This is a genomic window from Stenotrophomonas sp. PA-6-5C (assembly GCF_021605635.1).
Classification (GTDB): Bacteria; Pseudomonadota; Gammaproteobacteria; order Xanthomonadales; family Xanthomonadaceae; genus Stenotrophomonas; species Stenotrophomonas lactitubi.
The window spans coordinates 1-54996 of record NZ_WKEE01000029.1; the positions used below are offsets into that span (position 1 = coordinate 1).

Sequence of the window (54996 nt, forward strand, 5' to 3'; positions counted from 1 at the left end):
CCATTGCCCCCGCCCCAGCCACCACGGGCTTCGGCGAACTCGGCGCGGCAGCCGCGGTTGACCCAGATCGCGCCGTTGCGCACGCCCCAGTTCTGGCCTTCCACGCACTGGGTGCCGGATATCTGCCGTACCACGCGCGCGTTGCGCCAGCCGACCGGGCAGCTGCGTTCGCGGTTGTCCTGGCTTTCGCAGCGCACGGTGCCGCCGTTGCCGTTGCCGCCGCCCCAGCCGCCACCGTTGCCGCCACCCCAGCCACCACGGCCCTGGGTGAATTCGGCGCGGCAGCCGTTGTTGACCCAGATGCTGCCATTGCGGGTGCCCCAGGTGCGGCCCTCCACGCAGGCCGAGCCGGACAGCTGGCGGACCAGCTGGGCGTCGCGCCAGCCGGTGTTGCAGACACGTTCGCGGTTGTTCTGGCTCTCGCAGCGGACCACCCCGTCCTGCGCGGCGGCAGGGGCGGAGGGCAGGGCGAGCGCGGTAAAGGTACCCAGGATCACGGCCAGGCTGGCCAGGGACTGCGGTTTCATGGCGACATCCCCATACGGGAGTAGGTGCGCGACTATAAGGACCGGGGCGATCAAGCCCGCGTGACCGTCTGCATTTGCCCCGGCCGGGGCCTCGGCCGCAGAATAAGAGGCTTTCCGGCCCCCATCAGGCGTCGGCGTTCTCCAGCGGAGCTTTCCCCCCATGCGTACCCACTTCTGCGGCCTGGTCGATGAGACCCTGATTGGCCAGACTGTCACCCTCGCCGGCTGGACCGACGTGGCCCGTAACCAGGGCGGCGTCTGCTTCATCGATCTCCGCGATCATGAAGGCATCGTGCAGGTGACGGTGGAGCTCGACAACGCCGAAGTGTTTGCCGTGGCCGCCAGCCTGGGCTATGAGGACGTGTTGCAGGTGGAAGGCGTGGTGCGCGCCCGCCACGCGGTCAACGACAAGCTGCGCACCGGCAAGGTGGAAGTGATCGCCACCGCCATCACCGTGCTGAACAAGGCCGCGCCGCTGCCTTTCCACGCCCACGAGAACCCGGGCGAAGAAACCCGCCTGAAGTACCGTTACCTGGACCTGCGCCGTCCGGAAATGCAGCGCATGCAGCGCACCCGCATCAAGCTGGTGCAGGCCCTGCGCCGCCACCTGGACGAAAAGGGCTTCCAGGACATCGAAACCCCGATCCTGACCAAGGCCACCCCGGAAGGCGCACGCGACTTCCTGGTGCCGGCGCGCATGCACCCGGGCGAGTTCTACGCCCTGCCGCAGAGCCCGCAGCTGTTCAAGCAGATCCTGATGGTGGCCGGCTTCGACCGCTACTACCAGATCGCCCGCTGCTTCCGCGACGAGGCCCTGCGTGCCGACCGCCAGCTGGAATTCACCCAGCTGGACATGGAGTTCGCCTTCGTCCGCGAGCGCGACGTGCAGGACTTCGTCGAAGACATGATCCGCGGCATCTTCAAGGAAGTGGTCGACGTCGAACTGGAGGCCAGCTTCCCGCGCATGACCTGGGCCGAGGCGATGCGTCGCTACGGTTCGGACAAGCCGGATCTGCGCATCGCGCTGGAACTGGTGGACGTGGCCGAGCTGGTCAAGACCAGCGAATTCCCCGTGTTCACTGCCGCTGCCAACGATGCCGATGGCCGCGTCGCCGCGCTGCGCATCCCGGGTGGTGCCAGCCTGTCGCGCAAGCAGATCGATGAGTACGCCGCGCACGCCGCCAAGTACGGTGCGAAGGGCCTGGCGTACATCAAGGTGGGCGAGAACGGTGAAATCAGCTCGCCGATCCAGAAGTTCTTCAGCGAAGAAGGCTTCGCCGCGCTGGTGGCCCACGTCGGTGCCGGCAACGGCGACATCGTGTTCTTCGGTGCCGGCGGCTACAACAAGGTGTCCGACTTCATGGGCGCGCTGCGCCTGAAGGCCGGCAAGGACTTCAACCTGGTCGCCGACAGCTGGGCGCCGCTGTGGGTCACCGACTTCCCGATGTTCGAGTGGGACGAGGAAGCGCAGCGCTACGTCGCCCTGCATCATCCCTTCACCGCGCCGGCCGTGGACGACATCGCCGATCTGCGCGCGCACGCCAAGACGGCCGTTTCGCGCGGCTACGACATGGTGCTCAACGGCAATGAAATCGGCGGCGGTTCGATCCGTATCCACCGCCCCGACATGCAGAGCGCAGTGTTCGAGCTGCTCGGCATCGGTGCCGAAGAGGCCCGTGCCAAGTTCGGCTTCCTGCTCGACGCGCTGAACTACGGCGCGCCGCCGCACGGTGGCATCGCCTTCGGCATCGACCGTATCGCCGCGCTGATGGCCGGCACCGAGTCGATCCGCGACGTCATCCCGTTCCCGAAGACCACCGGTGCACAGGATCTGATGACCGACGCGCCGTCGCCGATCGTCGACGAGCAGCTGGCCGAAGTGCACATCCAGGTTCGCCCCAAGAAAAACTGATCAGGAGATCCAGGCAATGACCGAGTTTGCGTTTTCGCTGGAGTGGGAAAAGCTGGGCAATGAAGGCTCTGAGGCCAACCTGGTCACCGAGCGTGCACGTGTCTTCGGTGGTTGGCTGGTCCGCGTCGGTACCAACCCGTCCGCCATGGCCCTGACCTTCGTCGCCGACGGCGAAGGTCGCTGGGACGGTGAAGACTTCGGCGTCGAGGATTACGAAGACGACGAAGAGGAAGAGTACGACGAGGACGAGGAAGGCGAAGAAGAGGAAGAAGGCGAGGAAGAAGAGGACGACGAGGAATACGAAGAAGAGGAAGAGGAAGAAGAAGACGAAAAGGAGCCGGCGGAGCGGGCTTGACCCGAACCGTTGTCCTGACGTCAACTCGACCCATGTATTCGATCCGCCGCGCCACTGTGGACGACGCGCCGACCCTGTCGGCGCTGGCCGCGCGCACGTTCACCGAAACCTTCGGACATCTGTATCCGCCGCAGGACCTGCAGGACTTCATCGACGCGTCCTACACGGTCGAGCGCCAGCGCACGATCCTGGCCCACCCCGATTACGCGGTGTGGCTGCTGGAGCTGGATGGGGAGGCGGTCGGCCATGCCGCCGCCGGCCCCTGTGGGCTACCGCATCCGGACGTGAAGCCCGGTGACGGCGAACTCAAGCGCCTGTACCTGGTCAAGACGCAGCAGAGCTGCGGCTGGGGCAGCCGCCTGCTGGAAACCGCGCTGGCCTGGCTGGAGCGTGACGGCCCGCGCACGCTGTGGCTGGGCGTGTGGTCGGAGAACTTCGGGGCCCAGCGCTTCTACGCCCGGTATGGTTTCGAAAAGGCCGGCGAGTACCTGTTCCCGGTGGGCGATACCAACGATCTTGAGTTCATCCTGCGCCGTCTGCCGCATCCGGCCTGAAGCCGTTCACCGCCGCTTGCTCCTGGCTTCTGTTCAATCACCGTAGTTCCGCCCCGCTGACCGCCAGGCTGTTGCACATGACTCCCCCCGTTCTGTTGTTGCATGGCATCTGGAATGCCCGTGCCTGGGTCGGGCCGCTGGCCTGGCGCCTGCGCGCGCGTGGCTTCCAGGTCCATACCTTTGGCTACTCGTCCGTATTCGGCGGCCCCGATGTGGCCGTCCCGCAGTTGCTGGAGCGGCTGGCAGACGCAGGCCCGCTGTCGCTGGTCGGGCACAGCCTGGGCGGCCTGCTGGCGCTGGAAGCCCTGCGCCGGCAGCCGCAGCTGCCCGTGCAGCGCGTGGTCTGCCTGGGCTCGCCACTGCGTGGCAGTGGTACCGCGCGCTCGCTGTCCGAACATGGCTGGGGCCTGGCCCTGGGCCGCAGCAGCGAACTGCTGCTGGACGGGCTGCCGGACTGGCAGGGCAAGGCTGCGGTCGGCCTGATCGCCGGCTCGGTGCCGCATGGGCTGGGCAGCCTGCTCGGGGCGCTGGATGACGATTCCGATGGCACCGTGGCGTTGGCCGAGACCCGCCTGCCGGGCCTGTCCGACCACTGCGTGGTGCGCACCAGCCACAGCGGCCTGGTGGTGTCACCCGATGCCGCGCGGCAGACCGCGCATTTCCTCCGCCATGGCCAGTTCGACCATGGCCGCGACGCCGCTGCGGCCTGAGCGACGTCACCCAGCGCCGCTGCGCTCGCCGGGCATGGCCCGGCGCTACCGGGGCGCCGTGCCCTGCGGCACCTATCCGCCCTCGACACGGTCACCGGGCCCGATCAGGTAGAATCCGCGGCCTTATCCATCAACGCACGTACGAAAAGACCCATGGGTAGAGGCCCCTCCATCGAGAACCGCAAAAACGCGTCTGACGCGAAGCGCGGCAAGATTTTCACCAAGATCATCCGTGAGATCGGCGTCGCCGCGCGCGGCGGTGGAGGCGACCCCAACAACAACCCGCGCCTGCGTGTGGCCGTGGACAAGGCGTTGACCGCGAACATGTCCAAGGACGTGATCGAGCGCGCCATCAAGAAGGCCACCGGTGAACTGGAAGGCGTCGAGTACGAAGAGATCCGCTACGAGGGCTACGCGCCCGGTGGCGTGGCCGTCATCGTCGATTGCCTGACCGACAACCGCGTGCGCACCGTGGCCGATGTCCGTCATGCGTTCAGCAAGTGCGGCGGCAACATGGGCACCGAAGGCTCGGTCAGCTTCATGTTCAAGCGCGTGGGCGTGCTGCATTACGCTGCCGGCGCCGATGAGGACGCCATCTCCGAAGCGGCCATCGAGGCCGGTGCGGATGACATCGTGGTCTACCCGGAGGATGGCGCGATCGACGTGCTCACCGCCGCGGACAGCTTCCACGCGGTCAAGGATGCGATGCAGGCGGCTGGCCGCACGCCGGACCATGCCGAGCTGACCTTCCGTGCCGACAACGACATCAAGGTCGAGGGCGACACCGTCCTGCAGGTCAAGAAGCTGCTGGACATGCTGGAAGACCTCGACGACGTGCAGGACGTTTACTCCAACGCCGATCTCGGCGCGGACGCCTACGCCTGAACGTACGCTCCACCGGTCGCCTTTGGCGGCCGGTGAGCGGACAATGCGGACCATGATGATCCCAGACGTTTCCAGCCATCACCGCCGCATGCGTCCTTCCCGGATCAGCGGCGCCTGCGTGTGTGCCGCATGACCCGTATTCTCGGCATCGACCCGGGTTCACAGCGGACCGGGGTCGGCATCATCGATGTCGATGCCAGCGGCCGGGTCAGCCACGTGCATCACCAGCCGCTGGTGCTGCTTGGGGCCGATGACTTCCCGCAGCGCATGAAGCTGCTGGTGCTGGGCCTGGCCGAGCTGTGCCACGAGTACCAGCCGCAGGAAGTGGCCATCGAAAAGGTGTTCATGGCACGCAACCCCGATTCGGCGCTGAAGCTGGGCCAGGCCCGTGGCGCGGCGATTTCGGCGGTGGTGCTGCGCGACCTGCCGGTGCACGAATACGCGGCCAGCGAGATCAAGCTGGCGGTGGTCGGTCGTGGCGGCGCCGAAAAGCAACAGGTTCAACACATGGTCGGGCTCATGCTCAACCTGAAGACAAAGCTGCAGGCCGACGCGGCCGACGCGTTGGCCGTGGCCATCACCCATGCCCACGTAAGGGCAACGGCCAACCGCCTGGGGCTGACTGCCCGCCAGGCGTGGGGCCGCAAATGAGGAGCTGCACGCAATGATCGGTCGACTGCGCGGAATCGTCGCCTACAAGGCGCCGCCGTGGCTGGTGGTGGACGTCAACGGAGTGGGCTACGAGCTGGAGGCGCCGATGAGCACCTTCTACGACCTGCCCGAGCTCGGCCGTGAGGTCATCCTCTACACCCACTATTCGCAGAAGGAAGACAGCGTCTCGCTGTACGGCTTCCTGCGCGAAGGAGAGCGCCGCCTGTTCCGCGACGTGCAGCGGGTCAGCGGCATCGGCGCGAAGATCGCGCTGGCCGTGTTGTCCGGCGTCACCGTCGAAGAATTCGCACGCATGGTCCAGGCCGGCGACATCACCGCGCTGACCCGCATCCCGGGCATCGGCAAGAAGACCGCCGAGCGCATGGTGCTGGAACTGCGTGACCGCGCGGCGCAGTTCGGTGCAGGTGGCGCACTGCCGACCGGCAGTGGCCCGGCCCCGGCCGATCCGCTGTCCGATGCCACCGTGGCGCTGCAGCAGCTGGGCTACAAGCCGACCGAGGCGGCGCGGATGGCGCGCGAAGCCTTCAACGAGGGCGATGAAGTGGCCATGGTCATCCGCAAGGCCCTGCAGTCGGCGCTGCGCTGAGCCGCGCCGTTTCCTTCCCCATTACACCCTGAGCTTCGCCAGGAGCCCCATGTCCAGCAGTCAAACCCCGCACACCGCCGCCCATGGCGGCCATGGTCACGCTCCCCCCGCCGGGGGGCTGGCGCTGATCATCGGTGCGATCGGCGTGGTCTTCGGCGATATCGGCACCAGCCCGCTGTACACCCTGAAGGAGGCGTTCTCGCCCCACTACGGGCTCACCAGCGACCATGACACCGTGCTGGGCGTGCTGTCGCTGGCGTTCTGGGCGCTGAACATCGTGGTCACCCTGAAGTACGTGACCATCATCATGCGCGCCGACAATGACGGCGAGGGCGGCATCATGGCGCTGATGGCGCTGACCCAGCGCACGCTGCGCAACGGGTCACGCTCGGCGTACGTGGTCGGCATCCTCGGCATCTTCGGCGCGTCGCTGTTCTTCGGCGACGGCGTGATCACGCCAGCGATATCGGTGCTGGGCGCGGTGGAAGGCCTGGAGGTGGCGGCCCCCGGGCTGCATGCCTTCATCGTGCCGATCACCGTGGTGGTGCTGCTGGCGGTGTTCGCGGTACAGCGCTTTGGCACCGAGAAGATCGGCAAGCTGTTCGGGCCCATCACCTCGATCTGGTTCATTTCGCTGGCGGCGATCGGCATCTACAACATCGTCGATGCGCCGGAAGTGCTGAAAGCGTTCAATCCGTGGTGGGCGATCCGCTTCTTCATGGAACACGGCTGGCACAGCATCTTCATCCTCGGCGCGGTGGTGCTGGCGGTGACCGGTGGCGAGGCGCTGTATGCCGACATGGGCCACTTCGGTGCCAAGCCGATCCGCCACGCCTGGTACTTCTTCGTGCTGCCATGCCTGGTGCTGAACTACCTGGGGCAGGGCGCGCTGGTGCTCAACCATCCCGAGGCAGTGAAGAACCCGTTCTTCGAGGCGGTACCGTCGTGGGCGCTGTACCCGATGATCGTGCTGGCCACGATGGCCGCAGTGATCGCCTCGCAGTCGGTCATCACCGGTGCGTTCTCGGTCTCGCGCCAGGCCATGCAGCTGGGTTACATCCCGCGCATGCGCATCAAGCACACCTCGCACGACACCATCGGCCAGATCTACATCCCCGGCATCAACTGGGGCATCGCGGTGATGGTGATCGGCCTGGTGCTGGCCTTCCGCAGCTCGTCCAACCTGGCCGTGGCCTACGGCATCTCGGTGTCGGCCACCATGCTGATCGATACCCTGCTGCTGGCCCTGGTCGCCCGTTCGCTGTGGCCGAAGGCGCGCAACTGGATCCTGCCGCTGTGCGTGGTGTTCTTCGTCATCGACCTGGGCTTTGTCATCGCCAACGGCGCCAAGCTGCTGCAGGGCGCCTGGTTCCCGGTGGTGCTGGGCATCTTCCTGTTCACCATGATGCGCACCTGGCGTCGTGGCCGCGAACTGCTGCGCGATGAGATCCGCAAGGACGGTATCCGCATCGACACCTTCCTGCCGGGCCTGATGCTGGCGCCGCCGGTACGCGTACCGGGCACTGCGGTGTTCCTCACCGCCGACCCGACCGTGGCCCCGCATGCGCTGATGCACAACCTCAAGCACAACAAGGTGCTGCACGAGCGCAACGTGTTCCTGCATGTGGTGACCCTGCCGGTGCCGTACGCGGCGGAGGGGCAGCGACTCAAGATCGAATCGGTGGGCGATGAGTTCTACCGCGTCTACGTGCGTTTCGGCTTCATGGAGACCCCCGACGTACCGCTGGCGCTGATGCGCTCGTGCGACCACGGCGGCATCTACTTCGACCCGATGGACACCACCTTCTTCGCCAGCCGCGAAACCATCGTCGCCACCGCCAACCGTGGCATGCCGATCTGGCGCGACAAGCTGTTCGCGCTGATGCACAGGAACGCCGCTCCGGCGACGGGCTTCTTCCGGATTCCGGGCAACCGGTTGGTAGAGCTCGGAGCGCAGGTCGAGATCTGACCGCGCGGGGTCGGATCCATTTTCCTAAGGAAAAGGGCTCTGCCCCCATGTTCGTGTCATCCAGATCCATCCACGCATGGCGTGGATCTACCGTGTCGACCAAGGTCGACACCCACCAAGAGCAGCCCATGCCATTCCGGCAGATCGCAGCGATCTGTCGAAGGCGGGGTGGGTCCGGTTGCGGGGGCGTGAGCGCCATGGATGGCGCGACCGAGCTTACATGGACGTACTTGCAGCGTCCCCCGCAACCGGACCCACCCCGCCATCCCTCGGGAAACCTGCTTCTGCTCTTGCTTCGGCTGTTGCCGTTGCTTTGGCCTCCGCGGGTGCCGGGCGCAGCCCGGCCGAATCCCCTCGTTTTTGCCGCATAATCAGCACATGACCGACGACCGCATCATCGCCGCCGGCGCCACCCGCGAGGATGACGCCGCCGACGCCAGCATCCGACCCAAGCGACTTGCCGACTACCTCGGCCAGGTGCCGGTGCGCGAGCAGATGGAGATCTACATCCAGGCCGCCAAGGGTCGTGGCGATGCGCTGGACCACGTGCTGATCTTCGGCCCGCCCGGCCTGGGCAAGACCACCCTCAGTCATGTCATCGCCAACGAACTGGGCGTGGCCCTGCGCGTGACCTCCGGCCCGGTGATCGAAAAGGCCGGCGACCTGGCCGCGCTGCTGACCAACCTGCAGCCGCACGATGTGCTGTTCATCGACGAGATCCATCGCCTGTCGCCGGTGGTGGAGGAAGTGCTGTACCCGGCGATGGAAGATTTCCAGATCGACATCATGATCGGCGAGGGCCCTGCGGCGCGCTCGATCAAGATCGATCTGCCGCCGTTCACCCTGATCGGCGCCACCACCCGCGCCGGTCTGCTGACCGCGCCGCTGCGCGACCGCTTCGGCATCGTCCAGCGGCTGGAGTTCTACAGTGTCGAAGAACTGACCCGCATCGTGCGTCGCTCGGCCGCCATCCTGGCCATCGACTGCACCGCCGACGGGGCAGGGGAGATCGCGCGGCGCGCGCGTGGCACTCCGCGTATCGCCAACCGCCTGCTGCGCCGTGTGCGCGATTACGCCCAGGTCAAGGCCGGTGGCCACATCGACCAGACCGTGGCCCAGGCGGCGATGCAGATGCTCAAGGTCGACCCGGAGGGCTTCGATGAGCTCGATCGTCGGCTGCTGAAGACCATGGTTGACTACTTCGACGGTGGCCCGGTCGGCATCGAATCGCTCGCAGCGGCGCTGTCCGAAGAGCGCGGCACGCTGGAAGATGTGGTCGAGCCGTACCTGATCCAGCAGGGCTACCTGGTGCGCACCGCGCGTGGCCGCATGGCGACCCACAAGGCCTACCGGCACCTGGGCCTGAAGCCGAAGAACCCGCCGCAGGATCTGTTCGCCGAGGTCCCCGATGTCGGTTGAACCCTCGGTTGAACCCCGATTCAGTTGGCCGACACGCATTTACTGGGAAGATACCGACGCTGGCGGCGTGGTCTACCACGCCCGCTACGTGGCCTTCATGGAACGGGCCCGGACCGAATGGATGCGCGCGCTGGGCTACGGCCAGGAGCGCATGCGGTCCGAGCACGGCATGGTCTTCGCGGTGCGCTCCATGCAGATGGATTTCATCAAGCCGGCACGGCTGGATGACCAGCTGCAGGTCAGCGCCACCCTGGTCCAGCTGAAGAAGGCCAGCATGGTCTTCGACCAGCAGGTCCTGCGTGACGGCCAGCTGCTGCTGTCCGCGCAGGTCCGCATCGCCGCACTGGACGCGGCCAGTTTCCGCCCGCGTGGCATGGACGATTCCGTCCTTGCCGCGCTGCAACCCCACCTCCACCCCGAATCCGAACAGAACTCTTGAGGAACAACGGATGATCGCAACGCTCCTGGCCCTGCAGGCCACGGTCACCGAGGCTTTGCCGGCTGACGTCAGCAATGCCGCGACCCAGACCCTTGCCCAGGCCACCACCGGCGGCGGCATCAACTACCTCGAACTGATGGCCAAGGCCAGCCTGCCGGTGAAGATCATCGTGCTCGCGCTGCTGGTCGGCTCGTTCGTCAGCTGGGTGATCATTTTCCGCAAGGCCCGCATCTTCAAGCAGGCCACCCGCGAAGCAGACGAGTTCGAGAATCGCTTCTGGTCCGGTGCCGACCTGGGCAAGCTGTACAGCTCGGCCACCGACCGCAGCCGCAATGTCGGCGGCCTGGAAGCGATCTTCGAAGCCGGTTTCCGCGAATATACCCGCCTGCGCGACAAGCGCCGGCTGGATGGCCGTGCCCAGCTGGAAGGTGCCCAGCGCGCCATGCGCACCACCTATACCCGCGAAGTCGACCAGCTCGAGCGCAACCTGGAACTGCTGGCCAACATCGGCTCGACCGCCCCGTACGTGGGCCTGGTCGGTACCGTGTTCGGCATCATGGTGACCATGCACGACATGATCAGCAGCGGTGCCCAGGCCGGTATCGCCGCCGTCGCCCCGGGCATCTCCGAAGCGTTGTTCGCCACCGCCATCGGCCTGTTCGTGGCGATTCCGGCGGTGTGGGCCTACAACCGCTTCACCACCCGCGTGGAGCGCATGTCGGTGCGTTTCGAGACCTTCGCCGACGAGTTCAGCTCGATCCTGCAGCGCCAGAGCGCTGGCGACGAGTAAGCGCCAGACCCGGGAGTCCAAGCCATGTCCGCTGCCATCGGTCGCCGCAAGCGCCGCAAGCTGAAATCGGAAATCAACGTCGTTCCCTATATCGACGTCATGCTGGTGCTGTTGATCATCTTCATGGTCACCGCGCCCATGCTCACCCTGACCTTCGACGTCGACCTGCCCAATTCCAACGCCAAGGCGCTGGAAAGCAAGCAGGATCCGTTGATCGTCTCGGTGCGCCAGGACGGCCAGCTCAGCCTCAAGCTGCCCGACGCCAAGGAACCCACCGCCGTCACCGCCGAGGAACTGCAGGGCCACCTGTCCGGCATCGCCGCGCAGGACAAGGACGTGCGCGTGATCGTCGCTGCCGACCGTGCCGTGGCCTATGAGAAGGTCATCGCGGCAATGGATGTGATCAAGCGCGCCCACGTCGACAAGGTGAGCCTGGCCACCGATGCGAACTGACGCCCTGCCGCTACCGCACAAGCAGGAGCCCGGCTGGGGCCAGCCCCTGCTGCTGGCCGTGCTGGTGCACCTGCTGGTCGCGCTGATCTTCATCGGCGCCTGGCTGTGGTCACCGCAGCGCAATACCGATGCCGCCGCAGGCGATCCCTCGGTCGAGGCCAGCCTGGCGCTGTCCGCGTCCGAAGCCGCCGCCGCCCGTCAGGCCCTGCGCCAGTCGGAGAAGCTGGAAGACCTGCCGCCGCCGGTGGTCGAGCCGATCCCGGTGCCGGAAGACACCATCCCGCCGCCGCAGCCGATTGAAGAGCCGCGCCCGCAGGATGCGCCGACGCCGCAGCAGCAACAGGCGCAGGAGCGCGTGGCGCAGCCCGACACCAAGGACCAGGATGCGGTCAGCGCGTTGGCGATCTCGCAGGAGAAGGCCAAGCAGGAGCAGGAAGCCAAGCGTCGCCAGGAGCAGATCGACCTGACCGAGCGCAAGCGCCAGGAAGAAGCCGAGCAGAAGCTGCGCCTGGCCAAGCAGCAGGAAGCGGACGCCAAGAAAAAGCAGGCCGAGCAGGAGCGTCTGGCGGCCGACAAGGCTGAAGCCGAGAAGCAGAAGAAGATCGCCGATATCCGTGCCCGCCGCGAGCAGGCCGAGAAGGAAGCCAAGCTGGCCGAGCAGAAGCTGCGCCAGGTTGCCGCCGCGCGCAATGCCGCGGGCACGGCCGCTGCCGGTGCCAGCGGCGCCGCACAGCCGGCCGCCGGTGGTGGTGGCAGCAGTGACGACCTGTCTGCCAAGTACGCGGCAGCCATCCAGGCCAAGGTGCTGGCGCAGTGGGTGCGTCCGGACAGCGTGCCGCTGGGCCAACGCTGCCAGATCACCATCAACCAGCTGCCGGGGGGAACGGTCCGCAGCGCTACGGTCAGCGCCGGCTGCCCGTTCGACGAGGCCGGCAAGCGCTCGATCGAGGCCGCCGTGCTCAATGCCCAGCCCTTGCCGTACCGTGGCTTCGAGCAGGTGTTCGCGCGCACGATCAACTTCACCTTCACCGCCCAGGATCGCTGAGGCGCGGGGGCAGGGCAGCCCTGTGGGGCTGTCCCGTCATCCGATGACGCCTCTGACTCTGGATCGTACGGTGCCGTCCAAGCCATGCTTGCGGCGAGTCATCCGCACGGAAGTTGGCCGCGACGTTAACGGCATGTGAGAGCACGGGCTGGCACTGACCCGGAATTCACGTACCCTTGGTTCATGATTGCGAAGCGGTTCACTCCCGTTTTGCTATCCCTCGTTCCGGTTTCCCTTTTTTGAGCTCTCCATGAAGAAGATGCCTCGCTGGCTTGCCGTGTTTGCGGCCCTGTTGTTGCCTTTCGCTGCCGTCGCGCAGCAGAAGGGGCTGGATATCGACATCATCGGCGGCAATGCCTCCGCCCTCCCGATCACCATCGTGCCGATGCCCTACCAGGGTTCGGCCGCCGCCCCGCAGACCGATGTTGCCGGCGTGGTCCGTGCCGACCTCGAACGTTCGGGCCAGTTCCGTACGCTGCCCGAAGCGCAGATCGTCGAAAAGCCGATCCGTGGCGGTGACATCCAGTTCGCCACCTGGCGCGCGCTGAAGCAGAACTACATCGTCGTCGGCCGGGTCATGGACGCCGGCGCCGGCGCCTACCGCGTCGAGTACGAACTGTTCGACGTGCCCAAGGGCGAGCGCCTGCTGGGCCTGGCGATGACCGCGCGCGGCAACGCCATGCGTGACGTCGCCCACCAGATGGCCGACGCCATCTACGAGAAGATCACCGGTGTCCGCGGCGCCTTCTGGACCCGCATCGCCTACGTGACCGCCAGCGGCAAGGGCGACGCCATGCGCTATGCGCTGATGGTCGCCGATTCGGACGGCTTCAACCCGCAGACCATCGTGCGTTCGGCCGAGCCGCTGCTGTCGCCGTCGTGGAGCCCGGATGGCAACAAGCTGGCCTACGTCAGCTTCGAGCGTGGCAACTCCGCCATCTACATCCAGAACATCTCCACCGGCGCCCGTGAACTGGTCACCAGCTTCCGCGGCATCAACAGCGCACCGGCCTTCTCGCCGGACGGCCGCAAGCTGGCCCTGACCCTGTCGCGTTCGGGCAACCCGGAAATCTACGTGATGGACCTGGGCAGCAAGCAGCTGACCCAGCTGACCAACCACTTCGCCATCGACACCGAGCCGACCTGGGCCCCGGACGGCAGCGCGGTGTACTTCACCTCTGATCGCGGCGGCCGTCCGCAGGTCTACAAGGTCGGCGCAGGTGGTGGCAGCGCCGAGCGGGTGACCTTCCAGGGCAACTACAACGCCAAGCCGTCGGTGTCCTACGACGGCAAGAAGATCGCTGTCGCCCAGGGTTCGGGCAACAGCTACAAGATCGCGCTGATGGACAGCTCGCTGGGCTCGCCGCGCTGGAGCACGCTGTCGCCGGGTTCGCTGGACGAATCGCCGAGCTTCGCGCCCAACGCGAGCATGGTGCTGTATGCCGCCCGTGAGGGTGGTCGTGGTGTGCTGTACGCCGTCTCGGCCGACGCGCGCGTGCGCCAGCGCCTGGTCCTGGCAGACGGTGATGTGCGCGAGCCGGCATGGTCCCCATACCGTACCCAGCGCTAAAAGAGTGTTAATATTTTCTCTGTATTGAACCCCTCATCGGCTTAGGAGCCACAAAGGTATCGCCATGAACAAGTCCACCCGCGTTCTGCTTGTTTCCCTGCTGTCCGTGGCCGTCCTGGCCGGTTGCTCGAAGAAGGTCAAGGAAGAAGCCCCGGCTCCGGTCGATACCGGCACCTCGACCACCACCCCGACCGGTCCGTCCACCTCCGGCCTGTACGGCCCGGGCGATCTGGACACCGATGCCTGCCTGCGTCAGCGCGTTGTCTACTTCGACCTGGACAAGGAAGACGTGAAGCCGGAATTCCAGGCCATCATGGCTTGCCACGCCAAGTACCTGCGTGACCGTCCGTCTTCGCGCATCACCCTGCAGGGCCACACCGACGAGCGCGGTTCGCGCGCGTACAACCAGGCCCTGGGCGAGCGTCGTGGCAACGGCGTCAACTCGGCGCTGCAGGCCAACGGTGGCTCGGCTTCGCAGCTGACCGTCGTGTCCTACGGTGAAGAGCGTCCGGTCTGCACCGAGTCGAACGAGTCCTGCTGGTCGCAGAACCGTCGCGTCGAAATCGTCTACACCGCGCAGTAATCCATGCGCCTTGGCATCAAACTGATGCTGGTCGTTGCGGCAGCCCTCGTGGCTGCCGCACCGGCGCATGCACAACGTCAGAGTCTGGCCGACCGCGTCGGTTCGCTCGAGCAGCAGATGTACAACAACAGTGCCAACCAGGACCTGTTGAACCAGATCAACCAGCTGCGGCAGCAGGTCACCAGCCTGCAGGCCTCGATCGAGCAACTCCAGCACGACAACGCCCAGCTCAAGCAGTCCGCCCAGGACCAGTACCTGGATCTGGACAGCCGCCTGAACCGGTTGGAAGGGGGCTCTGCCGCCCCGGCCCTGCCTGCTGTTCCGGCGAGCGCACCGAAGGCTCCTGCAGCCCCGGCAAAACCCGCAGCGGCGGCCACTTCCGAGCGGCCGCCTTCCGTCCATGGTGACCCGGGCAGCCTGGCCGTCACCGGTGACGAGCGTACGTCCTACAACGTGGCTTTCGATGCGTTGAAGGCAGGCAAGTACGATGATTCGGCGCAGCTGTTCCTGAGCTTCCTGGAGCTGTACCCGAACGGCGTCTACGCCCCCAATGCGCTGTACTGGCTGGGCGAGAGCTATTACGCCACCCGCAATTTCCCGATGGCCGAGTCCCAGTTCCGCGAACTGCTCTCGCGCTATCCCACCCACGACAAGGCCGCAGGTGGCCTGCTCAAGGTCGGCCTCTCGCAGTATGGCGAGGGCAAGGTCGACCAGGCCCAGCAGACGCTGGAGACCGTCGTGGCGCAATACCCGGGCTCGGATGCCGCGCGTACCGCGCAGGACCGCCTGCAGTCGATCCGCCTCGGCAATCAGATCCGCTGATCCGCTGATCCGCTGGCCGGGCGTACAATACGCCCCCTGGCGCTGGGTTGACTCCCGGCAGCCTCCTGTATAGCCGAGCCCATGCTCGGCTGCTTTCGTTTCCGGCGCCGATACATTCGTCGCCCGCCCCATGAAGAATTGTTTGCCATGACCGCCGTCACTCCGTCCAACGCCGTCGCCACGCCCAGCGAGATCGTGCAGTCGCCACTGCCGCGCCTGAAGATCACCGAGATCTTCACCTCGCTGCAGGGTGAGGCCGATACCGCCGGTTGGCCGACTGTGTTCGTGCGCCTGACCGGTTGCCCGCTGCGCTGCCAGTACTGCGACACCGCTTACGCCTTCCACGGCGGCACCTGGTGGGACATCGACGACATCGTGGCCCATGTGCAGGCGCAGGGCGTGCGCCACGTCTGCGTGACCGGCGGCGAGCCGCTGGCGCAGAAGCGCTGTCTGGTGCTGCTGCAGAAACTGTGCGACGCCGGCCTGGATGTGTCGCTGGAAACCTCCGGTGCGCTGGACGTCAGCGCGGTCGATCCGCGTGTATCGCGTGTGGTCGACATCAAGACCCCCGGCTCGGCCGAAGTCGCGCGCAACCGGCTGGAGAACCTGCCGCTGCTGACCACGCGCGACCAGATCAAGTTCGTGATCTGCAACCGCGAAGACTACGACTGGGCCAAGGCCATGGTCGCCGAGCACCAGCTGGTGCAGCGCACGACGGTGTTCTTCTCGCCCAGCAAGGGCGAGATTACTGCCCGCCAGCTGGCGGACTGGATCGTGGAAGACCGGTTGCCGGTGCGCTTCCAGATGCAGTTGCATAAGATTCTCTGGAATGACGAACCGGGCCGCTGAGCCCGTTTGTTATTCATTGATGTAGTTCCGGCGCGGGACAGCGTGCTGGCTTTTCCCCCAAACCGGATGATTTACCCATGAAGAAGGCAGTCGTGCTTCTCTCCGGCGGCATGGATTCAGCCGCCGTCATCGCCATGGCCCAGGAACAGGGCTTCGCCGTGCATGCCCTGAGCGTGCGTTACGGCCAGCGCCATACTTCCGAGCTGGATGCCGCCGCGCGCGTGGCCAAGGCCCAGGGCGTGATCGTGCACAAGACCGTGGACGTGGACCTGCGCAGCATCGGCGGTTCGGCGCTGACCGATGACATCGACGTGCCCGAAGCGGGCGGCGAGGGCATCCCGGTGACCTACGTGCCGGCACGCAACACCATCATGCTGTCGCTGGCCCTGGGCTGGGCCGAAGTGCTCGGTGCCAACGACATCTTCTGCGGCGTCAACGCCGTGGACTACTCCGGTTACCCGGACTGCCGCCCTGAATTCATCGCCGCCTTCCAGGCACTGGCCAACCTGGCGACCAAGTCGGGCGTGGAAGGCGCGGGCATCACCGTGCATGCGCCGCTGCAGTTCCTCAGCAAGGGCCAGATCGTCAGCGAAGGCGTGCGCCTGGGCGTGGACTTCGGCCTGACCGTGTCCTGCTACAACGCCGATGCCAACGGCGCGGCCTGTGGCCACTGCGATGCCTGCCGTCTGCGCGCGCAGGGCTTCACCGAAGCCGGCGTCGCCGACCCGACGCTGTACGCCTGAGACGCGGGCCGCCGGGCATGGCCCGGCACCACCGGGTGGTCTGATACTGGTAGGTGCCAACCTTGGTTGGCACTGTGCGCCGGGCATGGCCCGGCGTTACCGCTGCTGCAGCCACCCCGACGCCTCGATAAACCCCCGCACCGCTGCAGGATCCTCGTAATCCAGCTCGATCATCCGTGCGATCGCCGCCTGCTCATCCGGCTGCCGGCGCATGTACTCCTGCGCGATGCGATACCCCGCGTAGTAACCCAGATCGCCCACACCGAACGGATTGCGTGCGCTGTTGTACAGCCAGTTGTCCAGGTCATCGCCATCCATCTCGGCGATGAAGCGAGCGCGGATTTCCGATTCGTGCAGCGGCCCATAGGCATACAGTGGCAGCGCCGGTCGACGGCCGCTGATCCGCTCGGCCACGTACTCGGCCACGCCCTCGCGCACCGCGTACTGCGCGAGCGAACCAGTGGTCTCGCGCTGCTGGGTGTGCACGTACTCATGCAGGTTGTTCTGTGCGTTGTTCGCACCGGGATTGCTGTCGTAGAAGACCCGCAGGCGACTGCGCAACGGCTCCGGCAGTTCGCTGACATCCACGCTTGCATCGCCCAGTGCCATCTCCGCGCCGATCAGCACCTGGTTACCCAGCGTGGTGCCGCCCGTGCGCAGCACGCCCACCGCATAGGTGATGCTGGCCGGGCGCAGGGCGGGGTAGAGCCTGCGGAACGCCGCCAGATCCCGCTCCAGCGTGGCGCTGGCCTGCCGTGCGTTGGCGGTCAGCGGCCGCACCGAAGACCAGAAGCGCGGCCAGGCGAGCATGGCGTCGGCGTACTCGGCGGCGGTGTAGTTGCGCACCTTCATCAGCGCATGCAGGCCGGGACTGCCTGGATCGATGTAGCGCTGCTGCACCAGGGCCAACCGCTGCGCGGCATCGGGCTCGGCAAGTACCGCATCGTAGGTGGCCCAGAAGCGGTCGATATCGTCGGTCCGCACCTGTGTGGGCGCTGCGGCAGAGGCGGCGAACGGCAGCAGCAGGGCGAGCATCAGCGGCAGTGGCAGGCGCATCCATCGCTCCGGGGCAGGGTCGCAAGTGAGATGCGGCGGGCGGTGCAAAGGTTTAGAGCCCGCAGCCCGGCAACTTCGTAGATCCCCGACTTCACCCAGCCCCGCAAAGTACGGTAGAATGCCCACCCCGCCGAAAGGCCGGGGCCTTGCATGGGCCGTTAGCTCAGTCGGTAGAGCAGAAGACTTTTAATCTTTTGGTCGATGGTTCGAATCCATCACGGCCCACCATTGCGGCAGAAGGGTTTCGGAGCGATCCGGAGCCCTTTTTGTTTTTCCGCAATCGGCAATATTTTCCGCAAAATCACTTTGTCGGGGTTACGCGATCGCCCTTGCGCTTTCGGGTATAGGTCTCGGTCATCACGACGGAAGAGTGTCCCAACTGCCGCTGTGCCTGGCGAATGTCCGCCGCGGAGTCGGCCTTGTCGGTGCCCGCCTTCGCCCGCAAATCCCGGAACTGAAACGCCGCCTTGGGCACGCCGGCACGCGCGCGCGCTGCGTCGAACCTGCTCCGCAGCTGGCCTTTGCTCAGGGGCTGACCGTACTCATCCAGCAGCAGCGCCGTGTGTACGATCACCGCGCCCTTTTGCTTGCCGCGCCGCTTGAATGTCCTGGCGCCGAAGCGAACCAATAGTTCGGCCAACTCGCCCTCGATGGCAATGCGGAGCTTGTGCTTCGTCTTGCTCTGGCTGATGTGCAGGAAGCCATCGCGCACGTCGCGTCGGTCCATGCCGAGGGCATCGGATGGTCGCTGGCCAGTCAGGTACGCCAGATCCAACGCATCACGCAGAGGCTGGTCTGCCGCCTCCCACACTGCCCGGTATACGTCGTCTTCGACGTACACATCGCGGCCCGCTTCGCCGTAACCACGCACACCCTTGCAAGGGTTCTCCGCGTCGGTGAAGCCCCATTCCCTACACTTGTTCCACAGATGACTCAGTAGCGCCTTCTCGCGATTGGCGCTGACCATGGCCACCGTCCCGTTCTTGGTTCGCCAGTCCAGGTACTGCCGTACGTGCAGCGGCCGAATCTTGGCCAACGGCGCTGGCGGATTGCAGAAGAATTCCTCCAGCTTCGCCATTTCTGCCAGATTGACCTTGGCCGTTGATGCGCGCTTCTTCGGGATGACCAATTGCTTGTACCGCTTAGCGGCGTCCCGGAAAGTCACGATCTCCGGCACAACCGCCTCGGTCGCCATCAGTTCGGCCCACCTGCGCACAGCCTCTGGGTAGCTCTTGCCCAGAGGTGTTTCGCGGCGTGGCTTTCCGCCGTGGTCGAAGAAGTAATACGTGGTCTTGCCCCGCACACGCTTCCGCATATGCGGGATGGCACCAGGATCCTTAGAGCGTCGTCCCATTACGCTGCGGGCCTCATAGCATTGCTTGACCAGCCGCCATCGGCCTCGGTCGCCTTCTTCGCCGACCCCTCAACGGCCGACCACATCACCACCGGCCAGCCAGCAGCGTTGATGGTGTGGGGGACCCCGTTGCGCGCGAGATTCTGGATCTGCCTACGTTTGGTGTGCGCGCCGGTCAGGTCAGCCACGTCGCCGTGTGCTCCAGGACGCATGATCTTGTCAGCCTCCGACACGGCGCACCTCCCGGGGCGTTGCGAGCAGTGGCAACTGCAGCACGTTGTCGGGCAAGGCCTGGTCCGTCTTGCGCGCGCTGCGCACGGGCTGGTTCAATCGGCGCCAGGCGCGCAGTGCCGCTTCGGCGTCCGAGTGCTTGCTGGTCGACCTGCAGCAGCATTCGACCAGGTGACCACCGCCGGCGCTGGTGCAGCGCATGTCGTGGATGTGGCGCACGCGGTGGCCGGAGGCGCAGTTGGGCAGGCCTTCGGGATGGCTGATCTGCTTCTGTGTCATGGCTTTTCGCACTCCTCGATGTAGGCATTCAGTTGGTCTCGGATGAATGCCGCTTCCTTGGCCCTGAAACGCCTGTCAAAACTGTTGATGGGGATAGGTCCGGCGTCGATAAGCCACTGCAACGGCTGCAGCAGCCAGCGCGGATCGAACGGGAGCCGGCTGCGCGGATCGACCGCCTGCGCCGTCGGCATGCAGTCAGGGCCTGCCCAGTCTTCGGAGTCGCCACACCTGGTGCAGGTGCGGTCCTTGAACGCGTGTTCCTTCTCCGGCTGCGGCACGCGTGGTTTGTCGAACAGGGCGCGGATGACCAGGCCGCGCGTATCTGCGTAGCAGACCTGCGCGGCATCGGCTTACCTCTCCCTGAAACTCACCGGCACGACGCACGGCCAACGCGAACCCGTTGTTGTTGCGGTGGTTGTTGTTGACGTTGCCGTTGTTGAAATTGACGTTCCACGCGGACGCCGAGGACCAGGCGGCCGCCTCCCCATACACTTGCGACCAGGCCGCGCAGCCCGGATGCGGATAGCGCGGCTTCGTCATGAGTTGGCCCCCGCAAGGGCGGTACGGGTACTCAGTTTCTTGCCACGCTGCGCGACGCCTTCAGCTTGCGCATTCTGGGCATGGGAGACGCTGGCCAGGTGGCGGCGCCAGCCGCCAGCCTGGGAGCCCAGCTGTTCGGCCAGGCGGATAAGCATTTCGAACTGGCGGAAACTGGCGAAGGCGCCAACCCCCTTGCCAATCTGCAGGAGCTGCTTGAGGGCATCGATATCCCGCACCAGCACAGCCACCCACCGCGCCTGCTCGGCGCGCTCGCGCCACGCGTTGTTGGCGTTGATGAACACCTGCTGGGCACGCACGCGGAGGTCGCTGCCGATCTGGTAGCGGTGGTAGCGGACGAACCGGCGCACGGCGTTCTCAATCTCGACCGCCATACGTTCGGCGGCCTTGATGATGGGCGGGGGCTGGAAGCGGGAAGTCATCGGGAAGGCCTCAGCAGAAAATCAAATCACTGACCGGCACGACGCACGGCCAACGCGAACCCGAGGTCGCCGCGGTGGACGACGTAGACGCCGCCGCCGTAGAAACTGACGAAGCACGCGGACGCCGAGGACCAGGCGGCCGGGGTCTTCGACCAGTACCAGTCGTTCTGGATGTCCTTGAAGAAGTCGGTGTTGATGGCCGGCGAGTAGCGGCTGCGATCGATCAGGAGCTGGTACTCCTCGATGGTCGGCAGATCCCAATCGGTGTGGCCGAGCAGGTCCAAGGCCTTTGCAGCAGCTTCGCAGTCGGCGTGCGGAACGTCGCTGTCCACGATGTTGGTGGCGGTGAAGGTCAAGCCGTAGTCGGGCAGGAACACGGCGACGTGGTCGTTGGAATCGTCCGGCAGCTGGTTGCGGTCGGCGCCGATCTTCTTGAGGGTAATGGGGTTCATGGTTGCTCCAGGGAAATGATCAAAAGGGCCAACTACTGACCGGCACGACGCACGGCCAACGCGAACCCGTAGTCGTAGCGGGGGTTGTAGTCGACGAGGCCGCCGTAGAAAGAGACGAGCCACGCGGACGCCGAGGACCAGGCGGCCGCGGTGCTGGTCCAGTGCCAGCGGGGCAGCACACCGGGGAACAGCGCGGTGTCGATGGCCGGTTCGTGGCGCGTGTCATCGACCAGGGCAGCAAGCTCGGTACGGCTGGACAGGCGCCAGTCGTCGTGACCCAACAGGCGCAGCTCGCTGCATGCCTTCTCGCAGTCGGCCTGGCTCATCGGGTCGCCATCGTTGTCGCCGATGGACTTCACTGCCCACATCAGGCCGGTGGAGTGATCGATCACAGCGACGTGGTCGGTGCGCGGGTCGCTACCGGCGGCACTGGTGCCGTCGGCGAACAGCTTCGTGTGGCTAGTGGCGTACTGGTGGATGGACTGATCGGCGTCGAGTTCAATCAGATGGCCGGGGCGGAGGGATTCGCTGGAGATGAAGATCTCAGCTTCACCCTTTGTTCGGATGGTGATGGCGTTCAACGTGCATTCCTCGCGTTGCTGTGGTTGCCACCGTCGGCGGCATGGGTTGGACTGCAAAGGGCGGCAAGGGCTTCCAGACGCTCTGCCTCGGCTGTGTAGTGGTCCACTCGTTCCTGGCGGATCTTCGGAGGGAACTGCATGTCTTTCCGGGCCTGATCGGCCGCATCTCGGTTTGCCTTGGCTAGGCGCGCCGGGTCGTGGTCGAAAATGTCGAGTTGGTTGCGCATGCGGTTCCCTGGGATGGGTTGCCGGCGAGTGGAAGTCCGGCCGGCGCGGAACCCGGTCAGCCGGGCGGGCGGTTGCTCAGTGGGTGTCGTCGTGGCACACAGGCGCGGATGGCGGCCCGGGATTCCGAGCCGGCGGCGGCTTCCAGCCTTCGCGTCGACGGGTTTCCTGCCGCTGCTGCATTTCCTTGCGGAAGGCGGGCCAGTTGCGCCGCAGGTCGCGCACGCCGCTCCAGGTGAAGAAAACGACGCCTGCGCCGAAGGGCAGGAGGAACGAAGCGGCGCCGGTGTAGATGGCGCGCGCGAGCAGCGCCAGCAGCAGGCCGACGATGACGGCGCAGTAGAAGGGCAGGGCCAGGTGGCGCATCACTCGGCCCCGCACAGGAAGCCCGCGCTGGCTTCTTCCAACCACGCGCGCATGGTGGTCATTACGCCGGTCGGCTGCTCGTCCTCGTCGGTCTCCGGAACCGGCGTGTCCAATTCGGCGTCGGTGACCAGGTAGGGGTAGCCGTCTTCGCAGGGCTCGCCTAAGTCGAACTCATACAGGCGCGCCGCTTCCTCGGCCGTCGCGGCGGCGTAGATCGTCGGCATGTCATCGACGTAGAAGGCTTTCAGCTGGGTCATGGTGATTGCTCCTGGCGGGGTGATGGGCGGGATGCCGACGGCCATAGCGGCGAAGAAGTCGGGGTCGGTCATGGCAAGTTGTCACCCGGGTAGAGGTCGAACCCGCTGACGCATGCGCCTTGGCAATCGCCGCTCACCGCATCGCCGCGCAGGACGTTGATAGCCGCCATCTGATCCGCGACCGCCGCCCGCACCTGCGGGGCTGAATCGCCGTCCATTCCTGGGATCGCCAGAAGCTGGCGAGCCAGCCAGATGGCACGGAAATGGCTCGGGATCGCGCGCTGGATGGATGCGCCGCTCGGGAGGTGAGTGATGCCCCAGTCGCCGTAGTCCGCCTCGCCTTGCCCCGCCAGCAGCAGTGACTCGTCATCGCTGATTGCGTGGTGGCAGAACAGCGGACCGATGCGGAACCCGGTGAACGGACGGGCCTCATTCGGGTTGTGTCGCTGGGCGTCGTCGCCGCAGGGCAGGACGATGGTCTGCACGGTTGCGGTCATGCGGCACCGCCTTTGACCCGGGCAACCAGCGTCTCGATTTCCCGGATGTGCGCTGCGCACTTCTTCGAAGGCATCCACGTTGCCGCTGCCTGCATCAGCGGGAGTGCCTTCTGTTGCCAGTCAATCAGAGCGGCTACTTCAGACGCCACTTCTTGCAGCTCATCAGCAGCAATTGGCATCCCATCCGCGCGCAAGTTGTCTGCCGTGTCACGCAGGCAGATCAGCAAATCGTTCTGCTCGCTCATTAGCGTTCACTCCCGCTGGCAAGCTCCGCTCGAAGCTCGGCAATGCGCCGACGATCCTTTGCCGCGTCTACTTGGTAGCCGGCGGCGACGCGCGCAGATGCGGCACGATTCGGATTGCGCGGATTGTTTGCCCGGCGCTCGAAGTACCGAGCCCGCCGGCTGGTTGGTGCTGGTCAACGCCGGCATCGGCGGGCGCCGCAGCGGGTTCGGTGAAGGTGGTCGCACCCGGCAGTATCGGATCAACCCTGAATGGATGAAGGGTGCAGATATTGCACCCTTTCGCGCTCTGCGTATGGCACCACCGCCGCATACCGATGGAGGGGAACACCTTCGCGTCGATGCGGCAGATCTACGGCCCGAGCTTGATGGATGGCTCGCGGACCTTCCACGAAACCTACGGATCTGATGACGACCTGATCGCGCAGCAGACCTACATCAACGAGCTTAGGAGTTGGGAAGATGAGCAAGAAGCAGTCCGGTGTTTCACAGAGTGTGAGGACGATCTTTGATGCTCGCAGACGGGATCGCGCAGGTGCTGGGGATCGACGATGGCCGCTTCCGATGCCATCCGGACGTGAAGCGAGAGCGACGGCCTGGCGGGCAGGTGGTCATCAGGATTACGGGCAGCCCGTCGCCGGGCGAATCAACAACAGGGGAAGGCGCATGAATCCACGAGAGACGATGGCGCGGCTGGGGCCGAGCACGGTGAAGTTCGATATCGGCCGGGGTGGCGGAAAGCCAGATCTGACCAACCAGGACATCGCGGCGGCGCTGGGCATGGTTCCGGCCGGGCTGGGCCGCGAGCTGCTGGAGGCGTGCTGGTGGCCGGATGGTGCCGCGCTGCGCCGGCACAAGCTGCGGGACGCGGTGATCGCGCTGGTAACGCCAGAGCTGCAACGGCAGCAGAGGCGCCTTGCCGAGGCGCGTACGGATCTCGGTCTGGCGGAGGTCTGCATGGGCTGGGGCGGCGCGGCGACGGCGGAGCAGCGGGCGAACCGTGATGCCGCCCAGCAACGGCTGGGCCGGGTGAAGGCGCAGTGCTGGCCGATCAGCACCCTGGAGTCGCTGCCGACGCTGGCTGGTGCGGTGATCGGGGAGATTGCGAAGCGCCCGCATTGCTCGGCCTGCGAGGGTAGGGGCCAGGCGATGTTGGGGGAACTGCTGGTGCCGTGCAAGCTGTGTGGTGGCACGGGTGTTGGCGTTGTCAGCGACCGCCGTCGAGCAGCCGCGCTGGGGCGTGATGAATCGACTTATCGAGAGCGGTGGCGCGCGGTATATGAGTGGCTTTTGGTCAAGTTTGGAGAGGCTGAGCAGGACGCGGCATGGCAGATGAGAAAGGCGCTATCCTCTGCGGAACCATGTTCGTAGGGACACGATGTGATTAGTAACAACGTTTGGACGCGGGTTTTCCAGCTCAGGGTCGGCCTGGCAACCGGCACAATTTTCCTCATGGAGAAGGATGGTCGTCAGTATTGGGTGACTGCGAAGCACGTCCTCGAAGGGTGGGTTGATGGACAGAGGCTGGAGATTCGTCAGCTCGACGGCTGGACAGGCATACCTTTGGCCTTGATCGGACATCATCCAACCGCAGACGTTTCGGTTCTCGCCTGCGCCTTCCATGTTGAAGTCCATCCTGTGCCGGCCACGCTGCAGAACCTGGGGCTGCCACAGGAAGTTTTCTTCTTGGGATTCCCCTTCGGCTGGGCGGCGGAGATGCCGGCAAACCTGAACCGAGATTTTCCGATGCCGTTCTTCAAGAGGGGGTTTATCTCTGCGATTTGCCCGCCGTCCCCAGGGTTGGATAACCTCCAGTTTGTTGATGGCCACAACAATCCCGGCTTCTCTGGAGGCCCCTTAGTGTTCATCGACCACTTCACTGGGGAGCAGAAGATGTGCGGCGTGGTCAGCGGCTACAGGATCCAGCCAGAGGAGGTCTATGTTGGGCAGGATCGAATTGATGCTTACGTGCGAGCGAATTCTGGGCTCATGATCTGCGAGGAGATCAAACGAGTCGACGAGGTCATCGATCAAAACCCTGTGGGGATCCTAGTTCCTCAGAACTAGAGATGCGGGGTTGATGCCCCCGCACTTTAGGGGGTAGATTCACTACCATCGCGCACGACCCGACCCCGGCCACCCAGCCGGGGTTTTTCATTTCAGGATCCGCCATGTCACAGATCACCCCCCAACAAGCTGGCGGCGTGAACGTCGTGGCCTTCCTCGACATGCTGGCGTGGTCCGAAGGCACAGATAACGGCAAGCAGGCCACCAAGGACCGCGGCTATGACGTGATCGTGGGCGGCCAGCTTTTCCAAGGCTACGGCGACCACCCGCGCGTGCTGGTGGACCTGCCCAAGCTGAAGATCCAGTCGACGGCAGCTGGTCGCTACCAGCTCCTGCGCCGCTACTTCGATGCCTATCGCAAGATGCTCCGGCTGAAGGACTTCAGCCCGCTGAGCCAGGACCTGATTGCCCTGCAGCAGATCCGGGAGCGCCGCGCGCTGCCGCTGATCCAGGCGGGCAAGATTCCGGAGGCCATCAAGGCGGTCAGCAACATCTGGGCGAGCCTCCCTGGCGCGGGGTATGGGCAGCACGAACACAAGCTTTCCGACCTGTTGGCCGTGTACCGCAAGGCCGGTGGGGCGTTGGCGTCGTGACTGAGCCCGTGAGCACCCTGAAAACCATCGTCGGGACGTTCACCGCCGCCGTTGTGGCGCCGGCGACTGCTGACGCGCTACGGGAGGCCGAGCGGGTGATCCTCGGTGTTCCGCAGTCCGTGCTGCTGGTTGCGATGGCGGGCGCGCTGATCGGCGTTCTGCTGCTTCCTGAGACCCCCCACGACAGGGTGAGCCGCAGGTAGCGGTGCAGATGATTGGCCTTGCTTGGGTACCCACATTTGGGGAGCCCTCTTGCAGGGCCACCAGCAATTCCCCTGCTTGCTGACCACGAAGCCATCGGCCGGGCTGGTGCCGGGCATGCCCCCCTGCCGCCTGGTGCAAATTATTCAGGCAGTAGCGGCCTGCGCGGTCACGGCGGATCTGCAGGTTCCCGAGCAGGAGAGGCGTGGTGATGGAGTGTTGAATGTTCATGCGTGATACCTCGGCTGAAGGGTGGCGCGGACGTCCGGATGCCGCTGGGGTTGCGTCATCGAATTAATGTGCATACAATAAATGCCTTGGAAATCACCTACGACGCCGCCAAGAACGCCCGCAACGTTGAAGAGCGCGGCCTGTCCTTCGAGCTGGTGCGTGCGTTTGATTTCCAGACCGCCTTGTTCGTCGTTGATGACCGAAAGGAGTACGGCGAGGTGCGTTACCGGGGGCTGGGGCTGGTAGGCGAGCGGGTACAGGCGCTGGTCTTCACCGAAACCCCCAAGGGCATCCGGGTCATCAGCTTCCGCAAGGCCAACAAACGAGAGGTCAAAAGCTATGAACAAGCACAAGAACAGCGAGACGCCTGACAAGGACAACCCGGAATGGACCGCAGGCGATGTGGCCCGCGCGGTTGCGTTCACTGGGTTGCCGGCGGGGCTGCAGGGCAAGCTCCGTGGCCGGCCCAAGGCGGCGGAGACGAAGGAACGCATCACCATCCGCCTGTCGCCGGATGTGCTCGACGCGTTCCGCGAAACCGGTGCCGGCTGGCAGACCAAGATCGACGCGGTGCTGAAGGACTGGGTGGTGGCGCGCCAGGGCAAGCGGCCGGCGACGGTCGCCAAGCGTGCAGCTGTTGCCAAGCGTGCGGCGGTCGCCAAGCGGCCCATGGTGGCCAAGAGGTGATGCCCGGCGCTAAGCCGGGCGCACCGTTGCTGCAGGACTTCGACGTTGCAGATCACCTGCGAGACGAACAGGAGACCGCGATGTACATGGCCGCTTGCCGTGAAGAGGCTGGCGACGATGCTGCCTTCATTGCGTCTGCGGTGGCGGCCTGCGAAAGAGCAAGAGCACGCTGGAGTTCGCGTGGTTCTCAGGGTGTTCATGCTTTGAACACCCAGCATTTGACCGTGGCGGCGGCGCCCATGGCGCCCTGACGGACACGGTACGGACGAACACCTCGCAGGGAGAAAGTGATATGCAACGAACTTTGGTTTTCCTGGCGCTGTTGAGCGGCGCCGCCGTCTCGCTCCCGACCGCCGTCTCGGCCGCGCCGGCTAACGAACTTGCGCAAGCGCAGTCGCACCAGCAAAAACGCATACAAGCCCTGTCCCGGCGCGATCGCCAAGGCGCGTACGAGGCCTTGGTCGCGACGGGCGACGCGCGACCGCCGGCGCCATTGCGCGACGCCACCGGCCACGTCATCGGCTTGAGCGTCGAGCAGCGGCAGGCCGCGACGCGCGAGGCCGCGATCGATCTGGCGGCGCTGGGCTTCACGGCCGCCGATGTATCGGCCTATCGCAAACGCGATGTGGACCTGTTCGAGCTCGTGCGCAAATTTTTCTCGGGCACGGCCTCGCCCGGCGAGCAAATGGCGATGGCCGACACGGTCGTGATCGCCACCGCCGGGCCGGCCGTGCAAGGGCGAACCCGTTTGGACGGTTTCCTGTCGGCGATTCCGCTGACCGTCGTCGACTCGTTGAAGGGTTCGCGCGCGCCGGGAGACACGGTGTACCTCGCGCGCAAATCCGGGCTCATGCCGGACGGCCTGCTGATGGAGGTGTCGTCCGAAGTCGCTCTCGTTCCCGGCAAGCGTTACCTGCTCGCGCTGTCGAAGAATCTGTACGAGCAGTGGACGGCCGAGGCGCGCAAGCAACCGGAGGCGGCGTTCAGCGCGCTGCCGTTTCTGATCTATGAAGTGTCCGACGGCGGCGCCCTGCTCGCCGGCCCGCAACCGGCGCGTTCGGGCGCGAACCCGAAGGACATCAAGACGGCCGAGCGGCAGCTCCGCACGTTTTCCCTGGACCAGCACTGAGGCAGGAGGCCTTCATGAACATCGAATTTTTTGCGCGCCGCCCTGGCGAGCGGGCTGTTCGCGTGCGCGGGTTTCGCCCACGCCGCGCCGGCCGCGGTTAATCAGCAATGGGAGGTGGCGTCCGTCCGGGTCGGATTCCACAGTTCCGTGTCGAGCTGTATTTTTTCGGCCATCGGCGCGACCAATGCCTGGAACGCCGTGGGCGCCGACCTGTACCTGCCCACCGACAGTCTGGCGACCCATCCGCGGGTCAGCGAACAGACTCAGGCCTTCAACTACGCGAACATCACCGTCGAAGACGCCGACAACGTCACCCCCGGCGCAGGAATGGAAACACGCACAACGGTCAATCCGAACACGGGACCATTCTCAACGCCGACATCTACGTCGACCGCAAGCGCATGGATCAGACGCCCGGCGTCACCCAGCTCATCTGCACGACGGCGCCCACCATTCCAGCGGATCGGTTCGACGGAGAGTCCGCGCTCCTGCACGAATTCGGGCATGCAGTGGGATTCGACCACGGCGACGATTCCAACTGCCCGATGTACCCGACCATGCCGGCGGGCCAGGTGAAACGCGTGCTGTGCGAGGCCGAGATGGAGGAGTACCTGTGGGCCTACGGGCTGCCCTTCAAAATCCTGAGCCTCGCCAACGTCAGCGGGCCGCAAGGGGTGAACATCCCCGCCTCGGTTCACTATCAAGGCAATCCCGCCTTTCCGGTGAAGCGGCAGACGAAGATCGTCCAGTGCGCGTCCGGGTGGACCTGCAGCGATTACAACGGCACCTACACCAGCGCGACGCCCTCGCCGCTGACCTTCAATTTCCGCTGCACGAACACCTCGCCGCTGCCGACCGCGACGTTCCGCTGGCGGACCACGTTGACCGATGCCAATGGCGTCGTCACCAACGCCGTCGAGCACACCAGCACGTGCACGCGGCCGGCGGGTACGGTTGCTAACGCGAGCCGGGCCGGGGACGGCAACAGCGCGAACCGAATCGTCATCACACCGTGAGCCGTCGGACGGGAGCGCGTGGAGCGCGCTCCCGTCCGACGACGACCGACGCGTCGCCTTCCGCGGCTCGCATGCGGCGAGCCGCGGATTCGTGAAAAGTCAAGCAAGTGGGCGTCGTTGGAAGCCCTCCTTCCTAGTTTAGGTGAGGATTGACGCGCCGGAGTAGGGGGATTCCTACGGACTCTCCTGCTTGCTCTGATTTGCGATCTCCATCTAGAAATAGCGTTAGCAGTGGCTTGTTGGCTCCATAGTCACTGAGACTGCAGCGCCTGGAATGGCCAGCTCGGATTGGCACAAGGATCTCGTGTGGCATGCTGTCGCTGCAGCAGATTCGATCAGGCCCACGCCGCAGTCAAGATGTGTGCAGTCAGGTACCAGACCGGCCCGCATGCGGTCAGGATCACTGCGTATCGGGAGGCGGCGCGCGCGGACGGGCTGGCCAAGTCGCGTCTGCCACCGCCGTTCGGATGGGATTGCTGGCCGCCGACAGCTGCAGCAGCTCCCTGTCGATCGACAGGAGTGTTGGCGGGGAAGGACGGGCAGCTCGTCGGAAAAATGGCATCCGCAGCCGCGCTACAACGCGGGTTCCACGGGGTTGCATCGGAAAAAATGCGACGCATATGTCATTGATTTTCAGGCGTGAATGTGGAGCCTTTTAATCTCTTGGTCGATGGTTCGAATCCATCACGGCCCACCATTGCAGGCAATGACTCCGGTCATCCAGAAAGGCACCGCTGAGCGGTGCCTTTTTTGTTGCAGAACGTGGAGTCCTACTTGGACGTCGCGCCCCGGGAACGGGCCGCCTCGCGGTCTGCCGCTTCCTGTGCGGCAACCGCGGCCGCGTTCGCAGCACGCTCTACTGCGGCGCGTTCAGCATCGAACCGGGCCTGCCGCTGGGCGCTGTAACTGCGCTCCAGTTCCAGCGAGGCAATGAAGCTGTCCGGATGCTTGGCGGCGCACGCCTGCTGCACCAATTGCGCGGCACGGTCGGACAGGCCGGGTTGGATGTTGCCGAGCAGGCAGTCGGCGTACGGTACGGACGCGGCCGGGCTTGCGGCCAGCGCGGCAATGATCATGGCATTCAACATGCGAACCTCCTTGTGTCAGTGTCGATGGAACTCGGGACGAACCCGGCCCGAGTATGGGCTGGATTGTGGTGCAGGTGTTCCTACTCAGGCCGGATATCCCGGCACACCAGCTCCGCCAGCCCGCGGCAGGCAAAGAACAGCCCTTCGACCACACCGTCATCCAGATGCCGATCCGGCGTTGCCATCGATCGGCAGCGATCGGCGGCGTGCAGCATCTCTGCCACGGTCAGCATGCCGACGGCCGCCCGTTCCACGCGTGACAGTGCCACCCTGCGCCCTGCGGGAAGGTCTGCATCAGGCCAGGGCTGGCCGTCTGCACCTTCGCCTTCCCGGATGCGGTCGAGGCAACCCAGGAACGTGCTCAGTTCGGGTATGGGGTTGTCATCGTCGTCGTTGACGCTGGCGGCGTATGAGGCATAGGACGGACGTTCGGTCATCTCGGCTTCCTCGGCTCTGGGGTGGGAATGCCACCGCGCAGAGCGGGTGGCGGACGGTGCGTGGCTGCAAGCCGGGATGAAGTATCGCCATTGACCGGCGGGCACGAAGGCCCCCACGCACCGCCCGCCATAAAGGCCGACGGATCACCCGCCGGCACGGTCCGCAGACAGTGCCGACGGGTGAGCGCAAACAACAAGCGATAACCTCATCACGGGCTTGCAGGCCCGGTGCCACCCGTTGTCGGTGGCGCAGCATGGTGTTTACGCCTGCGCTTGGATTTCAATCAGAAATTTCCGAAGGGAAATGCGGAATCCAGGCGCGCAACGATGGTGGCGCAGGCGCATCTAATGCAGCAAGCGACAACACGAGACGTATTCGTTCGCGCGCGTGTTCGATCACGTTGGAGAACGTCGCAAACCGCACATGGCGGTGCATCTGTCGTGAACCAGCGCGTGTAAAGCTGGCTTCGCTTTCGCTATCAATGTCCTCAGTGTGCGCGAGTCGCACTCCAGCATTTCGGTGCAGATGCGACGGCTGTGGCTTCCTTGCCGGTTCAAACACGACACGTGGCGGTGCACGCGCGGTATGGGGGCCGTACCCGGGCGTGAGTCACGGCAAGTCATCCACGCATGGCGTGGATCTACGCATCTGGCAGGCGCCACTGCTCGCGTCCTGGCGCTATGCTCGGCATCTTTCCCTGGATGAGGCGCCCGAATGCGCTTGATCGTGCTGTCGCTGTTGTTGTCCGCTGTCTCCGCCACGCCGCTGATGGCCGCCGAACCGGCGTCGCAGCCGGCGGCCGCTTCGCCGTTGGCTATCGGCGAAACCTTCACCATCGAATCCAAGGCACTGGGCGAAACCCGTCGCATCAACGTCTATCGCCCGCAGCCGTGGGGGCTGGATCCGAAGACGCCGCTGCCGGTGATCTACATGCCGGACGGCGGCATCGGCGAGGACTTCCTGCATGTGGCCGGGCTGGTGCAGGTACTTACCGGCAACGGCAGCATGCGTCCGTTCCTGTTGGTCGGTATCGAGAACACCGAGCGCCGCCGCGACATGACCGGCCCCAGCAACGTGGCGGAGGATCGCAAGATCGCGCCACGTATTGGTGGCTCGGCGGCATATCGCGATTTCCTGCGCGATGAACTGATGCCGCAGGTGCGCCAGCGCTACCCGACCACCGACGAGCGCGCGCTGATCGGCGAATCGCTGGCGGGCCTGTTCGTGGTCGAGACGCTGCTGCAGGAGCCAACCTTGTTCAACAGCTATATCGCGCTGGACCCCAGCCTGTGGTGGAACCGCGGCGCTTTGCTGTCTGGCGCAGGCAAGCAGTTGCCGTCAGTTGCCCGCAGCGGTGCGCGGCTGTTCCTGGCCAGCAGTGGTCAGCCGGAGCTGGCCGCGTCGAGCGCACGCTTGGCGGCAGTGTTGCAGCAGGCATCACCGGCAACGCTGGTGAAGTACCAGCCGCTGCCGGAAGAGACCCACGCAACGATCTACCACCCCGCGGCGCTGCAGGCGCTGCGGACGCTGTTCCCGGCACCGCCGCCGGCCTCGCCCTGAGAGTGGCTTGGCGTACGGCAACGCGGCGTGTGAGGATGCGGTAGCGGCGCCACCTGCGTGCGCCGCCCGCAACGGGAGAGCGAATGGATGCAGCGTGTGCGTGGATGGAGTGTGGCGGTCTGCCTGGCCGTAAGTGGTTGTGCGATGTCGGTGGCGCCGTCGGCCGCGCAGGGTGAAGCGAAGGAAAGCGCGGCCACCGCTGTGCCGGGCGTGGTGCTGCCGGATACCGAAGCGCTGCGCGTGCACGATCCTGTTGGTCGTGATTATCCGATATGGGTGGCGCTTCCGGCCGACTATGCCGCGCATCCTGAAAAGCGCTACCCGGTGCTGTACGTGACCGATGCGCTGTACAGCTTCCCGTTGGTGCGCAGCGTGCGCAACCTGGTGGGGCAGCAGGGCGTCAACATCGAGGATTTCATCCTGGTCGGGTTGCCGCCGCAGGAAGGCCTGACGTCCAAGCAGAGCCGCTCGCGCGATTACACGCCAAGCAACCCGGTGCGCACGCCAGCGGGCTACTACAGCGATGATGTTACCTACGGTGGTGCCGCGCACTATCGCGACTTTGTGGCTGCGCAGGTGTTGCCGATGATCGATGCGCGCTACCGCACCGATTCCGCCCGGCGCGTGTTCGCGGGGCATTCCTATGGCGCGCTGTTTGGTGCTTACGTGCTGACGACCCAGCCGGACATGTTCAGCACCTACATCCTGTCCAGCCCGTCGCTGTGGTTCGACCAAGGCCTGCTGCCGCGCATGCAGGACGCCGCCGTCATCCCGGCGCAGCCGACCCGCGTGCTGTTGTCGGTGGGCGGCTACGAGACGGTCAAGGAAGGGCCGCGCTACTCCACCGGCAACGACATGCTACGGCAGGCCGCCGACTTTACTGCCCAGCTGCAGCGCAGTGGCCGCAAGCTGCAGGTGGAGAACATCGTGATTGATGGCGAAGACCATCTCACTGTGTATCCGCGGGTGATCACCCGTGCGCTGCTGCAGGTGCTTCCGGGCGAAGGACCGTATACCGGCGGTTGACGGCCAATTCCATCCACGCATGGCGTGGATCTACTGCGATGCGCACCGTTGCGTGAACGGAAAATGCTGCCAGTAGATCCACGCCATGCGTGGATGAACGTCTCACGCTGCCTGTGCATCCGCCCCGGTCAACACGCCGACATCCGCATGCCGGAAGCACAGCCGGATCGCATCCAGCAGCTCACTCATGTTGTAGGGCTTGGGCAGGAAGTGGATGCCGTCCTGCAGCTGCGGCAGCACAGCGTGCTGGTCCATGCCCGAGGTCACCAGGATCGGCAGCTCGGGATACAGGCTGCGCACGCGGTTGGCGGCCTCGATGCCGCTGACCCGGCCGAGATTGACGTCGGTGAACATCAGGTCGAAGCGCTCTCCCGCCGCCAGCAGGCCCAGCGCGGCTTCGGCGCTGCTGACGCCTGCGACGTGGCAGGCCTGGCTCTCCAGCGCCATCCGGCTCAGTTCACGGGTTTCCTCGGCGTCTTCGATCAGCAGGACGCGTGGTTCAACGTGGCGCTTGGACAGCAGCATGACGCAACAACTCCGGACGGCAGGGCATGAAAGGCGCGCAAGTATGCGCAAGCCCCCAGTGAGCCCCGTGTGCAGGATCGGCTAAGTGGGCGTTACAGCGGATTGCCGCGCTGGCGGCGTACATGCCAGGCCAGCGCTGCCACCGCCAGCAGTGCAGTGCCGATGCGCAGGCTGGTGGCCTGCCAGCCCAATGCAACTGTGTCGTCGAGGCTGAACACATTCCAGGCCAGGTTCATCGACACGTGCAGCACCAGGCCGCACCACAGGGTGTCGCCGTCCAGATGGTCCAGCCAGGCGAAGATGAATCCGCCCAAGGCGATGACCGCGCCGACGAACAGGGCGGTGCCGCCGCCGTCGACGCCGCCGAACCCGAGCCAATGCACCCAGCCGAACAGCAGTGCCTGCGGCAGCCCAAGCAGGGGCCACGGGCCGCGCACGATCTTCACCAACAGCACGAAGCCGAGGCCGCGGAACAGCACTTCCTCGGCGAGCGGGAACAGCACCGCCAGCATCGTGGCATCCAGCGCCGTCAGCGCCGTGTTGGGCGTACCGAGCAGCGCCAGCCCCAGCCAGCACGGCAAGCTGGCCAGCAGCACCCACAGCGGGCCGCGTCAGCCGTTTCCGCGCAGGCCGAGGCTGGCCAGCAGGCCAATGCCCTTGGGGCGCAGCAGCGAGGCCAGCAGCAGTGCGACCAGCACCGCCAGCGCGTTGTCCAGCAGGCTGCCACCGTAGAGCATGGGCAGGGCGGGAATCGGAGCTCCCAGCGCGGCACTGATGTCACGCACGTTCAGGCCGAGGCCAACGCCCAGCAGCACCAGCAACAGGCGCATGCCGGTGGGAATCGAGTCGCGGGCAGTCATCTGCATTCCTTGCAGCGGGAGGAGCGGGCAGTCTGCAGGGCGTGGGATGGGGCGGCACGCGCCGGAAGTCCTTGTGTCATCAGTCATGCGTTGCCGCACAGTCATCCGCACGCAGGTACAGTCGAGGCCAGACCGACAGGAGCAATGCGAATGCTGTGCCCCGTGTGCAAGACCCAGACCCTGCAGATGGCCGAGCGCCATGGCATCGAGATCGACTACTGCCCGAGCTGCCGTGGTGTATGGCTGGATCGTGGCGAACTGGACAAGATCATCGAGCGCGCCACCGACGGTGCAGGTGCCGCCATGCCGCCGCCAGGGCCCGCGCCTGTGCAACCGCAGGCCGCACCGCCGCCGGTGATGCACCGCGATACCCGTCATCTCGGCCAGCGCCATGACGACAACCGTGGCCAGTACAGCCAGGGTTACAAGAAAAAGAAGAAGGAGAGCTTCCTCTCCGAGCTGTTCGATTTCTGAGATCGCTCAGGGCCGGCGCAGGATGAACTCGCGGTCGCGGCTGTCGCCGACGATGAAGTCATACTCGCCGGCCTTGCTGCAGCCGTAGCGCGCGTAGAAGCGCTGCGCACCGAAGTTCTCTTCCCACACGCCCACCCACAGGGTGCGGCGCTGTGGCTGGTCCAACCACGCCATGAACGTATCCATCAGCCGCGCGCCGTGGCCACCGTTCTGATGGCTGGCCAGGATGTACAGACGCTTCAGTTCGACGTCGCCGTCGCGCGCGTCCGCATGCGGCAGGGTGTTGGCACCGGCGGCCAGATAGCCCACCACCGTTTCGCCATCCAGCAGCAGCCACACCGCGCTGCGCGGGTCGGAGAGTTCGACCCGCTGCGGTGCGCTGCCGTAGTGATCCTGCAGGAAGGTGTGCAGGTCCTGCGGCGGATAGGAATCGCCCCAGGTTTCGGTATAGGTGGCGATGGCGATCGCCGACAGGGCGTCGACGTCGGCCAGGGTGGCGCGGCGGATATGCAACGACATGGTGCAGCCTGCAATGGAACGTGCGGCAGTGTAGCCGGCCCCGGTGGTTGCCGGGGCTGGCTGCTGCTCACGATCCGCTGCTCAGAACCACATGCGGATGCCGGCGACCCAGCGCGTATCGCGTGCATGGTCGCCCGCATAGTCGGCGGTATCGCCGAAGGCGCGTTCGTGGCTGATGCCGATGTACGGCGCGAAGCGGCGGTTGAACTCGTAGCGCAGGCGCAGGCCGGCTTCGACCTTGTTGAGGCCGCGGCCGATGCCGTACTCCGGTTCATCCTTGCTGGCCACGGTCGCTTCCAGCAGAGGCTGCAGGATCAACCGGTTGGTCAACAACACGTCGTATTCGATCTCGGCCTTGGCCATCAGCTGGCCACCGGAACCGGCATACAGCGTAGCCGAGCTTTCGAACTTGTACGGTGCCAACCCCTGGATGCCGATCGCCGCCCAGGTGCGTGAGTCGGCGGGGCGGAAGTCCTGGCGTACGCCGACCAGTACGTCCCACCACGGCGAAATGGCACGCCCGTAGAGTGCTTCCACGCCCGACGATTCCGTGCGGCCTTCGCTGCGTTCGCCATCGGTACGCAGCCACAGGCGGTTGATGTTGCCGCCGATCCAGCCGGTGGCTTCCCAGCCCTGGCCGTTGCTGCTCTTGCCGTCCCAGTGTTCGAGGCGGTCGATCAGCAGCAGGCTGTTGATCTCAGGTGCGTGTTCCATCGCACCATGCGCGATGGGTGGGAACGCGGCCGCACGATCGGCGTCGGTGGGGACAGGAATCGGTTCGCGCGGTTCGGTAGGTGCGGGCGTGCCATGGCCCATTGCCGCGTGATCCATCTGGGAGTGGTCCATCGTGGAATGGTCCATCGCCGCCGGCTCCATCGCACCATGGTCCATCTTCGAATGGTCCATCTTCGAATGATCGGCCCGTTCGACCGGCGCCTGCGCGGTTTTCGCCGGCGGGTCCATCGCGGCCATGTCATGGCCGGCATGTGATTGCGCGAACACCGGCAATGCAGCCGCCAGGCCCAAGGCCAGCAGGCTGGGGGAAAGGAGTGAACGGCTCATTCTTCGATCCTCACTTCACGCATCATGCCGGCTTCCATGTGGTACAGCAGATGGCAGTGGTAGGCCCAGCGACCGAGTGCATCGGCGCGCACGCGATAGGTGCGGCGTGTGCCGGGCGGCATGTCGATGGTGTGCTTGCGCACCTGGAATTCACCCTGTGCGTTTTCCAGGTCGCTCCACACGCCATGCAGATGGATCGGGTGCTGCATCATGGTGTCGTTGACCAGCACGATGCGCATGCGCTCGCCGTAGTTCAGCCGCAGCGGCTCGGCACCGGCGAAGGGAATGCCATCGAACGACCAGGAGAACTTCTCCATGTGGCCGGTCAGGTGCAGCTCGATCTCGCGGCCGGGCTCGCGGCCATCGGGGTCGTCGAACAGGCTGCGCATCGCACCATAGGTGAGCACCTGGCGGCCGTTGTCGCGCAGGCCGATGCCGGGGTCGTCCAGCTTCGGCTCGGTGGCCGAACTCTGCATGTCCACCAGCGGGTTGTTGCGCTCGCTGGCGGGGTGCTTCGGTGCCTTGCTGGCGGTATCGCCGCCACCATGCGCACCGTGACCCATGCTGGCGCCGCAGCCGCCTTCCATGCCCTTCATCGCCGCCATGTCGTGGCCGCCGTGGCCCCCGCCGCCCATGTCATGACCCATGTCGCTCATCGTCAGCAGTGGGCGCGGGTCGCGCGCGGGAATCGGTGCCTGCAGGCCATGGCGCACGGCGAGGGTGCCGGCGGCATAGCCGGTGCGGCCCATGTCCTGGCAGAAGAGGGTGAAGGCATCCTGGCCGCTGGGTTCGACCAGTACGTCGTAGGTTTCGGCCGGGGCGATGCGGAACTCGTCGATGCTGACCGGATGGATGTACTGGCCGTCGGCGGCGACCACGGTCATCTTCAGGCCGGGGATGCGTACGTCGAAGTAGGTCATCGACGCGCCATTGATGAAGCGCAGCAGCACCTTTTCGCCACTGCGGAACAGCCCGGTCCAGTTGCCGGCCGGCGCAGTGCCGTTCATCAGGTAGGTATAGGTGTGCGCGTTGATGTCGGAGATGTCGCTGGGCGTCATCCGCATCCGGCCCCACATGCCGCGGTCGGACAGCGCGGCCGACCAGCCATCGCGACGGGCGTCGCGCAGGAAGTCGGGCAGGGTGCGCTTGTAGTAGTTGTCGTGCTCGGCGAGCTTCTTCATGCGCCGGAACAGCGCGCCAGGGTCCGTGTCGGTCCAGTCGGACAGCATGATCACGTGCTCGCGGTCATGCCGGTACGGCGCCGGCTCTGCCGGGTCGATGATCAGCGCACCGTACAACCCCGCCTGTTCCTGGAACAGCGAATGGCTGTGATACCAGTAGGTGCCGGACTGCTTGAGATCGAAATGGTAGTGGTAGGTCTCGCCGGGGCCGATGCCGTTGAAGCTCAGGCCGGGCACGCCATCCATGTTGGCCGGCAGCAGGATGCCGTGCCAGTGGATGGAGGTGGGATGCTGGCCGAGCGTGTTGCGCACGAACAGGTCCACGGTCTGGCCTTCGCGCCAGCGCAGGATCGGTGCCGGCAGCGAGCCGTTGACGGTGATCGCCGGGCGGGTGCGGCCGGTGAAGTTGGCCAGTGACTCGCCGATGGCCAGTTCAACGCGGGTATCGCTGATGACCGCCGGCGCGCCGGCCAGGCGTGGCGCGGCGGAGGCAGCGGCGAGCGCGCGCTGCGGGATACCAGCTGCGGCGATGCCGGCAACCACGCCGCCAGCGGCGATGCCCTGCACGAAAAGACGACGCGACGGCATGGGCACAGCGCCCGGGCCGGGAGGAATACGGATACTCATGGTGGTGACTCCAAACACGGAAAGACGCCAGCGCAGTGCCGGCTTCGGTGAGGCGTGTTGGATCAGCCGATGGGAGGGCGTGAGATCGGCGGCAGCGGCGGTGCCGGGCGGCCGTTGGCAGGCATCGGCTGCGGGGTCAAGGAAAGACCGGGGCCGGCCAGGAACGGTAGTGCCTGCACCGCCAGCAGCGGATGCTGGGCGCAGCTGCGCACGCAGTCCTTGATCTGGCAGTGCGCGTCATGGGCGGGGGCCTTGGCCTGCGGCGCCTCGTCGGCGGTCATGCCGGCGTGGTGGTGGCAGTCCGCATCGCCCTCATCGGTCACGGCCGAGGTCATCGCGTGGGCCATGCGACCCATCTCTTCGTGCCCGCTGGCCATGGCCGCGTTCAGCCCGTTGAGCAACAGGCTGAGCATGAGCACGACACGGAGCAGGGTCGAGGCAAGGGACATGGCGTCAATTTAGCCGCAAGCGGGGCCGGATGCACTTCATGCTGAATGGTGTGTTCAAGGTTGGAGCTGCACCAATGTAGTGCCGAGCCCATGCTCGGCTGCTTCTGCGCGACCGGCAGCCGAGCGCGGGCTCGGCTCTACAGGGGCATCAGCGTACGGTTGGCGCTACCCTTCCTCGCGCACGATCTCCACCAGGCGCGGGCCATAGCGGCTGAGCTTGGTGCCGCCGATGCCACCGACCCGGGCCAGTTCGTCCAGCGAGGTCGGGCGCTGTTCGGCGATGTTGCGCAGGGTGCTGTCGTGGAAGATCACGAAGGCCGGCACGTTCTGCTCGCGCGCCAGCTCGGCGCGCAGGCCGCGCAGCGCGTTGAACAGGGCCAGGTCCTGCGGCAGCACCGACAGGCCGGTGCGCTGCGCGCTGCGTTCACGCCCGGCACTGACGCTGACTGCATCGCGGCGCATGCTGATCTGGCGGCGACCGGTCAGCACATCGCGGCTGGCATCGGTCAGGCGCAGGCCGCCGTGGCCCTCGCTGTCCACTTCCAGCAGGCTGGCCGCCACCAGCTGGCGGAACACGCTGCGCCATGTGCGCGCATCCAGGTCGCGGCCGATGGCGTAGGTGCTCAGCTTGTCGTGGCCCTGCTGCTTGACCTTCTCGTTCTCGCTGCCGCGCAGGACGTCGATCAGGTGGCCGACGCCGAAGCGCTGGCCACTGCGGTACACACAGCTCAAGGCCTTCTGCGCGGGGATGGTGGCATCCCAGGCCGCAGGCGGGGTCAGGCAGTTGTCGCAGTTGCCGCAGGGCTTGGGATAGGTTTCACCGAAACCGGCCAGCAGCACCTGGCGGCGGCACTGCATCGATTCGCAGTACCCCAGCAGGTGGTCGAGCTTGGACCGCTCCAGCTGCTTGCGCTCCTCGCTGGCCTCGGACTGCTCGATCATCTGCTTGAGCAGCACCACATCGCCCAGCCCATAGCAGAGCCAGGCCTCGGCGGCTTCACCATCGCGGCCGGCGCGGCCGGTCTCCTGGTAATAGCCTTCCATCGACTTGGGCAGATCGGTGTGGGCGACGAAGCGCACGTCCGGCTTGTCGATGCCCATGCCGAAGGCGATGGTGGCGCACATGACGATGCCGTCTTCGCGCAGGAACCGGCGCTGGTTGTTGGCACGCACTTCCGAGGGCAGGCCGGCGTGGTAGGGCAGGGCGTTGAAACCCTGCGTGCACAGGAACTCGGCGGTTTCCTCCACCTTGCGCCGTGACATGCAGTAGACGATGCCGGCTTCGCTGCGATGGCTGCGCAGGAAGTCGCTCAGCTGCTTGCGGGCGTTGTCTTTCTGCACCACGGTGTAGCGGATGTTGGGGCGATCGAAAGAGCTGACGAAGTGACGTGCTTCGGCCAGGTCCAGGCGCTCGGCAATCTCGCGCTGGGTCGGCGGGTCGGCGGTAGCGGTCAGGGCGATCCGCGGAATCTCCGGCCAGCGCTCGTGCAGGACGGTCAGCTGCCGATATTCCGGGCGGAAGTCGTGGCCCCATTGCGACACGCAGTGGGCTTCATCGATGGCAAACAGGGCGATCCGGCTGCGCGACAGCAGCGACAGGAAGCGGCCGGTCAGCAGGCGCTCGGGGGCGACATAGAGCATGTCGAGCTCACCGGCGAGCAGTTCGCGTTCGACCCGGGCGGCTGTTTCGGCGTCCAGGGTCGAGTTCAGGAATTCGGCGCGCACGCCGAGCTGACGCAGGGCTTCGACCTGGTCCTGCATCAAGGCAATCAGCGGCGAGATGACGATGCCACAACCGTCACGCAGCAGGGCGGGCACCTGGTAGCACAGCGACTTGCCGCCACCGGTGGGCATCAGGACCAGGGCATCGTGACCGGCAGCCACATGCTCCACGATGTCCTGCTGCGGACCACGGAAATCGTCGTAACCAAAGACGCGGCGGAGCAGGTCGTGCGCGGGACGGGAAGCCATCCGGCTAGTTTACCCCGGCGGGGGAGTCGGCAGGGCTGCGCCCTGCACCTGCCATGAGCCAGAGCAACGTCAACGTCAAAGGCAACAGCCGGCTCTGGGGTGATCCGTGGTTTGGCGGGGCGGTGTCGGATTGCGGGGACGCCGCAAGTACGTCCCTGTAGGCTTGGCCGCGGCATCCATGCCGCGGACACCCCGCAATCCGACACCGCCCCGCCTTCGACAGTTTCCCGATGACGGTGGGTCCATCCACGCCATGCGTGGATCAAATCTGTCAGATATCGACAATCAAAATGGGGTCAGATCCGTTTTCCGCAGGAAAACGGATCTGACCCCAGCGGCTTTGCTGCCAGATCGCAAAGGTCTGTCAAGGGCGGGGTGGGTCCGGGTGCGGGAGTGTCAGCCGCATGGATGCGGCTGCCAAGCCCCCAAGGACGGGTTTACGGCGTCTCCCGCAACCGGACCCACCCCGCCAACCCACAGGAAACCAGCTTTTGCTTCGGCCGTTGCCGTTGCCGTTGCCTCTGCGGGTGCAGGGCGCAGCCCTGCCGTACCCCCCAACCCTTACTGCAGCAGCGAACGCAGCATCCAGGCGTACTTCTCGTGGGTCTGCAGGCGCTGGGTCATCAGATCCTCGGTCGGGGCATCGTCGCCCTTGGAGGCCACATCCAGCACTTCACGTGCCGTACGGCATACCGCTTCGTTGGCGACCACCAACTGGCGTACCATTTCACGCCAGTCCGCACTGTCGGTCAGGCCCGGCTCCTCGACGATCGAGGTCAGCGCAGCAAATTCCCGGTAGGAGCCCGGGGCATTGAAGCCCAGTGCGCGGATGCGCTCGGCCACATCGTCAAGTGCCGCCCACTGCTCGGTGTACTGCGTCTCGAACATGGTGTGCAGCGAGTTGAACATCGACCCGGTGACATTCCAATGGAAGTTGTGGGTCTTCAGATAGAGCGTGAACGCATCGGCCTGGAACCGCGCCAAACCGTCGGCGATCTTCTTGCGGTCGCCCTGGGTGATCCCGATATCGATGTTGGGGGCCGACGGCGCGGAAGCCGCAAGCTTCTGCTTGCCGGTCTTGGGCTTGGTCGTGCTCTTGGTCTTCGCCATGGGGTTCCTCCTTGTGGAATCGTTGGCCTTCACAATAAATCAGTCTTGATGACTGGTCGCATTCAAAGTTTTAAACGAACCGATTGATGAACGCTATCGACAAAATGCCGCAGTCCCGCCAGCGCCAACAGCGTGCCGCCATCGACGGCGCCATGAGCCGCGACCGTGGACGATTGCTGGGAATGCTCTCGCGTTGCCAGGCCAAGCCACAGGATGCGGCGCTGGCCGCCAGTTTCGAGCAGGCCTTGCAGGTTTCGGTGCAGCGCCGGCAGGCGCGGGCGCAACAACAGCCGGCCATTACTCTGGACCCTCAGCTGCCGATTGCGCGTGAAGCCGAGACCATCACCCAGTTGATCCGCGACCATCAGGTGGTGGTGATCGCCGGTGAAACCGGCTCGGGCAAGACCACGCAGCTGCCGAAACTGTGCCTGGCCGCCGGCCGTGGCCAGGCGGGCATGATCGGCTGCACGCAGCCGCGACGGATCGCCGCGCGTGCGGTGGCCAGCCGTGTCGCGCAGGAGCTGCACAGCGAGCTGGGCCAGCTGGTGGGCTACCAGGTGCGCTTCAACGACAAGGTCGGCGAAGACACCCGCATCAAGTTCATGACCGACGGCATCCTGCTGGCCGAAATCGCCAGTGATCGCTGGTTGTCGAACTACGACACGATCATCGTCGACGAAGCGCATGAGCGCAGCCTCAACATCGACTTCCTGCTCGGCTATCTCAAGCAGCTGCTGCGCAAACGCCCGGACCTGAAGCTGATCGTCACGTCGGCGACCATCGACACCGAGCGTTTCGCCCAGCATTTCGACAATGCACCGGTGATCAGCGTCGAAGGCCGTACCTATCCGGTGGAGGTGCGCTATCGCGCGCTGGAGGGCGAGGGTGAAGAGCAGGGCGAGCGCACGGTCAACGATGCGATCGTCTCGGCCATCGACGAAATCACCCGCCTGGATTCGCGTGGTGACGTACTGATCTTCCTGCCGGGCGAGCGCGAGATCCGCGATGCGCACCAGTCGCTGGAGCGGCGCAAGTACCGCAATACCGAAGTGCTGCCGCTGTACGCACGGCTGTCCAACCAGGACCAGGACCGGGTGTTCAACCCTGGCCCGAACCGGCGCATCGTGCTGGCCACCAACGTGGCCGAGACCTCGCTGACGGTGCCGCGCATCCGCTATGTGGTCGACCCCGGTTTCGCTCGCGTCAAGCGTTACAGCCCGCGCAACAAGCTTGACCGCCTGCACATCGAGCCGATCTCGCAGGCCAGCGCCAACCAGCGCAAGGGCCGCTGTGGCCGTGTGGCTGAAGGTATCTGTTACCGCCTGTATGCCGAGGCCGATTTCCAGGCACGACCGGAGTTCACCGATCCGGAAATCCGTCGTTCCAGCCTGGCCGGGGTGATCCTGCGCATGCTGCAGCTCGGCCTGGGCCGCATCGAGGACTTCCCGTTCCTTGAGGCACCGGATGAGCGGGCCGTCGCTGACGGTTGGCAGCATCTGACCGAGCTGGGGGCGATCGACAGCGAGCGCCATCTGACCGCGATCGGCAAGCAGATGGCGCGCCTGCCGGTGGACGTGAAGCTGGCACGCATGCTGGTTGCCGCACAGGCTGCCGGCTGCCTGCGGCCGATGCTGGTGATCGCCTCGTTCCTGGGCATCCAGGATCCGCGCGAGCGACCGCCCGAAGCGCGTGGCGCCGCCGACAATGCACATGCACAGTTCGCTGACGGCCGCTCCGAGTTCGTCGGTGTGCTGCGCCTGTGGGATGCCTACCGGCAGGCCCATGAAGACCTGACCCAGTCCAAGCTGCGCGATTGGTGCGGCCGTCATTTCCTTGGTTTCCTGCGCATGCGTGAATGGCGCGAGCTGCATCGGCAGCTGCGCCTGCTGTGCGAGGAACTGGGCTGGAAGGAAGAGGGCAACGAGGCGTCGATGGCGCCGCTGCTGGCTGGCAGCAGTGCCCCGCCAGCCGCACGTGACGATGCCACTGCGGTGAAGGCGACCCGCGGCCAGCTGCACCGTGCCGCGCGCCTGGCCCGCGAGGGCAAGTCCGAAGCAACGCCCGCGCCGGTCGCCGCGCGTGCGCAGAAGGACCAGGTGCCCGACGGCGGTGGTTACAGCGAACGCGCGCGCGCCAATGCCTACCAGACCCTGCATCGGGCCTTGGTGGCAGGCCTGCCCACGCAGATCGGCCATCGCAGCGAAAAGGGCGATTTCCAGGCGCCGCGCCAACGCCGTTTCCTGCCGTTCCCGGGCTCGACGCTGTCCAAGCGGCCGCCGCCGTGGCTGCTGGCGGCCAACCTGCTGGATACGCAGAAGGTATGGGGCATGACCCTGGCGGCGATCGAGCCGGACTGGGTGATCGCCGAACTGCCGCACCTGCTGCTGCGCAAGCACTTCGATCCGCACTGGTCGCGTGCGCAGGGCCAGGTGCTGGCCTCCGAACAGATCAGCCTGTTCGGGCTGGTGCTGGCACCGAAGAAGCCGGTGCACTATGGCCGCATCAACCCGGGCGAAGCGCACGATATCTTCGTTCGGCAGGCGTTGGTGACTGGCGAGATCAACACCCGTGCCAGCTTCGTGGCCGACAACCAGAAGGTGCTGGAGCAGGCGCGCGAGGAAGAAGCCAAGCTGCGCCGCGCCGGCATCGTCGCCGACGAAGACTGGCAGGCACGCTGGTACCTGGACCGGGTGCCGCCGCAGATCCACTCCGCGTCCGGGCTGGATGCGTGGTGGAAGGCGTTGCCGCCGGAACAGCGCAAGGGCCTGCACTGGTCGCTGGTGGATCTGCTGCCGGGCGAAGGCAGCGAGCAGGAGCGCTACCCGAAGTACCTGGCCCTGGGCCAGGCGCGGCTGCCGTTGCACTACCGCTTCGAGCCCGGGGCCGAGGATGACGGTGTGACCCTGGACGTTCCGCTGCACCTGCTCAATGCACTGGATGCAGTGCAGTTGGGATGGCTCGCGCCCGGTTTCGTTGCCGACAAGGCGGCGGCGCTGATCCGCAGCCTGCCCAAGGCCATGCGGCGCAACTACGTGCCGGCGCCGGATTTCGCGCGTGCGTTCTACGAGGCTTTCCCGCAGCCCAGCGCCGACGCGATCACCGGTGAGCTGGCGCGCTTCCTGTCACGGGCAACCGGGGCAAGTGTGGCTGCGATCGATTTCGAGCCCGGTTCAATCGAGCCGCACCTGCACATGAACCTGCGCCTGCGCGACGAGCAGGGCAAGGTGCTGGCGACGTCGCGCGACCTGGATGCGCTGCGTGCGAAGTTCGGCGGCCGTGCCGGCGATGCATTCGCCGCACGTGCCGGGCGCGAGATGGCGGCCGATGGCCTGCGCACCTTCCCGGCCACACCGATTCCGCTGCAGGTACCGGGTGAAGCCGGCGTGCCGGCCTATCCCGCGCTGAAGGATGAAGGGGACAGCGTCGCACTGCGTATCTACGCCGATCGCCAACAGGCCGAGGAATTGCACCCGCTCGGCGTGCGCCGGCTGCTGGAGATCGGCCTGGGCGAGAAGATCAAGCAGGCACGCAAGCAGTTGCCGGTCGCGCCGAAAACCGGACTGTTGTACGCCTCGATCGAAACCCAGGAACGCCTGCGTGGCGATCTGGTCGATGCGGCGCTGAATGCCGTGCTGGCTGATGGTCTGGGCGATATCCGCGATGTGGCGGCGTTCGAGCAGCGTCGTGAACATGCGGCAAAAATGCTGTTCGGCGAAGCCATGCAGCGGTTGAAGCTGGCCGAGTCGATCCTTGCCCTGGTGGCCGAGTTGAAGCCGATGCTGGAGGCACCGTTGATGGGCTGGGCGCGCGGCAATCTGGATGACATGGAAGCGCAGCTGGTTGGACTGATCCATCCGGGCTTCCTGCGCGACACGCCGGCAGATGCCCTGGCGCAGTACCCGCGCTACCTGAAAGCGATGATCCTGCGCACCGAACGTGCCAAGCGCGATCCGCCGCGTGACCAGGCGCGCATGCTGGAACTGCATCCGTTCCTGGAGGCGTTGCAGGTGGGCGAGCAGCAGGGCCTGCGCGAGCGGCCGCAGTGGCAGGCACTGCGCTGGGACCTGGAAGAACTGAGGGTGTCGTTGTTCGCGCAGGAACTGGGCGCACGCACCGGCGTCTCGGCGAAGAAGCTGGCGCAGCGGGTGACCGCACTGCGCCAGGCCTCGTAACCCTTGGCCCTGACCCCGCCGGGTGCTCGCCGGTGGGGTCAAGCGCCATGCCATCCACGCATGGCGTGGATGTGCGGTGGGTCCCGGCGGTAGCGGCCGATGGCGCCGTTACTTGGTGCGACGCACCTTGGGCTGGGTGTTCACGCCTTCGACCTTCATGTACCACACGCCCATCACCCCGGGGCTGATGCTGACCTTCGGCGATTGCTTGCGCACGCCGGACACCGAGGTGGTATCGGTCTGTTCCCACTGCTGGCCATTGTCCAGCACGTAGATCCGGCCCTTGCCGAAACCGCGGAACTCGCCCTGCAGCACACCGCTGATCGGCTCGTTGCTACCGAAGTCGAAGAAGCCGCGGTTCTTCACAATCACTTCCTGGCGGCCTTCCTCGCGCGCTTCCTCACGCACCGCAGCGACGGCTTCGGTGGTGGCGGCTTCAACCTTGCCCTGCAGCCAGCGGTTCAGCGTGGCCAGCTCGGCGGCATTGAGTTTGTCCAGGCCGGCGGCCTTGAATTCGGCCGCTGACATCTGCTGCTGCAGGTCACCCTGCACCACGCGCTGGGCCAGCGCGGGTGCCGACAGGGACAGCAGCAGGGCGGCACAGGCCAGCAGGCGCGGGCGGAAAGGCAGGGTGATCGAAGGCATGGCGGAACTCTCCCGTGGATGTCGGCGAGTGTAGCGGCATGTCCACATTCCCGGCGATGGTGGCCGCGGCGATTGTTCCTGAACGGCTGCGGCGCTAGTGTAGGGGCTTCTGTCTTGCCTGCTCGATGCTGTGAACCGCGCTTCCGTCCCCGGCCTGGATGCCTTGTTGAACCGTCCCTCGGCAGCCGTGCTGCCTGCTCCGCTGCGCCAGGCCCTGCGCGGGCATTGGGAATCGCCGGACTGCGACCCGCAGATGCGTGCCAGCTGGTCGGTGCTGGGCGATACCCTGGACGCGCTGGCGATGCTCTCGGCAGACGAGGGCGCCGTGGTGGCGGCCCTGCTGTTCGATCTGCCGGGCCTGCGCGTCCACCTCGACACACTGCCGTTGGGCAGCCACAAGGCGGCGGTGATCGGCCTGCTCGACGGCCAGGACGCAGCCGACCCGGTGTGGGCCCTGCACGCCGGTCGCGAGGCGGGCCGCAACAGCGAAGGCCTGCGCCGGTTGCTGCTGGCCATCATCCGCGACCTGCGGGTGGTGCCGATCCTGCTGGCCCGGCAGCTGGCGCGCATGCGCGCGGCCGACAAGCTCGATGAGGAACAGCGCCGCGCGCTGGCCCAGTTGACCCGCGACATCCATGCGCCGCTGGCCAACCGGCTGGGCATCTGGCAGTTGAAATGGGAACTGGAAGACCTGGCGTTCCGCCACCTGGAACCGGACACCTACCGCCGTATCGCGCGCGAGGTCGACGAAACGCGCATCGCCCGCGAGCGCTATGTCGAGAACGTGAAGAAGGTGCTGTCGCGCGAACTGGGCGTGCAGGGCATCCACGCCGAGGTCAGTGGCCGGCCCAAGCACATCTACAGCATCTGGCGGAAGATGCAGAAAAAGCGCCTGGCCTTCGACCAGCTGTATGACATCCGTGCGGTACGGGTGATGGTTGACGACGTGGCCGCCTGCTACGCCGCACTCGGTGTGGTGCATGCGCTGTGGGCGCCGGTGCCGAGTGAGTTCGACGATTACATCGCCCGGCCCAAGGCCAATGATTACCGCTCGCTGCACACGGCGGTGGTGGGCCCCGAAGGGCGCACCATCGAAGTGCAGATCCGCACCCACGACATGCACGCGCAGGCCGAGCTGGGCGTGGCCGCGCACTGGAAGTACAAGGAAGGCGGCAAGGGCGCGGAGAAGTCGTTCGATCGCAAGATCACCTGGATGCGGCAGCTGCTGGAGCAGGCACAGGACGGACAGGGCAATGAACTGGCCGGAGCGCTCGATGCCGAGCTGACCGAGGACCGGGTCTATGCGCTGACCCCGAAGGACGAGGTGCTGGACCTGCCGCAGGGTGCCACACCGCTGGATTTTGCCTACCAGGTGCACACCATGGTCGGGCACCGCTGCCGTGGCGCCAAGGTCAACGGCCGCATCGTGCCGTTGACCTACCGGCTGCGCAGCGGTGATCGGGTCGAGATCCTGACCGGCAAGGAGGCCGACCCGCGCCGCGACTGGCTGATGCCGGCCAACGGCTTCCTGGCCAGCAACCGCTCGCGCGAGAAGGTGCGCAGCTGGTTCCACAAGCTGGACCGTGCGCGCAACGTGCAGGCAGGGCGCGAGCTGCTGGAGCGCGAACTGAAACGGCTGGGCCTGCAGCATTCGGACCTGGCCGCGGCGGCGAAGAAGTTCCATGCCGACAGTGTCGATGACCTGTACATACAGGTCGCCCTCGGCGATACCGGCCCCAACCAGGTCAGCCGTTCGCTGCTGGAAGCCGAGCGTGCGGCCAGCCAGCCGGCGCCGACGGCGGCATTGCCGCGGCCGACCGCGCGCCGCGAGAACCTGGGCAAGTCCAAGTTCACCGTACAGGGCGTGGGCAACCTGCTGGTGCAGTTGGCGCGCTGCTGCCAGCCCGTGGCAGGCGAACCGATTGTCGGCTACCTGACCCGTAGCCGGGGTGTCACGGTGCATCGTGCAGACTGTGTCGCGCTGGCGCGGCTGGCCGCGGCCAGCCCGCAGCGGATCCTGCCGGTGGAATGGGGCCAGGCCGGCGGTGGCTACGAAGTGGACGTGGTGGTCGATGCGGTCGACCGCCGCTGGCTGCTGAAGGACATCACCAACCTGATCGCGCAGGAAGACGCCTACGTGCTGGACATCCACAGTGACAACGTCCGCAACAGTGGCCGCGCGCATCTGCGCCTGCGGCTGAAGGTCAGCGACTACGGCCAGTTGTCGAATCTGCTGGGCAAGCTCGATGCGTTGCCCGGCGTCAGCGAGGCGCGTCGTCTGGGCTGAGCTTCACGCTGCCCCGGCTACCCTGCACGCATGGAACGCGAGCCCCCGCATCGCTCACACGGCGCCGCACATCCGGCGCTCGATCGCGTTCGCCGCGAGAGCCGCTGGTGGTGGCTGCAGGCGCGCCATGCACGTCGGGTGTGGCGTTGGGCGCTGTTGGCTGCTGCAGCCGTGTTCGTGCTGCTGGTGCTGGTGCGCAAGCCGCTGGCCGACTGGTTCTGGGATGAGCCACAGATAGAGCAACTGCTGGCCGAGGGCGATCGCGCGCTGGCCGACGGGCGCCTGACTGCGGCCGACGGCAGCGGCGCGCGCGAACGCTACCAGGCGGTGCTGGCGTTGGATGGCGACCGCCCGCAGGCGCGGCAGGGACTGGCCCGCACCGGCGCGGCAGCGTTGCAGCAGTCGCGTGAGCGGCTGCAGGCGGGCGACCTGGACGGCAGTGCGCAGGCGCTGGCGTTGGCGCGTGAGCTGCAGGTGCCGCGTGCCGAGGCAGATGCGGTGGCCCAGCAACTGCAGGCGCGTCGTCGTGCCGGCGCTGGCATCGGTGCCTTGCTTGCGCAGGCCCGCAATGCCTTTGCAGCGGGGCGGCTGGACGACGGCGACAGCAGTGCGTTGCCGTTGTTCCAGCGTGTGCTGGCGCTGCAACCGGACAACCTGCCTGCGCTGGAAGGCCGCGAGGATGCATTGAGCGACCTGCTGCAGCAGGCGCGTGCCCAGGCCGCGCGCGGCGAATTGGCCACGGCGGCTGCGATCCTGCAGCGTGCACGCCAGTTCGACGCAGGTCATTCCGAGCTTCCTGCCAGCCAGGAAGCGCTGGCCCAGGCCGTCGACCAGCGGCTGCAGCAGGGCCAGCGTGCGCTCAAACGGCAGCAACTCGAGACGGCTGCAGACAGTTTCCAGGCCGTGCTGGCGGTCACCGCCGATGATCCCGCTGCATTGCGGGGGCGCGAGCAGACCGTGCAGGCGTTGCTGGCACGCAGCCAGAAGCGGGCCGACGATTTCCAGTTCGAGGCGGCCGACAAGGACGCTGCGCTCGCGGCGGGGCTGGGCGCCTCGCAGGCGGCACAGCAGCAGCTGGCACAGCGCCTGCAGCGTGCGCGACAGGCACGCCAGTCGTTGCAGCAACCGGGCATCAGCACGGCCCAGCGTGAGCGCCAGCTGCGCGATCGGTTGCGCCAGATCGATCGCGCCGAGCGCGCCGGGCAGTGGATCAGTCCCCCCGGTCACAGCGCCTTCGATGCGCTGCGCGAAGCGCAGGCGCTGGCGCCGCGCGACAGCCGGGTCAAGGCGGCGGCAGCGCGCCTGCTGCCGGCCAGCAGGTCCTGCTTCGATGACAACCTGCGACAGAACCGGGTGCAGGCCGCAGGTGCGTGCCTGCAGGCCTGGCAGACGCTGGCGCCGACGGCTGCAGGATTGCCCGATGCGCGTGCCCGTCTGGCGCAGCGCTGGCTGGCGATCGGCAGCGAGCGGCTGGGTCGCGGTGATGTGGAATTCGCCGCCTCGGCCGTGGAGCAGGTGCGGCGGCTGCAGCCGGATCTGGCCGAGCTTGCCGCGTTCGAGGACCGCCTGCGGCACGCAGGCGGTCACATCGACTAATCGAAGAACACCCGCTGCACGGTTGCCGATGCGGCATCCAGCGAGAAATGCTCGGCCACGTTGGCCAGGCCAGCGGCGGCCAGCTGCTGCCAGAGCACAGGGTCCTGGTACAGGCGGACCACCGCATCGGCAAAGCCCGCTGCATCGTCGGCCACCAGCACATCCTGGCCGGCGCGCAGGTGCATGCCTTCCACCGCGCAGGTGGTGCCGACCACGGGCTGCCCATGGGCCATGCTCAGGTTGATCTTGCCCTTCACACCGGCGCCGAAACGCAGCGGCGCGATGGCGATGCGGGCACCGTCCATGTACGGAACGATGTCTTCGACGAAGCCATGCATCACTACGCCCGGCTGGTTGGCTGCCAGGGCAAGCAGCGTGTCCGGTGCGCCGGCACCGATGCAATGCAGGCGCATCTGCGGCAGCGCATCGCGGATGCGCGGGAACACGTCGCCGATGAACCACTCCATCGCATCCAGGTTCGGCGGATGGCGGAAGCCGCCGACGAACACCAGGTTGTGACGCTGCGCGAACGGCGCGCCTACGCCGGCAACTTCATGCAGGTTGGAGATCAGTTCCACCCGCACCTGGGGTGCATCGGCCTGCAGCTGTTCGCGCTCGGCGGCGCTGACCAGTACGGTGATGTCGCACTGGTCCATCACTGCCAGTTCGCTGGCGCGGGTGCGCTCTGCGTTGCGCAGCAGGCCGGCATCGCCCGCCACTTCCGCACCACGGCGCTCGCGCAGGTAGTGCAGGTCGACGGTGTCGAACACGGTGCGGGCCTGCGGCGCATAGCGTTTGAGCAGCGGCAGGCATTCGTTGGCGACGTGGTGGCGCACCATCATCACCACGTTGAAGCGGGTGCCGTGGCTGCGCAGCCAGCCTGCAACACCGTCCAGGAAGGGCGTGTACCAGACTTCCACGCCCATCCGCTGCAGGGCTTCGGTCGCCACGCCGCCGTGTTCGCGCCGGGTGGGCACGAACACCACGTGGGCGCCGCCCTGCAGCAGCAGGCGGATCAGGTTGACCTGCCGCAGCGAGCCGGAGTCGCGTTCCGGGCGCGGCACTTCCTCGTCGAGGATCAGCACCTGGCGACGGCCGCGCAGCAGCAGCGCCGGCGAGGGCACCTCGCCGACCTTCGGATGGGAGGCCAGTTCAGCGGCCCATCTGGCTGCGAAAACACCTTGGTTGCGTACCTGGTAGGCCTTCACGCCGCTGCCGGTATCGGTGCCGTTGCTGGTGCCTTCATCGTGGATCACCCGGCTGGCCGGCTGCACCAGCACGCGCAGGCCCTGTGCACGCACGCGGAAGGCCAGGTCGGTGTCTTCGTAGTAGGCCGGCTTGTAGCGGGTGTCGAAGCCGCCCAGTTGTTGCCACAGTGCGCGGGGCAGCATCAGCGCGGCGCCGGAGCAGTAATCGACGTCGCGCAGGCTGGCGAAGCGGGGATCATCGGCCGCTTCGAAACGGCCGTAGCTCCAGCCACTGCCATCGCCGAAGATCACCCCGCCCGATTCCTGCAGGCGGCCGTCGGGATACAGCAGTTGGCTGCCGACCAGGCCGGCATCGGCGACGGTCGCAAAGGTGTCCAGCAATGCCTCCAGCCAGCCCGGCTGCGGCACCGTATCGTTGTTGAGCAGCACCACGTAGCGACCGCGCGTGCGCGACACGCCGTCGTTGCAGGCCTCGATGAAGCCGCCGTTGCGCTCGCGTACTTCGTAGCGCAGGCCGCTGATCTGCGGCATCCACTGCACCGTTGCGTCGCTGCTGCCGTCGTCCACCACGAGGATCTCACAGGGCACCGACGGCGGGTGCGCGGCCAGGGCGCGCAGGCAGGCCAGGGTATGGTCGACGTGGTTGTAGACCGGAATGACGATGCTGACGTCCGGCGTATCGCTGGTCGGCACCGCGAAGGGAGCGAACGGCTGTGCCGGTGGCAGGTACAGGGGTTTGCGCGGTGCTGGGACGGCGCGCTGGCTGTGCACCCGGATCCGCTGCCAGGTGGCCCGCCAGCCGCGGGTGCGCAGGCTGGCCAGGCTGCGGCGGGCCAGCCCGGTCAGGCGATTGATCAGGTAGCGGATTTCGGCCAGGGACATCGCCATCCGGGTGCAACTCCAGCTTAAGCAGGGGGGCCGGGAGAATTCGCCTGCCGCAGCGGCTGGGGTAGACTCGCCAGACCCTACATTGTCGCATTCCCGTGCCCCGACGCTACGATTCAGACGATATCGACGATTTCGACGACGACCAGCAGGACACCGGTCCGCTCTGGCGCCGACGGCTGATCACCTGGAGCATGGCGGCGGTCGCGTTGGGATTGGGTTTCCTGATCCCCTATACGCTGTACCTGAACCAACAGGTGACGCAACGTTTCGGTGAACTGCGCTGGCAGATCCCGACGCGCGTCTATGCACGGCCGCTGGTGCTGATGCCCGGCAAGGCGATGGATGCGGCGACCCTGAAGACCGAACTGGCCGCCTCGGCCTATCGCGATGATGGCCAGGGCAAGGAGCCGGCAACCTATGCGGTGCAGGGCGGCCGCTTCGTCATTTCCAGCCGCGGCTACAACGATGTCGATGGCCAGGTCGCCGCGCGTCGGGTCGAGCTGTCGCTGTCCGGCGGCAGCATCGCCTCGCTGCGCGACGCCGACAGCCGCAAGGCGCTGAAGGCGGCCCGCATGGATCCTGCGCGCATCGCCACGCTGTATGGGCAGAAGCAGGAAGAACGCCGCCTGATCCGCATGAACGAGGCCCCGGACCTGTTGGTCACTGGCCTGCAGGCGGTCGAGGACAAGGATTTCAACCGCCATCACGGCATCGATCTGTCCGGCATCGCGCGCGCGGTCTGGGTGACGGTCCGCTCCGGTGGGCAGAGCCGCCAGGGCGCTTCCACCCTGACCCAGCAGCTGGCCCGCAGTGGCCTGCTCGGCATCGGCAAGGAACAGACCGTCACCCGCAAATTCAACGAAGTGCTGTACGCGTTGATCATGGAAGCGCGCTATGACAAGCGCACCATCTTCGAGGCCTACCTCAACCAGGTATATCTGGGACAGCGCGGCAGCCAGGCGATCCACGGCATGTCCTCCGGTGCCGAGTTCTGGTTCGGGCGCGATCTTTCCTCGCTGGAAACCGAGCAGATCGCGCTGTTGATCGGCCTGGTCAAGGGGCCGTCCTACTACGACCCGCGGCGCAATCCCGAGCGTGCGCTGGACCGTCGCAACTTCGTGCTGGGCAAACTGCACGAGGCGACCCTGATCGACGATGCCGAGTACCAGCGTGCATTGAAGGCGCCGCTGGGCGTGCCCAAGACCCCGGGGCTGGTGGCAGCCAACCGCTTCCCGGCCTACGTCGACCTGGTGCGTCGCCAGCTTGGCCACGACTACCCGGAATCGGCCCTGCAGGGCGCCGGCCTGAGCGTGATGAGTGGCATGTCGCCTTCCGCGCAGGCCTATGCCGAAGGCGCGGTCACGCGCACCATCAAGTCGCTGGAAAGCAAGCGTCGCCCCGAGCTGCAGGCCGGCCTGGTGATGACCGACGTGCACAACGGTGACGTGGTGGCGGTGATCGGCAGTCGCGAAGTGTCCGAGGTCGGCTTCAACCGCGCCATCGAGGCGCAGCGCCCGGTCGGCTCGCTGCTCAAGCCGTTCGTGTACCTGCTGGCGCTCGCGCAGCCGGACCGCTATTCGCTGGCCAGCTGGGTCGACGATTCGCCGGTGACCGTGCAGCTCAGCCGCGGCCGCAACTGGAATCCCGGCAATGCGGACAACCGCAGCCACGGCGCCGTGCGCCTGATCGACGCGCTCGCCCACTCCTACAACCAGGCCACGGTACGCGTGGGCATGCAGGTTGGGCCGGAGCGGGTGACCCAGTTGATCCATGTGCTGGCCGGCATCAAGGCCGAGCCGAATCCGGCGGTGATCCTCGGCTCGACCGACCAGAGCCCGTACGCGATGGCGCAGCTGTACCAGTTCCTGGCATCGGGTGGCGAGATCCAGCCGCTGCACGCGGTGCGTGGCGTCCTTGATCCGCAGGGCAAGCTGCTCAAGCGCTACGACAAGACGCCTGCACCGGCACAGGAAGGTGACTCCA

Annotated in this window: 59 protein-coding genes, 1 tRNA gene and 2 pseudogenes (1 of these 62 only partly in view); 35 read left to right on the forward strand and 27 right to left on the reverse strand. The window is 66.2% G+C overall.

The annotated features are described in order from the left end of the window. Nucleotides 1-527, reverse strand: a 527-nt coding sequence (locus GIW57_RS13270; RefSeq protein WP_236511442.1) for a DUF3011 domain-containing protein, incomplete at its 3' end; no start/stop codon positions are given. A gap of 160 nt (nucleotides 528-687) precedes the next feature. On the opposite strand from GIW57_RS13270, the gene aspS reads away from it, so the two are divergent. From aspS to queC, 18 genes are all read left to right on the forward strand, one after another. Continuing rightward, nucleotides 688-2439: an aspartate--tRNA ligase gene (gene aspS, locus GIW57_RS13275; protein WP_100460138.1), complete on the forward strand. Its 1752-nt coding sequence runs from the start codon at nucleotides 688-690 to the stop codon at nucleotides 2437-2439. 16 nt (nucleotides 2440-2455) lie between these two features. After that, the gene (locus GIW57_RS13280; protein WP_205406265.1) at nucleotides 2456-2794 is read left to right on the forward strand and encodes a DNA primase; all 339 of its coding nucleotides are present in this window, start codon (nucleotides 2456-2458) and stop codon (nucleotides 2792-2794) included. A 32-nt stretch (nucleotides 2795-2826) separates the two neighbouring features. Then, nucleotides 2827-3348: a GNAT family N-acetyltransferase gene (locus GIW57_RS13285; RefSeq protein ID WP_100460136.1), complete on the forward strand. Its 522-nt coding sequence runs from the start codon at nucleotides 2827-2829 to the stop codon at nucleotides 3346-3348. Between the two features lie 77 nt (nucleotides 3349-3425). After that, nucleotides 3426-4058: an alpha/beta fold hydrolase gene (locus GIW57_RS13290; protein ID WP_089236565.1), complete on the forward strand. Its 633-nt coding sequence runs from the start codon at nucleotides 3426-3428 to the stop codon at nucleotides 4056-4058. A 153-nt stretch (nucleotides 4059-4211) separates the two neighbouring features. Then, nucleotides 4212-4943, forward strand: a complete 732-nt coding sequence (locus GIW57_RS13295; protein WP_089236564.1) for a YebC/PmpR family DNA-binding transcriptional regulator — start codon at nucleotides 4212-4214, stop codon at nucleotides 4941-4943. 129 nt (nucleotides 4944-5072) lie between these two features. Beyond that, entirely contained in the window at nucleotides 5073-5594 is a 522-nt protein-coding gene (gene ruvC / locus GIW57_RS13300) for a crossover junction endodeoxyribonuclease RuvC (protein WP_089236563.1), read from the forward strand. A 13-nt stretch (nucleotides 5595-5607) separates the two neighbouring features. Continuing rightward, a complete protein-coding gene (gene ruvA / locus GIW57_RS13305; protein WP_089236562.1) occupies nucleotides 5608-6201 on the forward strand; it encodes a Holliday junction branch migration protein RuvA in 594 nt (197 codons plus the stop codon). Nucleotides 6202-6250: 49 nt separating this feature from the next. Continuing rightward, a complete protein-coding gene (locus tag GIW57_RS13310; RefSeq protein WP_089236561.1) occupies nucleotides 6251-8170 on the forward strand; it encodes a potassium transporter Kup in 1920 nt (639 codons plus the stop codon). A 378-nt stretch (nucleotides 8171-8548) separates the two neighbouring features. Continuing rightward, nucleotides 8549-9589: a Holliday junction branch migration DNA helicase RuvB gene (ruvB, locus tag GIW57_RS13315; RefSeq protein ID WP_100460134.1), complete on the forward strand. Its 1041-nt coding sequence runs from the start codon at nucleotides 8549-8551 to the stop codon at nucleotides 9587-9589. Beyond that, the gene (gene ybgC, locus GIW57_RS13320) at nucleotides 9579-10028 is read left to right on the forward strand and encodes a tol-pal system-associated acyl-CoA thioesterase (RefSeq protein ID WP_236511444.1); all 450 of its coding nucleotides are present in this window, start codon (nucleotides 9579-9581) and stop codon (nucleotides 10026-10028) included. Before ruvB ends, ybgC begins: the two co-directional genes overlap by 11 nt. A gap of 10 nt (nucleotides 10029-10038) precedes the next feature. Then, a complete protein-coding gene (gene tolQ / locus GIW57_RS13325; RefSeq protein ID WP_025874672.1) occupies nucleotides 10039-10818 on the forward strand; it encodes a protein TolQ in 780 nt (259 codons plus the stop codon). 24 nt (nucleotides 10819-10842) lie between these two features. Continuing rightward, the gene (gene tolR / locus GIW57_RS13330; protein ID WP_100460132.1) at nucleotides 10843-11271 is read left to right on the forward strand and encodes a protein TolR; all 429 of its coding nucleotides are present in this window, start codon (nucleotides 10843-10845) and stop codon (nucleotides 11269-11271) included. Further along, a complete protein-coding gene (gene tolA / locus GIW57_RS13335) occupies nucleotides 11261-12316 on the forward strand; it encodes a cell envelope integrity protein TolA (RefSeq protein ID WP_236511446.1) in 1056 nt (351 codons plus the stop codon). The genes tolR and tolA overlap by 11 nt, the downstream gene beginning before the upstream one ends. 250 nt (nucleotides 12317-12566) lie before the next feature. Further along, nucleotides 12567-13886, forward strand: coding sequence for a Tol-Pal system beta propeller repeat protein TolB (gene tolB / locus GIW57_RS13340; RefSeq protein WP_100460130.1), 1320 nt, complete (start codon nucleotides 12567-12569; stop codon nucleotides 13884-13886). Nucleotides 13887-13950: 64 nt separating this feature from the next. Beyond that, nucleotides 13951-14469, forward strand: a complete 519-nt coding sequence (gene pal / locus GIW57_RS13345) for a peptidoglycan-associated lipoprotein Pal (protein WP_025874668.1) — start codon at nucleotides 13951-13953, stop codon at nucleotides 14467-14469. Between the two features lie 3 nt (nucleotides 14470-14472). Next, nucleotides 14473-15291, forward strand: coding sequence for a tol-pal system protein YbgF (gene ybgF, locus GIW57_RS13350; RefSeq protein WP_088100990.1), 819 nt, complete (start codon nucleotides 14473-14475; stop codon nucleotides 15289-15291). Between the two features lie 147 nt (nucleotides 15292-15438). After that, nucleotides 15439-16140, forward strand: a complete 702-nt coding sequence (queE, locus tag GIW57_RS13355) for a 7-carboxy-7-deazaguanine synthase QueE (protein WP_236511449.1) — start codon at nucleotides 15439-15441, stop codon at nucleotides 16138-16140. 77 nt (nucleotides 16141-16217) lie between these two features. Further along, the gene (gene queC, locus GIW57_RS13360) at nucleotides 16218-16883 is read left to right on the forward strand and encodes a 7-cyano-7-deazaguanine synthase QueC (protein ID WP_100460128.1); all 666 of its coding nucleotides are present in this window, start codon (nucleotides 16218-16220) and stop codon (nucleotides 16881-16883) included. A 96-nt stretch (nucleotides 16884-16979) separates the two neighbouring features. On the opposite strand, the gene GIW57_RS13365 is transcribed toward queC, so the two are convergent. Beyond that, nucleotides 16980-17939, reverse strand: a complete 960-nt coding sequence (locus tag GIW57_RS13365; RefSeq protein WP_236511452.1) for a DUF2268 domain-containing putative Zn-dependent protease — start codon at nucleotides 17937-17939, stop codon at nucleotides 16980-16982. Nucleotides 17940-18091: 152 nt separating this feature from the next. Between GIW57_RS13365 and GIW57_RS13370 the strand changes: the two genes are divergently transcribed. Beyond that, nucleotides 18092-18167, forward strand: a tRNA-Lys gene (locus GIW57_RS13370). A gap of 73 nt (nucleotides 18168-18240) precedes the next feature. On the opposite strand, the gene GIW57_RS13375 is transcribed toward GIW57_RS13370, so the two are convergent. From GIW57_RS13375 to GIW57_RS13430, 12 genes are all read right to left on the reverse strand, one after another. Next, complete coding sequence (locus tag GIW57_RS13375; protein ID WP_236511455.1) at nucleotides 18241-19293, reverse strand: tyrosine-type recombinase/integrase; 1053 nt, start codon at nucleotides 19291-19293, stop codon at nucleotides 18241-18243. After that, entirely contained in the window at nucleotides 19293-19481 is a 189-nt protein-coding gene (locus GIW57_RS13380) for a DUF4224 domain-containing protein (protein WP_236511457.1), read from the reverse strand. Before GIW57_RS13380 ends, GIW57_RS13375 begins: the two co-directional genes overlap by 1 nt. A gap of 31 nt (nucleotides 19482-19512) precedes the next feature. Next, nucleotides 19513-19803, reverse strand: a complete 291-nt coding sequence (locus GIW57_RS13385) for a hypothetical protein (RefSeq protein ID WP_236511460.1) — start codon at nucleotides 19801-19803, stop codon at nucleotides 19513-19515. Beyond that, nucleotides 19800-19994: a hypothetical protein gene (locus GIW57_RS13390; protein ID WP_236511463.1), complete on the reverse strand. Its 195-nt coding sequence runs from the start codon at nucleotides 19992-19994 to the stop codon at nucleotides 19800-19802. The genes GIW57_RS13385 and GIW57_RS13390 overlap by 4 nt, the downstream gene beginning before the upstream one ends. A 345-nt stretch (nucleotides 19995-20339) precedes the next feature. Beyond that, a complete protein-coding gene (locus GIW57_RS13395) occupies nucleotides 20340-20783 on the reverse strand; it encodes a four helix bundle protein (RefSeq protein ID WP_236511466.1) in 444 nt (147 codons plus the stop codon). Nucleotides 20784-20809: 26 nt separating this feature from the next. Beyond that, complete coding sequence (locus tag GIW57_RS13400; protein ID WP_236511469.1) at nucleotides 20810-21235, reverse strand: DUF1566 domain-containing protein; 426 nt, start codon at nucleotides 21233-21235, stop codon at nucleotides 20810-20812. A 32-nt stretch (nucleotides 21236-21267) separates the two neighbouring features. Then, complete coding sequence (locus tag GIW57_RS13405) at nucleotides 21268-21816, reverse strand: DUF1566 domain-containing protein (protein ID WP_236511471.1); 549 nt, start codon at nucleotides 21814-21816, stop codon at nucleotides 21268-21270. After that, on the reverse strand, nucleotides 21813-22043 hold the full coding sequence (locus tag GIW57_RS13410) for a hypothetical protein (protein WP_236511474.1): 231 nt from the start codon (nucleotides 22041-22043) through the stop codon (nucleotides 21813-21815). Before GIW57_RS13410 ends, GIW57_RS13405 begins: the two co-directional genes overlap by 4 nt. 76 nt (nucleotides 22044-22119) lie before the next feature. Beyond that, nucleotides 22120-22407: a hypothetical protein gene (locus tag GIW57_RS13415; protein WP_236511476.1), complete on the reverse strand. Its 288-nt coding sequence runs from the start codon at nucleotides 22405-22407 to the stop codon at nucleotides 22120-22122. Beyond that, nucleotides 22407-22736: a hypothetical protein gene (locus GIW57_RS13420; protein WP_236511477.1), complete on the reverse strand. Its 330-nt coding sequence runs from the start codon at nucleotides 22734-22736 to the stop codon at nucleotides 22407-22409. The genes GIW57_RS13415 and GIW57_RS13420 overlap by 1 nt, the downstream gene beginning before the upstream one ends. Then, nucleotides 22733-23161, reverse strand: coding sequence for a hypothetical protein (locus GIW57_RS13425; protein WP_236511479.1), 429 nt, complete (start codon nucleotides 23159-23161; stop codon nucleotides 22733-22735). Before GIW57_RS13425 ends, GIW57_RS13420 begins: the two co-directional genes overlap by 4 nt. Then, nucleotides 23158-23406, reverse strand: a complete 249-nt coding sequence (locus tag GIW57_RS13430; protein ID WP_236511481.1) for a hypothetical protein — start codon at nucleotides 23404-23406, stop codon at nucleotides 23158-23160. The genes GIW57_RS13425 and GIW57_RS13430 overlap by 4 nt, the downstream gene beginning before the upstream one ends. A gap of 260 nt (nucleotides 23407-23666) precedes the next feature. On the opposite strand from GIW57_RS13430, the gene GIW57_RS13435 reads away from it, so the two are divergent. The 5 genes from GIW57_RS13435 to GIW57_RS13455 all read left to right on the forward strand — a co-directional run bounded on the left by GIW57_RS13435 (nucleotide 23667) and on the right by GIW57_RS13455 (nucleotide 26266). Then, nucleotides 23667-23915 (forward strand): Ref family recombination enhancement nuclease, encoded by a 249-nt coding sequence (locus GIW57_RS13435; protein ID WP_236511483.1) that lies wholly within the window; start codon nucleotides 23667-23669, stop codon nucleotides 23913-23915. Between the two features lie 154 nt (nucleotides 23916-24069). Next, nucleotides 24070-24774, forward strand: a complete 705-nt coding sequence (locus tag GIW57_RS13440; protein ID WP_236511485.1) for a hypothetical protein — start codon at nucleotides 24070-24072, stop codon at nucleotides 24772-24774. A gap of 9 nt (nucleotides 24775-24783) precedes the next feature. Then, on the forward strand, nucleotides 24784-25470 hold the full coding sequence (locus GIW57_RS13445; RefSeq protein WP_236511487.1) for a serine protease: 687 nt from the start codon (nucleotides 24784-24786) through the stop codon (nucleotides 25468-25470). Nucleotides 25471-25574: 104 nt separating this feature from the next. Further along, the gene (locus GIW57_RS13450) at nucleotides 25575-26063 is read left to right on the forward strand and encodes a glycoside hydrolase family 104 protein (protein WP_236511488.1); all 489 of its coding nucleotides are present in this window, start codon (nucleotides 25575-25577) and stop codon (nucleotides 26061-26063) included. 8 nt (nucleotides 26064-26071) lie between these two features. Continuing rightward, nucleotides 26072-26266, forward strand: coding sequence for a hypothetical protein (locus tag GIW57_RS13455; protein ID WP_236511526.1), 195 nt, complete (start codon nucleotides 26072-26074; stop codon nucleotides 26264-26266). A 55-nt stretch (nucleotides 26267-26321) separates the two neighbouring features. Here GIW57_RS13455 and GIW57_RS13460 read toward each other — a convergent pair. Then, nucleotides 26322-26495, reverse strand: a pseudogene (locus GIW57_RS13460) (KilA-N domain-containing protein); the annotation flags it as partial. Between the two features lie 86 nt (nucleotides 26496-26581). Between GIW57_RS13460 and GIW57_RS13465 the strand changes: the two are divergent. The 4 genes from GIW57_RS13465 (at nucleotide 26582) to GIW57_RS13480 (ending at nucleotide 29327) form a co-directional block, all read left to right on the forward strand. Then, nucleotides 26582-26866, forward strand: a complete 285-nt coding sequence (locus tag GIW57_RS13465) for a BrnT family toxin (RefSeq protein WP_236511490.1) — start codon at nucleotides 26582-26584, stop codon at nucleotides 26864-26866. Continuing rightward, nucleotides 26835-27182, forward strand: coding sequence for a BrnA antitoxin family protein (locus GIW57_RS13470; RefSeq protein ID WP_236511491.1), 348 nt, complete (start codon nucleotides 26835-26837; stop codon nucleotides 27180-27182). Before GIW57_RS13465 ends, GIW57_RS13470 begins: the two co-directional genes overlap by 32 nt. A 292-nt stretch (nucleotides 27183-27474) precedes the next feature. After that, on the forward strand, nucleotides 27475-28311 hold the full coding sequence (locus GIW57_RS13475; protein WP_236511494.1) for a hypothetical protein: 837 nt from the start codon (nucleotides 27475-27477) through the stop codon (nucleotides 28309-28311). Nucleotides 28312-28418: 107 nt separating this feature from the next. Then, the gene (locus GIW57_RS13480; RefSeq protein WP_329605764.1) at nucleotides 28419-29327 is read left to right on the forward strand and encodes a matrixin family metalloprotease; all 909 of its coding nucleotides are present in this window, start codon (nucleotides 28419-28421) and stop codon (nucleotides 29325-29327) included. 770 nt (nucleotides 29328-30097) lie between these two features. On the opposite strand, the gene GIW57_RS13485 is transcribed toward GIW57_RS13480, so the two are convergent. Beyond that, nucleotides 30098-30415 carry a hypothetical protein gene (locus GIW57_RS13485; RefSeq protein WP_236511497.1) on the reverse strand — a complete coding sequence of 106 codons (318 nt, stop codon included), beginning with the start codon at nucleotides 30413-30415 and terminating at the stop codon, nucleotides 30098-30100. Between the two features lie 80 nt (nucleotides 30416-30495). Beyond that, the gene (locus GIW57_RS13490) at nucleotides 30496-30852 is read right to left on the reverse strand and encodes a hypothetical protein (protein ID WP_236511499.1); all 357 of its coding nucleotides are present in this window, start codon (nucleotides 30850-30852) and stop codon (nucleotides 30496-30498) included. 715 nt (nucleotides 30853-31567) lie between these two features. On the opposite strand from GIW57_RS13490, the gene GIW57_RS13495 reads away from it, so the two are divergent. Continuing rightward, nucleotides 31568-32413, forward strand: a complete 846-nt coding sequence (locus GIW57_RS13495) for an alpha/beta hydrolase-fold protein (RefSeq protein WP_236511501.1) — start codon at nucleotides 31568-31570, stop codon at nucleotides 32411-32413. 87 nt (nucleotides 32414-32500) lie between these two features. Then, nucleotides 32501-33439: an alpha/beta hydrolase-fold protein gene (locus GIW57_RS13500; RefSeq protein WP_236511503.1), complete on the forward strand. Its 939-nt coding sequence runs from the start codon at nucleotides 32501-32503 to the stop codon at nucleotides 33437-33439. A gap of 102 nt (nucleotides 33440-33541) precedes the next feature. On the opposite strand, the gene GIW57_RS13505 is transcribed toward GIW57_RS13500, so the two are convergent. Together GIW57_RS13505 and GIW57_RS13510 are read right to left on the reverse strand one after the other, a co-directional pair. Beyond that, complete coding sequence (locus GIW57_RS13505; protein ID WP_100460116.1) at nucleotides 33542-33964, reverse strand: response regulator; 423 nt, start codon at nucleotides 33962-33964, stop codon at nucleotides 33542-33544. Nucleotides 33965-34056: 92 nt separating this feature from the next. After that, nucleotides 34057-34830, reverse strand: a pseudogene (locus GIW57_RS13510) (CPBP family glutamic-type intramembrane protease). A gap of 144 nt (nucleotides 34831-34974) precedes the next feature. On the opposite strand from GIW57_RS13510, the gene GIW57_RS13515 reads away from it, so the two are divergent. Continuing rightward, on the forward strand, nucleotides 34975-35298 hold the full coding sequence (locus GIW57_RS13515) for a zf-TFIIB domain-containing protein (RefSeq protein ID WP_025874650.1): 324 nt from the start codon (nucleotides 34975-34977) through the stop codon (nucleotides 35296-35298). Between the two features lie 6 nt (nucleotides 35299-35304). Here GIW57_RS13515 and GIW57_RS13520 read toward each other — a convergent pair whose 3' ends face one another. The 6 genes from GIW57_RS13520 to GIW57_RS13545 all read right to left on the reverse strand — a co-directional run bounded on the left by GIW57_RS13520 (nucleotide 35305) and on the right by GIW57_RS13545 (nucleotide 42217). Continuing rightward, nucleotides 35305-35817: a GNAT family N-acetyltransferase gene (locus GIW57_RS13520; protein ID WP_100460114.1), complete on the reverse strand. Its 513-nt coding sequence runs from the start codon at nucleotides 35815-35817 to the stop codon at nucleotides 35305-35307. A gap of 81 nt (nucleotides 35818-35898) precedes the next feature. Then, entirely contained in the window at nucleotides 35899-36879 is a 981-nt protein-coding gene (locus GIW57_RS13525; protein WP_236511504.1) for a copper resistance protein B, read from the reverse strand. Continuing rightward, nucleotides 36876-38687 carry a copper resistance system multicopper oxidase gene (locus GIW57_RS13530; RefSeq protein WP_236511506.1) on the reverse strand — a complete coding sequence of 604 codons (1812 nt, stop codon included), beginning with the start codon at nucleotides 38685-38687 and terminating at the stop codon, nucleotides 36876-36878. The genes GIW57_RS13525 and GIW57_RS13530 overlap by 4 nt, the downstream gene beginning before the upstream one ends. 62 nt (nucleotides 38688-38749) lie before the next feature. Continuing rightward, nucleotides 38750-39136: a CopL family metal-binding regulatory protein gene (locus GIW57_RS13535; RefSeq protein WP_100460111.1), complete on the reverse strand. Its 387-nt coding sequence runs from the start codon at nucleotides 39134-39136 to the stop codon at nucleotides 38750-38752. Nucleotides 39137-39301: 165 nt separating this feature from the next. Beyond that, complete coding sequence (gene recQ / locus GIW57_RS13540; RefSeq protein ID WP_236511508.1) at nucleotides 39302-41107, reverse strand: DNA helicase RecQ; 1806 nt, start codon at nucleotides 41105-41107, stop codon at nucleotides 39302-39304. A gap of 561 nt (nucleotides 41108-41668) precedes the next feature. After that, a complete protein-coding gene (locus tag GIW57_RS13545; RefSeq protein ID WP_049468393.1) occupies nucleotides 41669-42217 on the reverse strand; it encodes a Dps family protein in 549 nt (182 codons plus the stop codon). An 86-nt stretch (nucleotides 42218-42303) separates the two neighbouring features. On the opposite strand from GIW57_RS13545, the gene hrpA reads away from it, so the two are divergent. Further along, nucleotides 42304-46389 (forward strand): ATP-dependent RNA helicase HrpA, encoded by a 4086-nt coding sequence (gene hrpA, locus GIW57_RS13550; protein ID WP_100460109.1) that lies wholly within the window; start codon nucleotides 42304-42306, stop codon nucleotides 46387-46389. Nucleotides 46390-46497: 108 nt separating this feature from the next. On the opposite strand, the gene GIW57_RS13555 is transcribed toward hrpA, so the two are convergent. Beyond that, entirely contained in the window at nucleotides 46498-47034 is a 537-nt protein-coding gene (locus GIW57_RS13555; RefSeq protein ID WP_236511510.1) for a hypothetical protein, read from the reverse strand. Nucleotides 47035-47164: 130 nt separating this feature from the next. Here GIW57_RS13555 and GIW57_RS13560 point away from each other — a divergent pair, with 130 nt between their 5' ends. Together GIW57_RS13560 and GIW57_RS13565 are read left to right on the forward strand one after the other, a co-directional pair. Beyond that, on the forward strand, nucleotides 47165-49321 hold the full coding sequence (locus tag GIW57_RS13560) for a bifunctional (p)ppGpp synthetase/guanosine-3',5'-bis(diphosphate) 3'-pyrophosphohydrolase (RefSeq protein ID WP_236511512.1): 2157 nt from the start codon (nucleotides 47165-47167) through the stop codon (nucleotides 49319-49321). Nucleotides 49322-49351: 30 nt separating this feature from the next. Then, a complete protein-coding gene (locus GIW57_RS13565; protein WP_236511514.1) occupies nucleotides 49352-50917 on the forward strand; it encodes a hypothetical protein in 1566 nt (521 codons plus the stop codon). On the opposite strand, the gene GIW57_RS13570 is transcribed toward GIW57_RS13565, so the two are convergent. Next, nucleotides 50914-53013: a glycosyltransferase gene (locus GIW57_RS13570; RefSeq protein WP_236511516.1), complete on the reverse strand. Its 2100-nt coding sequence runs from the start codon at nucleotides 53011-53013 to the stop codon at nucleotides 50914-50916. The genes GIW57_RS13565 and GIW57_RS13570 overlap by 4 nt on opposite strands. A 95-nt stretch (nucleotides 53014-53108) precedes the next feature. Here GIW57_RS13570 and mrcB point away from each other — a divergent pair, with 95 nt between their 5' ends. After that, nucleotides 53109-54996, forward strand: partial view of a penicillin-binding protein 1B gene (mrcB, locus tag GIW57_RS13575; protein ID WP_236511518.1) — the 5' portion only. It continues 551 nt past the right edge of the window; 1888 of the gene's 2439 nt are visible here — the first part of the coding sequence; it begins with the start codon at nucleotides 53109-53111; its stop codon lies beyond the right edge, outside the window.

Coding starts and splice junctions, on each gene's coding strand:
- aspS (WP_100460138.1), top strand. CDS start 688: ATGCGTACCCACTTCTGCGGCCTGGTCGATGAGACCCTGATTGGCCAG.
- GIW57_RS13280 (WP_205406265.1), top strand. CDS start 2,456: ATGACCGAGTTTGCGTTTTCGCTGGAGTGGGAAAAGCTGGGCAATGAA.
- GIW57_RS13285 (WP_100460136.1), top strand. CDS start 2,827: ATGTATTCGATCCGCCGCGCCACTGTGGACGACGCGCCGACCCTGTCG.
- GIW57_RS13290 (WP_089236565.1), top strand. CDS start 3,426: ATGACTCCCCCCGTTCTGTTGTTGCATGGCATCTGGAATGCCCGTGCC.
- GIW57_RS13295 (WP_089236564.1), top strand. CDS start 4,212: ATGGGTAGAGGCCCCTCCATCGAGAACCGCAAAAACGCGTCTGACGCG.
- ruvC (WP_089236563.1), top strand. CDS start 5,073: ATGACCCGTATTCTCGGCATCGACCCGGGTTCACAGCGGACCGGGGTC.
- ruvA (WP_089236562.1), top strand. CDS start 5,608: ATGATCGGTCGACTGCGCGGAATCGTCGCCTACAAGGCGCCGCCGTGG.
- GIW57_RS13310 (WP_089236561.1), top strand. CDS start 6,251: ATGTCCAGCAGTCAAACCCCGCACACCGCCGCCCATGGCGGCCATGGT.
- ruvB (WP_100460134.1), top strand. CDS start 8,549: ATGACCGACGACCGCATCATCGCCGCCGGCGCCACCCGCGAGGATGAC.
- ybgC (WP_236511444.1), top strand. CDS start 9,579: ATGTCGGTTGAACCCTCGGTTGAACCCCGATTCAGTTGGCCGACACGC.
- tolQ (WP_025874672.1), top strand. CDS start 10,039: ATGATCGCAACGCTCCTGGCCCTGCAGGCCACGGTCACCGAGGCTTTG.
- tolR (WP_100460132.1), top strand. CDS start 10,843: ATGTCCGCTGCCATCGGTCGCCGCAAGCGCCGCAAGCTGAAATCGGAA.
- tolA (WP_236511446.1), top strand. CDS start 11,261: ATGCGAACTGACGCCCTGCCGCTACCGCACAAGCAGGAGCCCGGCTGG.
- tolB (WP_100460130.1), top strand. CDS start 12,567: ATGAAGAAGATGCCTCGCTGGCTTGCCGTGTTTGCGGCCCTGTTGTTG.
- pal (WP_025874668.1), top strand. CDS start 13,951: ATGAACAAGTCCACCCGCGTTCTGCTTGTTTCCCTGCTGTCCGTGGCC.
- ybgF (WP_088100990.1), top strand. CDS start 14,473: ATGCGCCTTGGCATCAAACTGATGCTGGTCGTTGCGGCAGCCCTCGTG.
- queE (WP_236511449.1), top strand. CDS start 15,439: ATGACCGCCGTCACTCCGTCCAACGCCGTCGCCACGCCCAGCGAGATC.
- queC (WP_100460128.1), top strand. CDS start 16,218: ATGAAGAAGGCAGTCGTGCTTCTCTCCGGCGGCATGGATTCAGCCGCC.
- GIW57_RS13365 (WP_236511452.1), bottom strand. CDS start 17,939: ATGCGCCTGCCACTGCCGCTGATGCTCGCCCTGCTGCTGCCGTTCGCC.
- GIW57_RS13375 (WP_236511455.1), bottom strand. CDS start 19,293: ATGGGACGACGCTCTAAGGATCCTGGTGCCATCCCGCATATGCGGAAG.
- GIW57_RS13385 (WP_236511460.1), bottom strand. CDS start 19,803: ATGACACAGAAGCAGATCAGCCATCCCGAAGGCCTGCCCAACTGCGCC.
- GIW57_RS13390 (WP_236511463.1), bottom strand. CDS start 19,994: ATGCCGACGGCGCAGGCGGTCGATCCGCGCAGCCGGCTCCCGTTCGAT.
- GIW57_RS13395 (WP_236511466.1), bottom strand. CDS start 20,783: ATGACTTCCCGCTTCCAGCCCCCGCCCATCATCAAGGCCGCCGAACGT.
- GIW57_RS13400 (WP_236511469.1), bottom strand. CDS start 21,235: ATGAACCCCATTACCCTCAAGAAGATCGGCGCCGACCGCAACCAGCTG.
- GIW57_RS13410 (WP_236511474.1), bottom strand. CDS start 22,043: ATGCGCAACCAACTCGACATTTTCGACCACGACCCGGCGCGCCTAGCC.
- GIW57_RS13415 (WP_236511476.1), bottom strand. CDS start 22,407: ATGCGCCACCTGGCCCTGCCCTTCTACTGCGCCGTCATCGTCGGCCTG.
- GIW57_RS13420 (WP_236511477.1), bottom strand. CDS start 22,736: ATGACCGACCCCGACTTCTTCGCCGCTATGGCCGTCGGCATCCCGCCC.
- GIW57_RS13425 (WP_236511479.1), bottom strand. CDS start 23,161: ATGACCGCAACCGTGCAGACCATCGTCCTGCCCTGCGGCGACGACGCC.
- GIW57_RS13430 (WP_236511481.1), bottom strand. CDS start 23,406: ATGAGCGAGCAGAACGATTTGCTGATCTGCCTGCGTGACACGGCAGAC.
- GIW57_RS13440 (WP_236511485.1), top strand. CDS start 24,070: ATGAATCCACGAGAGACGATGGCGCGGCTGGGGCCGAGCACGGTGAAG.
- GIW57_RS13450 (WP_236511488.1), top strand. CDS start 25,575: ATGTCACAGATCACCCCCCAACAAGCTGGCGGCGTGAACGTCGTGGCC.
- GIW57_RS13470 (WP_236511491.1), top strand. CDS start 26,835: ATGAACAAGCACAAGAACAGCGAGACGCCTGACAAGGACAACCCGGAA.
- GIW57_RS13475 (WP_236511494.1), top strand. CDS start 27,475: ATGCAACGAACTTTGGTTTTCCTGGCGCTGTTGAGCGGCGCCGCCGTC.
- GIW57_RS13480 (WP_329605764.1), top strand. CDS start 28,419: ATGGGAGGTGGCGTCCGTCCGGGTCGGATTCCACAGTTCCGTGTCGAG.
- GIW57_RS13485 (WP_236511497.1), bottom strand. CDS start 30,415: ATGTTGAATGCCATGATCATTGCCGCGCTGGCCGCAAGCCCGGCCGCG.
- GIW57_RS13490 (WP_236511499.1), bottom strand. CDS start 30,852: ATGACCGAACGTCCGTCCTATGCCTCATACGCCGCCAGCGTCAACGAC.
- GIW57_RS13495 (WP_236511501.1), top strand. CDS start 31,568: ATGCGCTTGATCGTGCTGTCGCTGTTGTTGTCCGCTGTCTCCGCCACG.
- GIW57_RS13500 (WP_236511503.1), top strand. CDS start 32,501: ATGCAGCGTGTGCGTGGATGGAGTGTGGCGGTCTGCCTGGCCGTAAGT.
- GIW57_RS13505 (WP_100460116.1), bottom strand. CDS start 33,964: ATGCTGCTGTCCAAGCGCCACGTTGAACCACGCGTCCTGCTGATCGAA.
- GIW57_RS13515 (WP_025874650.1), top strand. CDS start 34,975: ATGCTGTGCCCCGTGTGCAAGACCCAGACCCTGCAGATGGCCGAGCGC.
- GIW57_RS13520 (WP_100460114.1), bottom strand. CDS start 35,817: ATGTCGTTGCATATCCGCCGCGCCACCCTGGCCGACGTCGACGCCCTG.
- GIW57_RS13525 (WP_236511504.1), bottom strand. CDS start 36,879: ATGAGCCGTTCACTCCTTTCCCCCAGCCTGCTGGCCTTGGGCCTGGCG.
- GIW57_RS13530 (WP_236511506.1), bottom strand. CDS start 38,687: ATGAGTATCCGTATTCCTCCCGGCCCGGGCGCTGTGCCCATGCCGTCG.
- GIW57_RS13535 (WP_100460111.1), bottom strand. CDS start 39,136: ATGTCCCTTGCCTCGACCCTGCTCCGTGTCGTGCTCATGCTCAGCCTG.
- recQ (WP_236511508.1), bottom strand. CDS start 41,107: ATGGCTTCCCGTCCCGCGCACGACCTGCTCCGCCGCGTCTTTGGTTAC.
- GIW57_RS13545 (WP_049468393.1), bottom strand. CDS start 42,217: ATGGCGAAGACCAAGAGCACGACCAAGCCCAAGACCGGCAAGCAGAAG.
- hrpA (WP_100460109.1), top strand. CDS start 42,304: ATGAACGCTATCGACAAAATGCCGCAGTCCCGCCAGCGCCAACAGCGT.
- GIW57_RS13555 (WP_236511510.1), bottom strand. CDS start 47,034: ATGCCTTCGATCACCCTGCCTTTCCGCCCGCGCCTGCTGGCCTGTGCC.
- GIW57_RS13565 (WP_236511514.1), top strand. CDS start 49,352: ATGGAACGCGAGCCCCCGCATCGCTCACACGGCGCCGCACATCCGGCG.
- GIW57_RS13570 (WP_236511516.1), bottom strand. CDS start 53,013: ATGGCGATGTCCCTGGCCGAAATCCGCTACCTGATCAATCGCCTGACC.